Source organism: Micromonospora sp. HNM0581 (assembly GCF_012726175.1).
In the GTDB taxonomy this organism is placed as follows: Bacteria; Actinomycetota; Actinomycetes; order Mycobacteriales; family Micromonosporaceae; genus Micromonospora.
Map to the genome: position 1 here is coordinate 173015 of NZ_JAASAD010000002.1, position 57671 is coordinate 230685.

The window sequence follows — 57671 nt, forward strand, 5'->3', positions numbered from 1 at the left end:
GCACCGCCGACGATCACGTCTCCGACGCCCGCCGCGAGGCCGACCAGCTGCTCTCCGAGGCCCGCTCCAAGGCCGAGGAGGTCACCCGCGAGGCCCGCGCCAAGGCCGACGCACTGGAGCGCGACGCCCGGCAGCGGCACCAGGAAGCCATGGGTGGCCTGGACGCCAAGCGCACTGCGTTGCAGAAGCACATCGAGGAGCTCAAGCAGTTCGAGCGGGAGTACCGCACCCGGCTCAAGGCGTACCTGGAGAGTCAGCTGCGTGACCTCGACGGCCGTGGTCAGGGCCTCGAGGCCGAGATGACTCGCGGAGAGGGCAGTCGAGCCGCCGGCAACGGGCTCGCTGCGGCCGGTCTCGCCGGGTCTTACGGTGGAGGACGCTCCGGCGCGCTGGAGGCAGGTCGCTGAACCGGGTTGGTGGCTGCCGCCAGCGCGGCGATCACCACCCTGCCTCATCGGTACGACACGACGGGGGTGAGCAATGATCGTTGTCAGTCTCGCGCTCATCCTCGTCGCAGTGGTTCTGCTGATCTTCGGCCTGGCCGGTGGCTCCAGCCTACTGCTCGTGGTATCGATCGGGGCCAGTCTGCTGGCTGCCGTGGCACTGGTCGCGGGCGCCCGCCAGGCGGCCGGTCGGACCTCGTCTGCCAGCGGCACTCCGGACGGCCAGGGGCGACTCGTCGGCGACAGGCGTGAGCCAGGCATCCCGACCCAGCAGAACCCGGCGGACGTGGACAGAGGCGACGCCGGGTGGCGGCAACCACCCGGCTCCCAGGTGGCCGGCACCGGCGATCCGTCGGGCGTCGCCTATGGGTACGATGACGAGCCCGCAGCCGAGGACACCAGCGCTGAGCAGGTGATCCTGGTGGCCCGCCTGACGGATGAGGTGCGGGTCGTCGACGGTCGCCCGCGGTACCACCTCGACGAGTGCCCGCACCTGGTCGGCCGTGAGCACGAGCCGGTTCCGGTCGGGGAGGCGGTCGAACTCGGCTTCACACCCTGCGCGCACTGCACGCCGGCCACCGTACTGCTCGCGCAGGCCGAGCGCCGTTGAGTCAGGTCTGACGAACGAGGTGCTCTTCCTTGTTGCGCCGTACGGGCCGCAACTGGTCGGTCGGCTGAACGGGCTGCGTGACGGCGCCGAACCGCCGGGGTCAGTGGCGGTGGTCTGCTAGCGTTCCCCTTGCCCCAAATGGCAGTTATCGGGGCGGATCGGACGTTGCGGTGCGGCACATTGTCGGACGCCTTTACGTTCCGTATCCTTGCCAACCTCCGGAGTACGCGGCCTGTCGCCGCGTGCCCGTTTCGTACCTGGGGCGGCCGATGCTGGCGGCCCTGTCGAGGCGTCGCGGACTCACCGCGGCTCCGTGGCCGAGGGAGCGACGATGGCCAAGCCAGCCGACACCAGGACCGCAGGCCGCGAGCCGACGGCGAAGTCCACCCGCAGCGCCGCGGAGACGGAGAAGATTCGGGCCGCGTTGGCGGCTCGGCACGAGGAACTGAGAGCCGAGTACGATCAGACGCTGAGCGAGATCACCGAGCTGCAGCGCGACCGTCTCACCGATTCGGCCGGCGATGACCAGGCCGACACCGGGACCAAGACGTTCGAGCGGGAGCAGGAAATCTCCCTCGCCAACAGCATCCTGGAACGGATCACGCAGGTCGAGCGCGCTCTGGAGCGTCTCGACGAGGGTGGCTACGGCTGGTGCGAACGGTGCGGCAACCCCATCCCGGTGGAGCGGCTGGCCGCGTTCCCGTCCGCCACCCTCTGCGTGACCTGCAAGCAGCTGGAGGAGCGGCGCTGACGGTACGCTTCCCGGCGTTCGTGCGCGGCGGTGCGACCGCACCGTTGCGGTAGTCGATGGGGAGCAGATGAGCGCAGCACCGCCCGCTGGATCCGGCGCCACCGGGTCGGGCACCGCCACGAGAACGCGACGTCGGTCCGTCACGATCCTCCTCTCACTCGCGGCGTTCGCGCTGGCCGTCGACCTGCTGACCAAGCACCTGTCCCTCCAGGAACTCAGCGACCGGGAGCCGGTGCGACTGCTGGGTGGGGCTCTCTACCTGTCGCTCACCCGCAACAGCGGTGCCGCCTGGAGCATCGGCAGCGACTACACGTTCATCTTTCCGATCATTGCGCTCGGGGTGCTCGGCTGGATCGCCTGGATGGCGCGTACGTTACGTTCGGTTCCGTGGGCGATCGCGCTGGGCCTCGTGGTCGGCGGTGTCGTCGGCAATCTGATCGATCGGATCTTCCGGGCACCGGGCTGGTTCGTCGGGCACGTGGTCGACATGTTCAGCGTCTTCGACCCGTACGGTCGGGTCTTCCCGATCTTCAACGTCGCCGACAGTGCCCTGGTCTGCGGCGTGCTGCTCGCCGTCGGACTGGAGTTCACCGGACGCCAACGTGACGGCACCCGGGCGCTGGCCGACGACCGGCCGAGCGACACCGACCGGGCGGACACACCGACGCCGGACGGGGCTGCCGTCCGACAGCCGGCCGGGCAGGGCGACACCGACAGCGGACGGCAGGAGCAGGCGTGACGGCCACCTTCGCCACCGGGGGCGACCAGCGGAGCCTGCCGGTGCCCGACGGACTCGACGGGATGCGACTGGACCAGGCCGTCGCCCGGCTGTTCGGCCTGTCGCGGACCGCAGCCGCCGCGCTCGTCGACGCCGGGGAAGCGCTGGTTGACGGCGCGGTACGGCCCAACTCGCACAAGGTCCGGGCGGGTTCCTGGCTGGAGGTGACGCTGCCCGCGCCGGCCGCGGCACCGGTGGTGGTGCCCCGGGCGGTGCCCGGCCTGCGGGTGGTGTACGCCGACGACGACATCGTGGTGGTGGACAAGCCGGTCGGCGTGGCCGCCCACCCCAGTCCCGGATGGACCGGCCCGACCGTGATCGGCGGACTCGCCGCGATCGGGCACACGATCGCCACCAGTGGCGCGGCCGAGCGTCAAGGCGTCGTACACCGCCTCGACGTTGGCACCACCGGCGTCATGGTGGTGGCCAAGAGCGAGCAGGCGTACAGCGTGCTGAAACGAGCCTTCAAGTACCGGGAGGTGGAGAAGCGCTACCACGCGGTCGTGCAGGGGCACCTGGACCCGTTGCGCGGCACCGTCGACGCCCCGATCGACAGACATCCGCACCACGACTACCGCTGGGCGGTGGTATCCGGCGGCAAACCGAGTGTCACCCACTACGACACCATCGAGGCATTCCCGTCCGCGAGTCTTGTCGACGTACGGCTGGAAACGGGCCGGACCCATCAGATCCGGGTGCACTTCTCGACCCTGCGGCATCCGTGCGTGGGTGACCTCACGTACGGAGCGGATCCGACACTCGCCGCCCGGCTGCGACTGGACCGGCAGTGGTTGCACGCCAGAGAGTTGAGCTTCGAGCACCCCCGTACGGGGGACGAGGTTCGCTTCGTCAGCGACTACCCTGACGATCTGGGACGCGCGTTGGAACTCCTCCGCGACTGACGCGTCCACCCGTTTCGACCGACCGACGAGGGGACCGCCCGTGCGTGCCGGCGATCTGCTGCGGAAGTTGGACCAGCGGCTGCTGCCTCGCCTCGTGGCCACGGTGACACGCCTGGGCGATGGGCCGAACCGCACTCCGCTGCTCGGGTGGGTGACGATGCTGTCGTGTACGGCGGTGCTGGCCGCCGCCGTGCTCGCCACCGGTGGTCCACCTGTCCGGGATGGCACGGTCGGTGAGGTGACCCGGGTCGGGGTGGTGGACGGTGACTCCATCCCGAGGTACGCGGAGACGGCGGCGGCCGACCTGGCCGCGCTGGCCGGTTCACTCGGCGATGGCACGTACGCCCTGGTTTCGCTCACCGAGTACCTCACCCCGCAGCGGCTCGCCGCGGTGGTCGGTGACGTGGGGATCGCGGTGGTCTTCGGACGGGTGCCGCTTCCGCAGCGGCAGACCGAGGTCGTGCGCATCCCGACCCAGCGGGTGCCGGAGGACGTTACCGCCGGGATGGTCGAGCTTGCGGAGCTGAAGGAACGGGAGGCGGCCGACTACCGCGCCCGGGCCGCCGCGTTGGGTGGTGGTGGACCGCAGGAACGCGAACTGCGCGGCCTCTACCTCAGCGACGCCCGGGTCGCGGCGGCAGAGGCGGCGGCGTTCCGGGCCGAGTGCGCCTGCCTGTACGCCCTGGTGGTGCGTGCCGAACCGGCGAAGCTGCGGGGCGTCGCGGCCCGGTCCTCGGTGCGGGTGGTGGATCCCGCGCCCGAGGTACGGCGGCTGGAGCGGACGGTCTTCACCCCACCGTTGCCCGAGCAGCGCGATGTCGCGCGGCCACCGGTCGACCGGACGTCCACACCGGAACCGTCGAGGAGCGCCACCGTGCCCGCCACCGGTGACCCGTCCGCGCCGGAACCGACCGTGGCGAACCGGTCACCGGAACCGTCCACGGTGACGGATTCGTCACCGCCGTCACGTCCGTTGGCTCCCTCGGCGTCGACATGGACGCCGTTCACCTCGGTAGAAGTCCTCGCCGCGGTTTCCAGGGCCGACACGGTGACGGCCGGCGACACATCCGGGGGCCGCCCGGTGTGGCCTCAGTAGGCTTTCGTTCGTAGCCTGTCAGACGGAGACCGAAGCGCTGGGGAGGCAATCCGTGGAGGGCAGCGAGACCGGTTGGGGACGGCCCGCCGAACCGGCACCGCGGTGGCGGGCGCTGCTCGACCGAGCCCGCCTCGGTGGTCGCAGTGCGGAGCCGACCGCCAACGAGCGGCGGACCGAGGAGCCGGCACCGCCACCCGAGCCGTTACCGCGGCGTGGGCCGGGCGCCGGCTACGCGGGCCGGGTGCCGCCCGCAGGGCAGCCGGCAGACCGGTCGTACGGTGAGGAACCGGCCTACCGCACCGAGCCCGCCTATCGGGTCGACCCGGCGCGTCCCGCCCAGCCGTACCCGGGACAGCCGCCGTATCCGGCGGTGCCGGAGCCGCGTAGGCCGGAGCCGGTCGAGTCGCGGTACACCCTGCTGGACAACGGCTACCGGCATGCCGCGCCACCGGTCGAGTCCAGGTACGCCCTGCTGGACAACGGTGGTTACCAACCGCCCTCCGCGGCGGTGGTACCGCCGGCCGTGGCGCCACCGAACCCGCTACCGGTTGCTCCGCCACCGGTAGCCCCGTCCCCGGCTGCGGCGCCGCCGGGCATGGTGACCGGGCGCCCGGGACGCATCGAGTGGCGGGCGCAGAGCGCCGGCAGCGATCTCGAACGCGCTGCCGCCGCGCTCCGTCGCGATCTGGGTACGCCCCGGGTGATCGCCTTCGCCAACCCGAAGGGCGGGGTACACAAGACCACGGCCACCGTGTTGGCCGCGGCCACCATCGGCAGCGTACGTGGTCGTGGTGTGCTGGCCTGGGACGACAACGAGCTACGCGGCACCCTCGGTCTGCGCGCTGGCAGCGCCCGACATGCCCGCACCATCAGGCACCTGGTCGCCGACCTCGTCCAGATCGAGATCCGTGAGGGGGCTGAGCTGTTGGAAATTCTGGACGACTACCTGCGGCACGCCTCCGACGGGTCCTACGACGTGCTCGCCGGTGAGGAGAGCCCCCGGTTCGCCCAACGACTGGACCAGTTCACCGTCAAGCGGGTGCTGGAGTTGCTGCGCCGCACCCACGACGTCATCTGTGTGGACACCGGCAACAACGTGGAGAGTCCGAACTGGCGCACCGTCATGCAGGCCGCTGATCAGCTGGTGGTGACCACGGTGCCCCGTGAGGACGCCGCGTTCAGCGCGGACTGGATGCTCGACCTGCTCCACGAGGAGGGTATGGGTGAGCTGGCCGACAACGCCGTCACGCTCATCTCCTGCCCCACTCCGGGCCGGCTGCCGTTGCAGAACGACCTGGAGAAGCACTTCGCCACCCGGACCCGGGCGGTGACCGTGGTGCCGTACGACCCGGCGCTGGAAACCGGCTCTTCGATCGAGTACCACCAACTGCAGGGCGAGACCCGGCAGGCCTGGCTGCGGGCGGCCTCGGCGATGCTGGAGCCCTTCGGGCACTGAGTGGCCGCGGGCGGGCACATCTGTGCGCGCCACGTCACCGTGACATGAATGTGTCAGGGTGACATGACGGTGTCGGGTGAAGGTGCTCCCGCTTGGTTGCTCGGCGTGACCGGTCCGGGTCAGGTCGTGTGCGGTACGGGTCGCCGCGACACGGTGTACGAGCGGCGACGGTAGCTGCGAGGATCATCGGGTGAGCCCGACCACCCCTGCCGCCGAACCGCCCGCACGACCGTCGGCGGCCACCCCGCAGTCGTCGACCGAGCCGACCACAGAGCCGACCAGCCAGTCGACCACAGACTCGACTCAGTCGGCGACGGACGCCGCCGAGCCGACCGCCCAGCCGGCCGCTGGTCCACCCGGCGGGCTCAGCCGGGTGGTGGCGTCGGGGGTCGTCACCTTGTCGGTCCTGGGCCTGCTGGGAGCACCGTTGGGGTGGCTCTGGGCGGCGGTCGCGCCGGACACACCGGTCATCAAGAGCGGCGACGGCGCGGTGTACGGCCAGGCGCAACCGGAACAGCCCGTTGCCGCCGACGGGTGGTTCAGCCTGCTCGGGTTGGCATTCGGGGTGCTCGCCGCGCTCGCCGTGTGGTTCCTGCTGCGTCGCCACCGGGGACCGGTCGGGCTTGTCGTCGCCGCGGCCGGTGGCCTCACCGCCGCGCTCGTCGCCTGGCAGGTGGGGCGTCGGGTCGGCCTGGCCGGGTATCAGCGGCTGCTGGACACCGAACCGGACGGCACGTCCCTCAGTAAGCCGGCCGATCTGCGGGCCGGCGGGATCGAGCTGTTCCTCGGGGTGGTGCCGGTGCCCTACGGCAACGTGCTGCTGCCGGCGTTCGCCGCCGCGGTGACGTACACCCTGCTCGCCGGCTGGTCGCGGTGGCCGTCGCTGCGGCCCGAGCCGGAGCCAGACGGTGCCTGGCTCGCCGCGTGTCCGTCGCTGCCGAATGGGCCGACGGGCGGGTTCGGTTCCGCACCGGTGGGGTCGGCGGGCGAGGTCAGTTCGGGGCCGGCGGGGGCGAGGCCAGCTCCGTCAGCGGCACCGGAACCGCCCGCACCTGGCGCAGCAGAGCCGCCTCGCGGTTGAGTAGCTGCAGTTCGGCGCGGAGCCGGGTAGCGGTGTCGTCGATGGCCAGCAGTCGCTGGCGGTCGGTCACCGTCAACGCCGCGGTCGCGGCAACCAGGTGGGACAGTACCGTCGGGTCCTCGGGCAACTGCTCGGTCAAGTCGCCGGCCTCGGCCCGGATCACGCCCAGGTACTGCCGGAAGACGGCGGTCACCCGGGCCGCGAGTAGGTCGGCGGTCTCATCCGGGCCGTCCGGTTCTGGTAGCCACCGCACCTCGGCGGTCAGGTACGGCGCGGAGTCCCGGTCGACCTCGCCCAACCGGAAGCGTCGGCGTCCCACGGTGACGATGTCGAAGCCACCGTCCGCCAACTCGGTGACCTGCCGCAGCTCGGCCGTGCAGCCGACCTCGTGCAGGGTCACCTCGCCGGACGTGTCCTGACCGGCACCGGCGGCCACCTCCCAGCCGGTGCGGATGGCCACCACGCCGAACTCACGTGGCGCTCCCTCGGGCAGCTCGATCAGGTGTCGGACCAGCGTGCGGTACCGCTCCTCGAAGATGTGCAGCGGCAGCACCAGCCCAGGGAAGAGCACCGTGGCGAGCGGAAACACCGGCAGCCGTGCGGTCACGTGATCAAGCGTAGCCCTATCGGCGCGCTGCGGCGTGTCCCGGCTCACCGTCTCGGACAGCGGACGGCGCGGCCGGCACGGCGGCCGGCGGCCTAGACTCGCAGGCGTGCTGAACCGGATCGACCTGCGCGGTGGTGCGCGTGACCCGCGCCACCTGCTGCCTCGCGCCCAGCTCGACGTCTCGGTGGCGGTCGAACGCATCCGCCCGATCGTCGAGGCGGTACGCGAGCATGGTTATCCGGCGGTCCGTGCGGCCAGCGAGCGGTTCGACGGAGTCGCCCCGGAGGTGCTGCGGGTGCCGGCTTCGGCCATCGCGGCGGCGGAGGGCGCGCTCGACGTGCGGGTCCGGGCGGCGTTGCTGGAGTCGATCGCCCGGGCCCGGCGGGTGCACGCCGACCAACGGCGCGCCGACCACACCACCCAGGTCGTACCGGGCGGCACGGTGACCGAGCGGTGGATCCCCGTCGACCGGGTCGGCCTCTACGTCCCCGGTGGCCTGGCGATGTACCCGTCGACGGTGGTGATGAACGTGGTGCCGGCCCAGGCGGCCGGCGTCCGGTCGCTCGTGGTGGCCAGCCCGCCCCAGCAGGACAACGGCGGCCTGCCCGATCCGCGGGTGCTCGCCGCCTGCGCCTTGCTCGGCGTCGACGAGGTGTACGCCGTCGGCGGCGCCCAGGCCGTGGCGATGTTGGCGTACGGCTGCGCCGTCGACGCCACCGGCAACGCGCACTGCGCCCCGGTGGACATGATCACCGGCCCGGGAAACATCTGGGTCACCGCCGCGAAGCGGCTGCTACGCGGCGTGGTCGGCATCGACGCGGAGGCCGGCCCGACCGAGATCGCGATCCTGGCCGACGACACCGCCGATCCGGTGCACGTCGCCGCAGACCTGATCAGCCAGGCCGAACACGACCCCCTCGCGGCGAGTGTGCTGGTCACCCCGTCGGTCGCACTTGCCGACGCGGTGGACCGGGAACTGGCCCGACTGGTCCCGGCCACCAAGCACGCCGAGCGGATCGGTACCGCGTTGGGCGGCGAACAGAGCGGTGTGGTGCTCGTCGACGACCTGGCCGCAGGGCTGCGGGTGGTGGACGCGTACGCGGCGGAGCACCTGGAGATCCAGACCGCCGACGCCCGCCAGTGGGCGATGCGGGTACGCAACGCCGGGGCGGTCTTCGTGGGCGCGTACTCGCCGGTGTCGCTGGGCGACTACTGCGCCGGCTCCAATCACGTGCTGCCCACCGGAGGGTGCGCCCGGCACTCGTCCGGGCTGTCGGTGCAGTCGTTCCTGCGCGGGGTGCACCTGGTGGAGTACACCGAGCAGGCGCTGCGGGAGGTCGCCGGGCACGTGGTGACGCTGGCGAACGTGGAGGACCTGCCGGCGCACGGCCAAGCGGTCACCGCCCGCTTACCCGGTGCCGGTGGACAACCGTCGAGCGGGCCGGTCAGGTCGGCACAGACCGGGGTCACCGCATGATCGGATTGGACGATCTGCCGATCCGTGACGATCTGCGGGGGCTGTCGCCGTACGGTGCGCCCCAGCTGGACGTGCCGGTGCGGCTGAACACCAACGAGAACTCCCACCCGCTGCCGGCAGCGGTGGCCGAGGCGATCGGTAAGGCGCTCACGGCCGAGCTACGTGATCTGAACCGTTACCCCGACCGGGACGCGCTGGCGTTGCGGTCGGACCTGGCGACGTACCTCGGCCACGGGCTCACCGCCGATCACGTGTGGGCAGCCAACGGCTCCAACGAAATCCAGCAGCAGCTGCTCCAGGCGTTCGGTGGGCCGGGTCGCAGTGCGCTCGGGTTCTCCCCGGGGTATTCGATGCATCCGCTGCTGGCGCTCGGTACGGGCACCCGCTGGGTGCCTGCCCGGCGGGGTGCCGACTTCGGGCTGACCGCCGACGAGGCGGTCGCGCAGGTAGGCGAGCATCGGCCGGACGTCGTCTTCCTCTGCTCACCGAACAACCCCACCGGCACCGCCCTCGACCCGGCGGTGATCCGCGCGGTGCTCGACGCCGCCCCGGGGATGGTGGTGCTCGACGAGGCGTACGCGGAGTTCGCCAGGCCGGGCACGGTGAGCGCACTGTCGGTGCTGCCCGGGCACCCACGACTGGTGGTCACCCGGACGATGAGCAAGGCCTTCGGGTTCGCTGGCGGCCGGCTGGGCTACCTGGCCGCCGATCCGGCGGTGGTGGCGGCGGTGCAGCTGGTCCGGCTGCCGTACCACCTCTCCGCGCTCACCCAGGCTGCCGCGCGGGCCGCGTTGGCGCACCGCGACGCCCTGCTCGGGACCGTCAGCGAGATCATCGAGCAGCGTGACCGCATCGTCGGCGAACTGCGCCGCCGTGGCCTGCGGGTCGCCGACAGCGACGCGAATTTCGTGCTGTACGAGGTGGGCGGCGACCAGTCGGTCGCCTGGCGGGCACTGCTGGAGTACGGCGTGCTGGTGCGTGACGTGGGCGTGCCCGGCTGGTTGCGGGTCACCGCCGGCACCCGGTCCGAGACCGACGCCTTCCTCGCCGCCGTGGACAGTGTTCAGCGTGGGGGGCCCGTCGCCCCGCAGCCGCGACCGACGAAAGGCACATCATGAGCCGGACCGCCCGGGTGGAGCGGATCACCAAGGAGACCAAGGTTCTGGTCGAGGTGGACCTCGACGGCACCGGTGTTGCCGAGATCAGCACCGGGGTCGGCTTCTACGACCACATGCTCAACCAGATCGCCCGGCACGGTGGCTTCGACCTGACCGTACGTACCGTGGGTGACCTGGAGATCGACGCGCACCACACGATGGAGGACACCGCGCTGGCCCTCGGTGCCGCGTTCGACCAGGCGTTGGGTGACAAGGCCGGCATCCGCCGCTACGGGTCGGCGACCGTTCCCATGGACGAGGTGCTCGTACGGGCGGCCGTCGACCTCTCCGGCCGGCCGTACGTGGTGCACGACGAGCCGCTCCTGGCACCGTACATCGGCCCGGTGTACCCGACCAGCATGACCCGGCACATCTGGGAGTCCTTCGGTCAGGCAGCCCGGATCACCTTGCACGTCGACGTGTTGCGGGCGGCCCGGCCCGGCGGGCATCCGGACGCCCACCATGTGGTGGAGGCTCAGTTCAAGGCGGTGTCCCGGGCACTGCGGGAAGCCACTGCGGTGGATCCGACGGTGGGCGGGGCGATTCCCAGCACCAAGGGGGCGTTGTGACGAGCCCGGTTCCGGGGCGGCGGAGGTGCCGCCGGTGAGTGGCGTCCTGCCCACGTTGCTGCTGATCCTGGCCGGTGTGCTTGTCGGTGGTGCGTTGTCCCTGCACCGGCAGGGGGCGCCCCGTGGTGCGGTGATCGTCACCGCGCTGCTGGCCGTGCTGGCCACCGCCGCCGGTGTGCTCTGGCTGCTGCCGGGGGACGGGTCATGACCGGCGGGGCCGACGGCGGGGTGAACCCCGCTGGGCGGCGCCGGATCGTGGTGCTCGACTACGGGTCGGGCAACCTGCGTTCCGCCGAGCGTGCCCTGGCCGCGGCCGGAGCGGACGTGGCGGTCACCGGCGATCTCGTCGCCGCGGCCGACGCCGACGGTCTGGTGGTACCGGGGGTCGGTGCCTTCGCCGCCTGCATGGCCGGTATCGAGGAGGTCGGTGCCGGGCCGGTGATCGCCGAGCGGGTCGCTGCCGGCCGCCCGGTGCTGGGCATCTGCGTGGGCATGCAGATCCTCTTCGACTGCGGCGACGAGCACGGGGTGGTGACCGAGGGACTGGGCCTGCTGCCGGGTACGGTCACCCGGCTCGCCGCCACCCGGTTGCCGCACATGGGCTGGAACACCGTTCAGGCGCCGGTCGGCTCGGTGCTCTTCGCCGGCCTGCCCGCCGACAGCCGGTTCTACTTCGTCCACTCGTACGCCGTCGGTGACCCGGCTGCGCTCTCCGCGTCCGGGGCCCGGGTGACCACGGCTCACCACGACTGTGACTTCGTCGCGGCAGTGGAACGTGGCGCGTTGTCGGCAGCCCAGTTCCACCCTGAGAAGTCCGCCGACACCGGTGCCTCGTTGCTGCGCAACTGGCTGGCCACCGTGCCCGCCGGTGACTGAGCCGGTGGTCGGTGCCCGCCGGGGGTCACGGTGAGCAGGGAACGGGCGCAACGCCGGGCGGCCCGCGAGGCGGAGGCGGCCCGGCAGCGGGTGTTGCGGGAAAGAGCCACCGCCCGGCGGGCCCGCCGTCGGGCGCTCGTCCGCCGGGTGGTGCCGACGGTGCGTCGTGGCCGCACCGGCCGCCTATCGAGATACTCCCGGGGTGAGCGGGCCGCCATCGTGGCTCTCACCTTGGCCGCGATCGCCCTGATCTGGGTGTTCGTGCCCGACCTGGCACTGCGGATCGGGCTGATCCTGCTGCTGCTGCTCGTCCTGCCGGTGATCGTGGTGATCGCCCTGGACCGCCGTTGACCATGCGAGAGGGACAAGACACATGAGCCTCACCCTGTTGCCCGCCGTGGACGTCGCCGACGGCCAGGCCGTCCGCCTCGTGCAGGGCGCCGCCGGCAGCGAGACCACCTACGGCGACCCGCTGGAGGCCGCGCTGGCGTGGCAGCGCGACGGCGCCGAATGGATCCATCTGGTCGATCTCGATGCCGCGTTCGGTCGGGGCAGCAACGCTGGACTGCTCGCCGAGCTGGTGCGTCGCCTCGACGTACGGGTGGAACTGTCCGGGGGCATCCGTGACGACGCCTCACTACGCGCCGCGCTGGCCAGTGGTGCCGAGCGGGTGAACATCGGTACCGCCGCGCTCGAGGACCCGCAGTGGTGCGATCGGGTCTGCGCGGAGTACGGCGACCGGGTCGCCATCGGCCTGGATGTGCGTGGCCGGACCCTGGCGGCCCGGGGCTGGACCCGCGACGGCGGCGACCTGTACGAGGTGCTGGAGCGCCTCGACAAGGCCGGTGCTTCCCGCTACGTGGTCACCGACATCACCAAGGACGGCACCATGCGCGGGCCGAACCTGGACCTGCTGCGCGAGGTGTGTTCCCGCACCGACGCCCCGGTGGTCGCCTCCGGGGGTGTCTCCACCCTTGACGACCTGCGGGCGCTTGCCGCCCTCGAGCCGGTGGGCGTGGAAGGCGTCATCGCCGGCAAGGCGCTCTACGCGGGGGCGTTCACCGTGGCTGAAGCCCTGGTGGTCCTGACCAACCCGTGACCCTGGCTGCTTTCCACCTACCGGGCGGTGCCATCGCCCGACGGCAGAGGAAGGACTCTCCCATGCCCACCAACCGTGAGATCCGACTGGCTTCGCGCCCGCATGGCTGGCCCACCGAGGACAATTTCCGGTTGGTGACCGCTGAGATCCCGACGCCCGGTCCGGGGCAGCTGCTCGTGCGTAACCAGTACATGTCGGTGGATCCGTACATGCGTGGGCGGATGAACGACGTGCGTTCCTACGTACCGCCGTTCGCCCTGGACGCACCACTCGACGGCGGAGCGGTCGGCGAGGTGGTGGGCGGCGAGGCCGACGGTTTCGCCCCGGGTGACGTCGTGCTGCACGGCCTCGGCTGGCGGGACTACGCGCTTGTCGAGGCGAAGGCCGCGCGGAAGGTCGAGCCGGGTCTCGCGCCGGTTACCGCGTACCTCGGTGTGCTCGGGATGACCGGTCTGACCGCGTACGCCGGGCTGCGGGAGGTGGCCGTGCTGCGTCCGGGCGAGACGGTCTTCGTGTCCGGGGCGGCCGGTGCGGTCGGCAGCATGGTCGGTCAGATCGCCCGGCTCAGTGGAGCGGGTCGGGTGATCGGCAGCGCCGGGTCGCCAGCGAAGGTCGAGCGGTTGACGGCGCTCGGCTTCGACGTCGCGTTCGACTACCACGACGGCCCGGTACGCGACCTGCTGCGGGCTGCCGCGCCCGACGGCGTCGACGTCTACTTCGACAACGTGGGCGGCGAGCATCTGGAGGCCGCCATCTCGTCGATGAACCTGCACGGCCGGGCGGCGATCTGCGGCATGATCTCGCAGTACAACGAGACCGAGGCGCCGGCTGCCCCGAGTAACCTGGCTCAGATCATCGGTAAGCGGCTCACCCTGCGCGGTTTCCTGGTCAGCGATCACGGCCACCTGCGGGAGCAGTTCGTGCGGGAGGTCTCCGGGTGGCTGCGCGCGGGGACGCTGACGTACGACGAGACGGTCGTCGACGGTCTGGAGAACGCTCCCTCGGCCTTCCTGGGTCTGCTGCGGGGGGAGAACCTCGGCAAGATGCTGGTGCGGCTGTGACCGTCGGTGCGGCTGGCCGGGGCGCTGGGCGGCGTACGGACGGCGATAGGCTCGTCACATGACGGTGGCGGTGCGGGTGATTCCCTGTCTCGATGTGGACGCGGGCCGGGTGGTCAAGGGTGTCAACTTCCTCGATCTGCGGGACGCGGGCGACCCCGTCGAGTTGGCTGCCGCGTACGACCGCGCGGGCGCCGACGAGTTGACCTTTCTTGACGTCACCGCTTCCTCCAGCGACCGGGGCACGATGCTCGACGTGGTCCGGCGTACGGCGGAGTCGGTCTTCATCCCGTTGACCGTCGGCGGTGGGGTTCGCACGGTGGCTGACGTGGACACCCTGCTGCGCGCGGGAGCGGACAAGATCGGGGTGAACACGGCGGCGATCGCCCGGCCGGAGCTGCTCGCGGAGATCGCCGAACGGTTTGGTCGGCAGGTGCTGGTGCTCTCGCTCGACGTGCGGCGGGCCCCGGAGGGTGCCACTTCGAGCGGTTTCGAGGTGACCACGCACGGTGGTCGGCGCGGCACCGGGCTGGACGCCGTGTGGTGGGCGCGTCGCGGCGCCGAGCTGGGCGCCGGTGAGATCCTGCTCAACTCGATGGACGCCGACGGCACGAAAGTCGGTTTCGATCTTGAGCTCATCGGCGCGGTGCGTCGGGTCGTCGATGTCCCGGTGGTGGCCAGTGGTGGTGCGGGTGAGGTGGCCCACTTTCCCGCGGCGGTCGGCGCGGGCGCCGACGCGGTGCTGGCCGCCAGCGTGTTCCATTTCGGCGAGCTGACGGTGGCGCAGGTCAAGGACGTGCTGCGTGCTGCCGGGCACCCGGTGCGCTGACGCCGGGAGTCAGCCGAGGTCGGAGCGTCCCTCGGGGGAGCGTCGGGGCATCGGGATGGACCGCACGAGATATTCCTGCACGGCGGCAGCGTGTTCCTGCTCGTCGAGGTGCCAGTCTGCGGTACCCGGCGTGTGTCGACGGCTGAGTACGCCCTGCACGGTGTCGACCGTGGTGGCTAGCCCGGCGCTGGGTCGTGATCGCCACAGGTGCTCGCCGTCCGGGGTGATCCGGAACCAGCCGTCGGAGACGTCGACGAGCCCGGCGCCGAGTAGGCGGCGGATCGCCTCCTCGATGTCGTGCCGTCCGGGAATGCTGCGGTCGAGGTGGTCGGCCGTGGAGAGTACGTCGGTGAGGCGTACTCCCTCTGGACGGCGGGTGGTCGTGGAGCGTCGGTGGCGTCCGGCACCGCTGGCGATCACCAGCGAGACGAAGATCCATGCGTCGGTGCGACGCCAGGCGTTGTCCCCCATGCGGAGATTCTGCCGGGCGACACCGTGTCAGGAAAACACCGGCCACTGTGCTGAGACCGTGAGTGGCGTCATGATTGCCGAGGGTCGTTGCGGGTGGACGGGGGCAGCCCGATCCGGTATGGGTCGTCGGCGCGGGCCGGTTGTCAGGTGGCCGGGGCCGGTTCGATTCGTTCCACGGTCGGCGGGGCCGGTTCGGCCACATCGAACAGCGGTAGGAACAGCTGGGCCAGCGGTCCGATGGTGAGCGCGTACGCGATGGTGCCGATGCCGACCGTGCCGCCGAGCACCGCGCCCACGGCCAGCACGCCGACCTCGATGACGGTGCGGACCAGGCGTAGCGACCAGCTGGGTCGGCGGGCGGCCAGGCCGGTCATCAGACCGTCCCGAGGGCCGGGTCCGAGCCGGGCGCCGAGGTAGAGCGCGGTGGCCGTACCGTTGCCGACGATCCCGGCGACCAGGAGGACGATCCGCAGCGGTAGTGGGCCCCCGGGGGGCAGCAGGGCCAGGGTCGCGTCGACCGTCAGGCCGATCACCACCACGTTGGCCAGGGTGCCGAGACCAGGACGCTGGCGTAGTGGGATCCAGGCCAGCAGCACCAGCACGCCCACCGCGATGACCACGGTGCCCATGCTCAGGCCGGTGAGCCGGGACAGACCCTGGTGGAAGACGTCCCATGGGTTCAGGCCGAGCCCGGAGCGGATCATCAGCGCCATGCTGAAGCCGTAGAGGACGAGCCCGACGAACAGGTGGGTCAGCCGTCGGGTCGGTCGGTGTCGGAGGTTGCCAATTAGTACCACGCATGCCACTCTAGGTGCCAGTTGGCTGCTCGATAGAGCCAATATCGGGAGAGTGGCCATGGTAAGTCAGGTGCGTGGGGTCCAATTGGCGCGGCTGCTCGGGCAGTGGCACGCCCTGCCCGGCCGGCGACGCAGCCCCGACTATGCGGCGCTGGCCGGTGCGGTGCGCGGTCTGCTCGCCGACGGGCGGCTACCCCTCGGCGTCCGCCTGCCCGCCGAGCGGGACCTGGCCGAAGCGTTGCGGGTCAGCCGTACCACGGTGACGGCCGCCTACCGCGAACTGCGCGACAGCGGACACCTGGCCAGCCGGCGAGGCGCCGGCAGCTGGACGATGCTGCCGGGGACGCACCGGGTGGCGCCGAACGGGCTCTGGATTCCACTGGACGACCGGGACATGCTCGACCTCGGGGTCGCGGCCTTGGCCGCCCCACCCGAGCTACTGCCGGCAGCCCGCGCCGCGGCCGAGGACCTGCCCCGCTACCTCAACGGTGCCGGGTACCACCCGATCGGGATCGTCGAGCTGCGAGAGGCGGTCGCCCAGCGGTACGCCGAGCGGGGGTTACCCACCTCACCCGACCAGATCATGGTCACCAACGGCACACAGCACGCCCTGGACCTGGTGCTGCGGTTGACGCTCGTACCCGGCGGCGGGGTGCTCGTCGAGTCGCCGAGCTACCCGAACGCGCTGGCGGCACTGAACGCCCGACGGGCCCGGATCACCACGCACGGACTCGCCGCCGACACCGGCGGCTGGGACGCGGACCTGCTGCTGGGCACCCTGCGGCAGGTGCGACCGCGGGTCGGCTATCTGATTCCCGACTTCCAGAACCCGACCGGGCACCTCATGCCGGCCGAGTTGAGGGAACGGCTGGTCGCCACCGCCCACGCGGTCGGCACCGACCTGGTGATCGACGAGTCGTTCGTGGACCTGCCGCTGGACGGGACCGACCTGCCCCCGCCGACGGCGAGCTTCGACAGGCACTCCCGGGTGGTGAGCATCGGCGGCATGAGCAAGCCGTTCTGGGGCGGGCTGCGGATCGGGTGGATTCGCGCCTCGGCACCACTGGTGCAGCGGCTCGCCGCGGCACGGGTGGGTGTCGACATGTCCAGCCCGGTGCTCGACCAACTGGTGGCGGTGCACCTCCTCGACGCCGCGCCGGCCATCGTGGCCGCCCGGCGGGCACAGCTGGCAGTGCAACGGGACGCGTTGCTCGCCGCACTGGCCGACCGGCTGCCGGAGTGGCGGGTCACCGCACCGCGCGGCGGAGTGACGCTCTGGGCCGAGCTGGACGGGCCGGTCTCCAGCGCCTTGGCGCGGGCCGCCGAAGAGGTTGGTGTGCGATTGGCGCCCGGCCCTCGCTTCGGCCTCGACGGGACGCTGGAGCGCTTCCTGCGGCTGCCGTTCACCCTGCCGGTCACCGACCTGGTCGAGGCTGTCGGACGGATCGCGGCGGTTCGCTACGACCTGGACCGGGCGGGGTCGTCCCGCTGGCAGGAGCCGAGCGTCATCGCCTGAACGGGGCGACCCCGTCGAGGCGGGTGTGATCGTGCGACCTGGGGCGGCCCCGCACCCTGGACAGGGGCGGGCGCGGGGCCGACGCGGTGGGTGTCAGATCTCGGCGACCGAGCCGTTGTACATCTTGTCGATCTCGTCGGAGAAGTTGCTCTCCACCCCGCGACGCTTGATCTTCAGCGACGGGGTGATCTCACCATCCTCGATGGTCAGGTCACGCGGGAGGATCGTGACCTTCTTGATGGTTTCCCAGCGGTTCAGCTTCTGGTTGAGCTGGGCGACGTATTCCTGCACCATCGCCTCGGCCTCCGGGGAGGCGACGATCTCGGCGTAGGGGCGACCCGCGAGCGGGGTGCCGGCCGCCCAGCCGGTGATGGCGTCCGGGTCCAGCGTGACGAGCATCGTGCAGTAGTTGCGTGCCTGGCCGATGACCACGGCCTGCGAGGTGTACGGGCAGGTGGCCTTGAACATGCCCTCGATGTACGACGGTGCGACGTACTTGCCGCCGGAGGTCTTGACCAGGTCCTTCTTCCGGTCGGTGATGCGTAGGTAACCGTCGTCGTCGAGACTGCCGATGTCACCGGTACGGAAGAAGCCGTCCTCGGTGAAGGCGGCGGCGGTCTCCTCAGGCAGGTTGTGGTAGCCCCGCATCACCGGACGCCCCTTGACCAGGACCTCGCCGTCGGTGTCGAGGCGGCACTCAAGGTCGCCCATGGCCTTGCCGACGGTGCCGATACGCAGCCCGTCGGGCGGGTTGACGAAGTTGCCGGCGCTGGTCTCGGTCAGTCCGTAGCCCTCGGAGATCGGCAGGTTCGCGGCGGCGAAGAAGGTGGCGATCTCCGGGCTGAGCGGGGCGGCACCGGAGACCAGTACCCGGATCCGGCCGCCGAGACGGGCCTGGAGCTTGCTGAAGACCAACTTCTCGGCAAGAGCGTACTTGAACTTCAACCCACCCGGCACCGGCTTACCGGCCTGCTCCAGGGCGACCTTCTCTTTGCCGACCTCCACCGCCCAGGCAAAGATCTTGGCCTTCGCTCCACCGGCGTCCTGAGCGGTGGTGACCGATTTGTTGTAGACCTTCTCGTAGACCCGGGGTGCGCCACACATCAATGTCGGGCGGACCACCGAGAGCAACTCGACGAGCTTGTCGACCCGGCCGTCCACGTACGTGGGCAGGCCGACGTGCGTGGCGCCGCAGAGCAGCGTCTTGCCGAACGAGTGGGACAGCGGCAGCCAGAGATACTGCAGGTCGTCTACGCGGAGCAGCCCGACCGCCTCCTGGGCCACACCTTCCCAGCACCAGCCGCCGTGCAGCAACTCGACGCCCTTGGGGCGGCCGGTGGTGCCGGAGGTGTAGATCAGGGTGGCCAGATGATCCGGGCCGATGTCGGCGACCAGACGTTCGATCAGCTCCGGCTCCTCGGCCAGCCGCCGGTTGCCCTGCTCCTCCAACTGGGCGAGGGTCAGTTGGGGAACGGTCGCGGTCGGGTCTGGGGCGCCGTCGAAGAGGATCACGTGGGTGAGCGCGGGTAGTGCAGCGCCGGCGATCTTCGCCGCCTGGTCCGGGTCCTCCGCGAACAGCACGCTGGAGCCGGAGTCGGAGATGATGTAGGTGGCGTCCTCAGGTTCTGTGGTCGGGTAGACCGTGGTCGTGGCCCCGCTGGCGCACATGATGCCGAAGTCGGCGATCACCCACTCGAGCCGGGTGTTTGCCAGGATGGCGACCCGGTCCTCCTGGCCGACGCCGAGGTCGTGCAGGCCGGCGGCGACCGCCTTGGCCCGCTGCGCGACCTGTGCCCAGGTCAGCCAGACCGGCCCGGTCGGCCCGGGGTGAGCGAAAGCGTGACGGTCGGGGGACGCTGCCACGCGCTTGAGGAACATGTCAGGGATGGAGCTGTACGGTACATCGAGAGCCATCGCTGTAGCCGCCTTCGGGGGTGGAGGCGTGACGGACGTCACGGTCGGTGTTCGTTACCGAAGGGTATTGCCTGCCCCCGGGCATCGGCTAGCCCTAACGATCATCGACCGGCCTGCTCCCGACGAACGGCACCACCGGCTCAGGCGTAGCGCGCTGCCGCTCGTGACCAGTCGTAGGTGGCCCGGATCCAGTTCCGCCGGGTGTCGAGCGCCGGGCGTACCGCGTCGCCGTGGGCGGCCAACAGATCGGTCTCGGCCGCCAGGTACGCCCCGAGTCGTTCGTTGAACCGGTCGGTAGCTACCCGCAGCGCCGTCGACTCGTCGCCGGTCTCCCTGGCCAGTACCGTGATCAGGTTGTGCGCGTCAGGCCCTCCGTGATGCTCCTTGCGGTAGGAGAAGACGTCGTTGCACCAGCAAATCAGGTCGGCGGCCAGGGTCTCCAGGGCAGCCCAGTCCGGGTCGGCGCGACGTACGGCTGACGGAAAGCCGTCAATCACCAGGTCGGTGAGGGTGAGGCTAGGGTACACGGCACCCGTGTACCGGCGCATCTGGACGTACTCGTCGACCGGTGGGACACGCTCGTGCTCCCGGTTCGCCGCCTCCCACAGCAGCGCGAGCAGGTAGTCCCGCATCCCGGCGACGAACCGCAGCAGCGCGGCGGGACGCCGGTGCCCGCGGATGCGTTGACACAGGTCGGCCAGGCCGAGCGCCAGCGTCCCGGCGGCTCCGGGCGGCACCGGACCGGGTGCGCCCTGACGGTCCAGCACGTCCAGCAGCGCGGCCACGGTCGGCGCGAGACGGGCGGGCTGGTCGCCGAGTCCGTCCTCGTCGCAGGCGTCGTCCATCACGAACAGCCAGGAAATCAGGTCGGCCAGCAGGCGCAGGCGTTCCCGGGGAACGTACGGGCAGGCCCGCCCGGCCAGCCCGGCAGCATCCGCGCGACGCAGCCGTTGCCCGTTACTGATCAAGCCAAGATCCTGTGCCCAACCCGTACTTTCCCGGGCCACGCTCTCGGTGTCGCCGTGCCGGACGCCGATGAACGGAGGCTCTCGCAGGGCCGAGACCACAAAGCTTCGCATCGCGCTCCCTGTCGCCGCCCCCCCACGAGGCGGCGCGGACAGCGTACGGGAGGCCCGAAGGCGGTCGGTCGATGCGTCGAATAACGTTTCGGATTTGGCGGCGACCCGTTCTGCGCAGAGCGTTACAGTCCCAGGCCGGCGGTACGAAGCCGGTCGACCAGGGCCGGGCCACCGTCGAGCTGAACCCGCGCCGCGCGTTGCCGCCCGGACAGGAACAGGGCCAGCTCACCGGGCGTGCCGACCAGCCGGAGCGGTTCGCCGCCACGGCCGGTGGTCACCTCGCCGTGGCCGGGGGCCTGCACCAGCAACTGGGCGGGGAAGCGGCGCAGGGCCAGCCGGCCAAGCATCGACACCCTGCGCCACAACGCCTGCTCCAACCCCACCGGCAGTTCACGGGGCTGCCAGTCGGTTCGGGCCCGACGTACGTCCTCGTGGTGGATGAAGAACTCCAACGTGTTCGTCAGCTCGTCGGCCAGCGGGTTGCTCATCGGGCTCCACAGCGGTGGGCGCCGCACCTGACCGAGCAACTCGGTCCAGTCGAGGGCGGCAGCCTGACGCCGCACCCGTTCGCCGTACCCGTGCAGAGGCGGGACGACGATGCCGGCCGCGGCGTCCGGGCGGCGCTCCCGGACCACCAGGTGTGCGGCGAGATCACGGATCGTCCAGCCCTCGTTGAGAGTGGGGGCGTCGGGGCCCAGGGTGGACATCAGCTCGGTGAGCGCCTCGCGCTCCGATCGGGCGTACCGCGGCATGACAGTGATCGTAGGCCGATGCGGGCGAGGTCGCGTGTCGAGCGTGCCGCGCGGTGGAAACGGCCCACGGGGTGACGTCGGACATATTGCCCCGGGTCGGCGTACCGGGCCCGCAGCGGTAAGGATGAGAGAGGATTGTGGTGGCTTACGGCGGGGGAGAATGTGGCGAGCGGGACTAGTCGGGACGTGCTCGGTCGCGGGCTGACCGTCCTCGGGCTGGCCATCCGGGAACAACCGAGGATCTTCGCGGTCGCGGTGTCCGGGAGCGTGCTGTTCGGCGTGATGGTGGTGGCCAGTGCGTTCGTGGTCGGCGCGGTGGTCGGTGATGTGGTGGTACCGGCCGTGGAGAGCGGTTCGGTGGCGAAGGGCACGCTGGCGCTGGCTGCCGCGGCACTGCTCGGGCTGAGCGTGCTGCGGGTGGTCGGCATCTTCGGCCGGCGGCTCGGCGCCGGTTACATGCAGTTCCGCCTACAGGCCGCCTACCGTCGTCGGGTCACCCGCCGCTACCTCGAACTGCCGCTCGCGTGGCACCAGCGCAACGCGACCGGCACACTGCTGTCGAATGCCAACTCGGATGTCGAGGCCGCCTGGCAGCCGATCGCGCCGCTGCCCTTCGCGGTGGGCACGCTCGTGATGCTGGTCGGGGCGGTTGCCTCACTGTTCGCCGTGGACTGGGCGCTGGCGTTGGTCGGGCTGGCTGTCTTTCCGGCCCTGTTCGCGCTCAACGTGGCGTACTCCCGTCGGATGGCGCCGCGTCAGGCGCAGGCGCAGCGGCTACGCGCCGAGGTCAGCGGCATCGCGCACGAGAGCTTCGACGGTGCCCTGGTGGTCAAGACGATGGGGCGGGAGTCTCAGGAGACCGCCCGCTTCGCGGCCCGGGCCGGCCAGCTGCGCGACGCGCTGATCTCGGTCGGTCGGCTGCGTGGCGTCTTCGACCCGATGCTGGAGACGCTGCCGAGTCTCGGCACCCTCGCGGTGCTCGTGGTCGGCGCGTACCGGCTGCGTCAGGGCGCCATCGAGGTGTCGGAGCTGGTGAGCGTGGCGTTCCTGTTCACCGTGCTGGCTTTCCCCGTGCGGGCCATCGGCTGGGTGCTCGCCGAGTTGCCGCGCAGCGTCGCCGGTTGGGACCGGATCCGCCGGGTGCTCGACGCCACCGGCGAAATGCCGTACGGCGACGTCCGGCCCGACCCGTCCGGTGCGGCACCGGCCACGCTCACCTTCGCCGACGTAGGATATCGCTACGAAGCCGCCGAGGCGCACCTACCCGGCACCGAGGTGCTGGGTGAGGTCTCGTTCACCGTGCCGGCGGGGAAGACAGTCGCCCTGGTCGGGCCGACCGGCGCCGGCAAGTCGACAGTCACCGCGCTGGCGGTCCGGCTCGTCGATCCCCGGTCGGGCACCGTGAGCATCGACGGAGTGGATGTCCGCGACCTGGCGGCGGACGTGCTCGCCGGTACCGCCGCGCTTGTGGCCCAGGTGCCGTTCGTCTTCGACGACACCGTGCGGGCCAACGTCGCGCTCGACCGCCCCGGCGTGGACGACGAGGCCGTCTGGGCCGCGCTGCGGCTGGCCGAGGCCGACGGATTCGTCGCCGCGCTGCCCGACGGGCTGGACACCATGGTCGGCGAGCGGGGCACCTCCCTCTCCGGCGGCCAGCGGCAACGACTCACCCTCGCCCGGGCGTTGGCGGGCCGTCCCCGCCTACTGGTGCTCGACGACGCGACAAGCGCCGTCGACCCCCGGGTGGAGGCTGCCATCCTGGCCGGGCTGCGCTCGTCGGCTGGCGGCGGCCCGGGCGCGTCGATCCTGGTGGTGGCCTACCGGCGGGCGACCATCGCCCTCGCCGACGAGGTCATCTACCTGGAGCAGGGCCGGGTGGTGGCGCGGGGCACCCACCGCACGCTACTGGCCACCGTCGCGGGTTACGCCGATCTCGTCACCGCCTACGAGCAGGCCGAGGTCGACCATGACCGGCAGCGCACGCACGACGAGGTCACCCCGATGACCTCCGGACTGGAGGTGGACCGGTGAGTGCGAAGGGCGACCCGGTGAGTGTGCGAGCAGTGCGGGTCGACGAAGCACCGGAGCCTGCCGAGTCGACATGGCGGACGCTGCGGCGGGGGCTGGCGCTCTCCCCGGAACTGCGGGTCGGGCTGGCCGGCACTCTCGGTCTGGCGCTCGTGTACATGGTCGGCCGGGTGGCGGTGCCGGTGGCGGTGCAGCAGGGCATCGACCGGGGCATCGTCGACGGGCTGAACCTGGACGCGTTGTTCGTGGTGGTGTCGGTCACCGCGGCGGTGCTCGTGGTGACCACGACCTGTGGCTATCTGATGATGCGTCGACTGTTCACGGTGAGCGAGACGGCGCTGGCCGGGGTACGGGTACGGGCCTTCCGGCACGTACACGACCTGTCGATGTTGCACCAGCAGTCGGAGCGACGCGGCTCGCTGGTCTCCCGGGTCACCAGCGACGTCGACCAGATCACCCAGTTCCTCCAGTGGGGCGGGGTGATCCTGCTCGTCAATCTGGGTCAGCTGGCGGTCACCACGGCGGTGATGCTGGCGTACTCGTGGCAGCTGACGCTTGTGGTCTTCGCCGCCTTCGGGCCGGCGGTGCTGGTCATCCGGCTGCTCCAACGCCGGCTCGCTGCGGCGTACGGGGTGGTCCGGCAGCGCACCGGCGCCCTGTTGGCCGCAGTCGGGGAGAGCGTCGTCGGCGCCCCGGTGATCCGGGCGTACGGCATCGCGGGACGCACCGCCCGGCGGCTGGACGAGGCGATCGACGGTCAGCGGCGGGCCCAGCAGAAGGCGATCCGGATCAGTATTCTCGGCAGCTCGGTCGGTGAGTTGGCCGCCGGCCTGGCGTTGGCCGGGGTGGTGGTGCTCGGGGTGTTTCTCGGTGCCGACCGGACGCTGAGCATCGGTGAGATCACCGCGTTCCTGTTCCTGGTGACCCTCTTTATCCAGCCGGTGCAGATCGCCACCGAGGTGCTCAACGAGGCACAGAACGCGATCGCCGGTTGGCGGCGGGTGCTCGACGTGCTGGACGTCGCCCCGGATGTGGCGGATCCCGGGCCGCAGGGTCGGGAACTGCCCACCGGGCCGCTGGACATCCGCTTCGCTGGGGTGCGGTTCGCCTATCCGGGCGGTTCGACGGTGCTGCATGACATTAGCTTGGAGATCCCGGCGAAGAGTCGGGTGGCGGTGGTGGGTGAGACCGGCAGCGGCAAGACCACCTTCGCCAAGTTGGTGACTCGGTTGATGGATCCGACGGCAGGGGCTGTGCTGCTGTCGGGGTTGCCGCTGACCGAGGTGCGTTTCGACTCGCTGCGCTCCCGGGTGGTGATGGTTCCGCAGGACGGCTTCCTGTTCGACGCCTCGGTGGCCGACAACGTCCGGTTCGCCCGTCCGGAGCTGACCGACGAGCAGCTCGCCGCCGCCTTCGCCGAGCTGGGTCTGGTCGACTGGCTGGAGGGGCTGCCCGCCGGGCTGGCCACCGGGGTGGGTGAGCGTGGCGAGGCGTTGAGTGTGGGGGAGCGCCAGTTGGTGGCGTTGGCCCGTGCGTACGTGGCCGATCCGGATCTGCTGGTGCTCGACGAGGCGACGAGCGCGGTGGACCCGGCTACCGAGGTGCGGTTGCAGCGGACACTGGACGCGGTGACCCGGGGCCGCACCACCTTGGCGATCGCCCACCGACTGTCGACGGCGCAGAACGCCGACGAGGTGATCGTGGTGGACCGGGGGCGGGTCGTGCAGCGTGGTCCGCACGACGAGCTGATCCGCGACCCGGATTCGGTGTACGGCCTGCTCTACGCCTCATGGCTTGAGCAGACCCGGTAGATGCCGACGGGCCGATGCCACATCCTCCAGGTCAGATGAGCCTGGTCTCCGGTCGGGTGCGCCCGCTGGGCGGCGACGAGGCGCGAACGGCGGCGGTGGACTTCGCAGCCGCGGAACCACCGGCGATCTGCTCGATGACGGCACCCGCTTCCGGCTGTTCCGCTTCGAGGTGGCCGAGACGCGTTGGCACCGGGCCGGCGACCTGCGCCGCATCGATTCAGTGCCGGCTGATCCGGCGTTCAACCGGGGAGTTCGCCGGTGAGATATCGGTGCACGGTCGGGCCGACCGTGGCGACCAGGGTCTCCGGCGGGGTGGAGGCGACCGGCTCCAGCCGGATCACGTAGCGCATCAGCGCCAACCCGACGAGTTGGCTGGCTACCAGCGAGCCGCGTAGCGGCACCTCGGCCGGTTCGATGTCCAGGTGATCGAGGACGCGGCGCAGCACCTGGGTGGTGAGGAACTCGCGCAGCAGCCGGGCGGTCCACTCACTGCTGACGGCGGAACGCAGCAGGGCCACCCCGGCGGCACCGGCCGGCGAGTCCCACACCGTGAGGAACATCCGGACCAGCCGTTCGCCGAGGGCGGCACGGTCACCGGCGAGCACCGTCGGCAGCAGTTCCCCCGGGTTCACCGGAAAGCGCATGGCGGCCAGGAAGAGTTGTTCCTTGGTGCCGAAGTAGTGGTGCACCAGTGCCGGGTCGACCCCGGCGGCGGCGGCGATGGTCCGGATGGTGCTGGCGTCGAAACCACGTTCGGCGAAAACGGACCGGGCCGCGTCGAGGATGGTGTCCCGGGTGCCGGGGTTGCCGGGTCGCCGTCCGCTGCGCCGCACCATCGCTCTCCCTTACTTCGTCGGCGATCTCAGCCGCTCCGTCGGCGTAGGGTGGCCGCCGCCAGCATCAGCGCCAGCACCGCTGCTCCAGCTACCACAGCCACGTCCCGCCACATCGTGCCGGTCGGTTCCGGGTGGGCGCCCACCTCCTGCAGGGCCTCGACGGCGTACGACAGGGGCAACACGTCACTTGCCGCCTGCAACCAGCCGGCCATCTCGTCGCGGGGCACGAACAGCCCGCAGAGCAGCAGCTGTGGAGCGACCACGACCGGCATGAACTGTACGGCCTGGAACTCGGTGCGGGCGAAGGCGCTGCAGAGCAGTCCGAGCGCGACGGCGAGCACCGCGTTCAGCGCGGCGATCATGATGACCAGTGCGCTGCTGCCGGCCGTCTGGAGGCCGAAGAACCAGTAGGCGACGGCTGAGGTGACGGTGGCCTGCACCGTACCGGCCAACCCGAAGGCGATCCCGTACCCGAAGAGCAGGTCCGTCTTGGCCAGCGGTGTGGTGAGCAGCCGTTCCAACGTGCCGGTGGTGCGCTCGCGCAGCATCGCGATGCTGGTCACCAGGAACATGACGATGAACGGGAAGAAGCCGAGCATCACCAGCGCGATCCGGTCGAAGCTCGACGGCTGCCCGGGTGCCGTGGGCTGGTCGGCGTACATGTAGTAGACCAGGCTGAGCAGGACGGCGGGTACCGCCACCAGCAGCGCGATGGTCCGCCGGTCGTGGCGTAGCTGCTGCAGGATTCGCGTGACCGTGGCGGTCAGGATGCGCGGATTCATCGAGTCTCCCCGGGCTGGTCGGGCTGGGTCGCTCTGATCAGTCGCAGGAACGCCTCGTCGAGGTCGTCCACTCCGGCGGTGGCCCGGATCGCCGCTGGCGTGTCGTCGGCGATGAGCCGTCCCTCGCGGATGAGTAGCAACCGGTCGCACCGGGCCGCCTCGTCCATGACGTGGCTCGACACCAGCAGGGTCGTCCCGGTCGCGGCCAGCGTGTGGAATCGGTCCCAGAGGTCGGCTCGCAGCACCGGGTCCTGGCCGACGGTGGGCTCGTCGAGCACGATCAGTTCGGGTTCGCCGACGAGTGCGCAGGCCAGCGATGCCCGGCTGCGCTGCCCGCCGGAGAGGGTGCCCACCAGTTGGCCCGCCGCCGAGGCCAGTCCGACGTCGGCCACTGCGGCATCGGCCGCCGCCCGGTCGCGGCCGTGCAGTGCGGCGAAGTAGTGGGCGTTCTCCCGCAACGTCAGGTCGGCGTAGACGCTCGGCGCCTGGGTCAGATAGCCGACCCGGCGGCGTAGGGGCGGCGAGCCGGCCGGGGCTCCGAGCACCGTCACGGTGCCGGCGGAGATCTCCTGCACGCCCACGACCGCGCGCAGGAGCGTGGTCTTGCCGCTGCCGCTCGGTCCGAGCAGGCCGGTGACCGAGCCGCGCGGCACCGTGGCGTCGATGCCGTGCAGCACCCGCCGTCCGCCCCGGTCCACGACCAGCCCTCGTACGGCGATCGCGTCTTCCATCGCCCACCTCCCCAATTCACCTTCTGTTGAAATCAACGGTAGGTGAAATGTGGTCGCTCCGGCAAGGCCCCACATCGGCCGGTGCGTCGAGGCAGGCAGGACGGCTGGAGTGCCGCCCGGCTGCCGGCGCGAAACGCCCCCTTCGGTCGTAACGCCATTAGCACGGTCACGCGGCATCAGATCGGACGGCAGGTCCGTCACCGGGCATTGCACACTGATCGGACGTACGGCACGATGGCGCAGTGGATCACGCTCCGTCACCGGACAGTGGGTTCTTCGACGACTGGGCCGCGCGACTGCGGGCGAGCGCCGACCGGCCCGTGGTGGGTATCCTGCTGCGCGGCAGCCACGCTCGCCGAGCCGCCACGGCACACAGCGACGTCGACCTCGACGTGTTGCTCGGTGGTGCTCCGTACGCGGCCCGCCGGGCGTACCTCGCGGAGCACTCCGGTCGGCTGACCCACGTGTCGGTCGCGGCCCGGGACATCCGCTCCTGGGTGATCCGGCTGGGTGAGCCGGCCGAATGGGCTTTCGGCCTGCCGGTGACGGCCCCCACCCGGCTGCTCTGGGCCGACCCGTACTGGCGGCACCGGATCGACCTGCCGGTGCTCTGCCAGCCGGCCGACGAGCCACGACTGGAGGAACTGATCGCCACGCTCGGAAAGCTGGCCGCGGCCCGGGACACCGGCGACGCACTCGGTGCCCGGCTGGCCGCCGCCGACCTGGCCCGGCTCTGCCCGTCGGTGCTGCGGCTGGCGAACCCGTGGGTTCGGGTGGTCTCCCGCCGGTCGGCCTTCTCCGCTGCGCTCGACCTGCCGGTGGCGCCCGCCGGCTACCGGGAGGACATGCTGCGCTGCCTCGGCCTGCGGCCCGGCTCGACCCTTCAGCTGTGGGAGGCGGCGGCTCGTCTGGTGACCGGCACCCTGCCACTGATCCGCCCCTACGGCGCCGAGATCGCCCGGGCAGCCGGTCCGGATCTCGTCGACGCACTGGTCGACGGGCGTCTGGACCGATACGTGGACCAGTTGGGCCGGCCCGGCGGCGGGGCGCCGTCCGGCAGTCGGGAGCCCGCTGGGGTACCGACGCCGCGTGCGGGACAATCGGTCACTGTGCCCGTACCTGACGCGCCGGTGACCGGCGCCCACCCTGACCAGCCGGAGTCCGCGGTCGATTCACCGCGATCGTCACGGCTCGATCCGGCTATCGCCGCCCGGCTCCGGCGTACGCCCGAGGGCCTGGTCGCCGCCGTGGTCCGCCAACACGACAGCGGTGAGGTGCTGATGATGGCCTGGATGGACGACGAGGCGCTGCACCGCACGTTGACCACCGGGCGGGCGACCTACTGGTCGCGCAGCCGGCGCGAGTACTGGGTGAAGGGCGCGACCTCCGGTCACCACCAGTACGTACGCTCCGTCGCACTCGACTGCGACGGTGACGCGGTGCTGGTGAGTGTCGACCAAGTCGGCGCCGCCTGTCACACCGGGCAGCGCACCTGCTTCTTCACCGAGCTGCCGGTAACCGGCGAGGTGGTGTCATGAGTGGCGGGCGGAGTGACGGTCGGGTGAGCCCGGACGCAGCCACCTTCGCCGAGCTGGCCACCAGGTGGCGGGTGGTGCCGGTCACCCGCCGGTTGCTCGCCGACGCGGAGACCCCGGTGGGCGTGTACCGCAAGCTCGCCGGTGGCCCGGGGACGTTCCTGCTGGAATCAGCCGAGCAGGGTGTCGGTCCGTCCGGCCTGGCCTGGTCCCGGTACTCCTTCGTCGGGGTGCGCAGCAGTGCCACGCTCGTCGAGCGGGACGGCGTCGCAGCCTGGCTCGGGGTGCCGCCGGCCGGACTGCCGACGACCGGTGACCCGGTCGAGGTGCTGCGGGCGACGGTGGCGGCGCTTGCCGGCCCGCCCGGTGCGCCGGGCGACGGGACGCCCCCACTGACCGGAGGCATGGTCGGCTATCTCGGCTACGACCTGATCCGCCGCTTCGAGCGGCTGCCCGCGATCACCGAGGACGACCTGCGACTGCCCGAGTTCGGCATGATGCTCGCCACCGACCTGGTGGTGCTCGACCATTTCGACGGGTCGGCGATCCTGGTCGCCAACGCTGTCCTGCCACCCCTGGACGAGCCGGGCCGCGACGAGCTGGTCGTCGCCGCCTATCACCACGCGGTGGGCCGCTTGGACGCGATGACCACGGCTCTGTCGCGGCCGATCCCGCCGATGGTCGCCACGGTTGCCGACCCGCCGGCTGGCGAGGTGCGCAGCCGTACCGTCGACGGCGGATACCCGAAGGCGGTGGAGGCGGCCAAGGAAGCGATTCGGGCCGGCGAGTGTTTCCAGGTCGTGCTCGCCCAGCGGTTCGAGCGGGAGACCGACGCCGATCCGCTGGACGTCTACCGGGTCCTGCGCACCACCAACCCCAGCCCCTACATGTACCTGCTGCGCTTCGACGATTTCGACATCGTCGGGTCGTCACCCGAGGCGCACCTGAAGGTGACCGGCGAGGTGGACGGGGAGCGGCGGGCGTTGCTGCATCCGATCGCCGGCACCCGTCCGCGTGGCGCGACCCCGCAGGCCGATGCCCGGCTCGCCGCCGAGCTGCTCGCCGATCCGAAGGAGCGTGCCGAGCACGTGATGCTCGTCGACCTGGGACGCAACGATCTGGGCCGGGTCTGCCGTCCGGGGACGGTCGAGGTGCCGCAGTTCGCCGCCGTCGAGCGGTACAGCCACGTGATGCACATCGTCTCCACGGTGGTCGGCACGCTGCGGCCGGACCGGACCGCCTTCGACGCGCTCGCCGCGACCTTCCCGGCGGGCACGCTCTCCGGCGCGCCGAAGGTACGCGCCATGGAGATCATCGAGGAGTTGGAGCCGGTCCGCCGGGGCCTCTACGGCGGGACGGTGGGTTACTTCGGTTTCGCTGGCGATCTCGACATGGCCATCGCGATCCGTACCGCGCTGCTGCGCGCCGGTCGTGCGTACGTGCAGGCCGGTGCGGGTGTGGTGGCCGACTCCGATCCGACTGCGGAGGATCAGGAGACCCGTGACAAGGCCGCTGCGGTGCTGGCGGCGATCGCCGCCGCGGGAACCCTCCGGTTGGCCCGGTGAGCGGCAGGCTGGCCCGGTGAGCGCGAGGGTGGGCCCGGGGGGCGCGGGTGCGCGGTCGGCGCCGGGCCGGCGCGAGTTGGCGTACGCCGTGCTGCTCTGCCTGGCTGGCGCGGGGTTGGCGTTGTGGGCGGTGACCCGCACGTGGGTGGTCGACGTCGCCGACCGGGCCGAGCTCTTGCCGTTGGTGGAGGAGGGACGCACCGGAGGGCAACTGCTTGCGTGGCTGCCGGCTCTGTCCCTCGTCGGGCTGGCCGGCGGCGGCGCGGTTCTGGCCACCCGGGGGCGGGTGCGTCGGGTGCTCGGCGGCCTGTTGGTCATTCTCGGCCTGACCCTCGCCGCCGGTGGTGGGTACGGACTCCTCGGCAACCTCGGTGACCTGGTGACCTGGGCGTGGCCGGCGCTCGTGCTGCTCGGCGGGATCCTGACCGCGGCCGGTGGTGCGTTGACTCTGCTGCGCGGCCACCGTTGGCCGGCGATGGGTACCCGCTACGAGCGTCGACCGGCCCAGTCGGCCGGTGGCGGCGGTCCGATCGTCGGTGCCGGCACCGTCGAGGCGTGGGAGGCGTTGGACCGGGGCGAGGACCCGACGGCCCACTGAGGAGTGCGGCTCGCGGATGATCCGACGTTGCCGAGCGGGCCGGGCCGATGAGCCCACGCACGGGCGACGGGCACTTGTCGCCCAGCAGGTGCCCGCACGAGTCGCCCAGCAGGTGGCGGGCGGACGGCGTGGTCAGCCGACCGGTTGCCGGGCACGCGCCCGGGCGGCGGTGAGCTCCGCGATGAGACGGTCCAGTTCGGCGCGCTGGTCGGCTCGGGCCCGGTCGGCGCAGATGGCCGCCCATGCGTTACCGGAGGCGGTCCGCACCCGGTCCGGCCCGACCACGGCCCGTTCCACCGTGTGGACGACGCCGACGGCGAGCGCCGCGACGGTGCGCGAGATGGTGGTGAGTCCGATGGTCCGGTGCGGCGCGGAGGTACTCATGATCACCCCGGGGAGAGATCGTCGTGGTGGTGAGGCAGGCGTGTCATCGAGTGTGCCCGAGCCTGATGCTGCTCGGCTCGGGTTTCGTGCTGATGACCGCTCCGTCAACTCTGCGGTAGCGGGTCTGACCGGCGCAGGGAACGGGCTCTTGAGCTTGGTCACAGCATCGCGGTGATCGGATCGCTGATCCCCCGACAGGCCGCCGGGCGACCATTAGATGGGCGGACGTCGATAATCTCGTGACCCAGAGTCACGATCTGTGCGCACAAGTCGGCCATTATGCCGCAGCCCAATTCGTGAGGAGCGCCATACCCCCGGCGGTCGGGTCCAGGTGGGGCCCCCTAGCATCGGCCCATGACACCCGGAGAGGGGAGTCCGTTGGTGACTGCTGAACATGCGCACGCGGAAGGGGACGAGCCCGGCCCGGCGACGACCGGCAGCGTGCTCGACGAGATCCTGACCGGCGTCCGGGAGGACGTGGCCCGCCGGCAGGAGCAGGTTCCGCTGGAGCGGATCCGGGAACTGGCCGCCGCGGCGCCGCCGCCACTTGACGCGTACGCGGCCCTGCGCCGGCCCGGCGTGGCCGTCATCGCCGAGGTGAAACGTGCCTCACCGTCCAAGGGGAAACTGGCCGAGATCGCCGACCCGGCCGACCTGGCCGGTGAGTACGCGGCCGGCGGCGCCCGTGCGATCAGCGTGCTCACCGAGGGGCGTTGGTTCGGCGGGTCACTCGACGACCTGGCCGCCGTCCGGGCCGCAGTGAACATCCCGGTGCTGCGCAAGGACTTCGTGATCTCCAGCTACCAGGTGCACGAGGCCCGCGCGCACGGCGCGGACCTGGTACTGCTGATCGTGGCCGCGCTCGAGCAGAACGTACTGGTCGGCCTGCTGGAGCGGATCGAGTCGCTGGGCATGACCGCGCTTGTCGAGGTGCACGACGAGGAGGAGACCGACCGGGCCATGGAAGCCGGTGCCCAGGTCATCGGGGTCAACGCCCGTGATCTGCGTACCCTTCAGGTCGACCGGTCGGTGTTCGAGCGAATCGCGCCCGGCCTGCCGAGCAACGTCGTCAAGATCGCGGAATCGGGCGTGCGCGGCCCACACGACCTGATCCGGTACGCCTCGGCCGGCGCCGACGCCGTCCTGGTCGGTGAGGGGCTGGTCACCCAGAAGAGCCCCCGGGAGGCGGTGGCCGAGCTGGTGAACGCCGGCAACCACCCGGCGACGCCCCGCCCGGTGCGCTGATCCGCGCCGCCCACGGGCCGGTTGTGAGCGAGAGGATGAGCGATGAGTGCTGACGCCACGAACGCCGACGTGCCGGCGCAGTTGCCCGACGCCGCCGGCCACTACGGTCCGTTCGGCGGTCGGTTCGTACCAGAGGCGCTTGTCGCCGCGCTCGACGAGCTGGCGTCGGCGCACCGCGCGGCGATGGCCGACGAGTCGTTCCTGGCAGAGTTCGCCGGACTGTCGCGCGACTACGCGGGCACCCCGTCGCTGTTGTACGAGGCCCGTCGGTTCTCCGAGCGGGCCGGCGCCCGGGTGCTGCTCAAGCGCGAGGATCTCAACCACACCGGCGCGCACAAGGTGCGTAACGTGCTGGGTCAGGCGTTGCTGACCCGCCGGATGGGCAAGCGGCGGGTGATCGCCGAGACCGGTGCCGGCCAGCACGGAGTGGCCGCCGCCACCGCCGCCGCCCTGTTCGATCTTGAGTGCGTGGTCTACATGGGCCAGGTCGACACCGAGCGGCAGGCTCTCAACGTGGCCCGGATGCGGATGCTCGGCGCGACCGTCGTACCGGTGACCACCGGTTCGCGCACCCTCAAGGACGCGATGAACGAGGCGATGCGGGACTGGGTCGCGAACGTCGACGAGACCCACTACCTGATCGGCACCGCCGCCGGCCCGCACCCCTTCCCCGCGTTGGTTCGTGATTTCGTCCGGGGCATCGGCGACGAGGCGCGGACGCAGTGCCTCGACCAGATCGGTGCGCTACCCGACGCGGTGACCGCCTGCGTCGGCGGCGGCTCGAACGCACTCGGCATCTTCCACGCCTTCACCGGCGATCCGCAGGTGCGGCTGTACGGCTTCGAGGCCGGCGGTGACGGGGTGGGCACCGGCCGGCACGCGGCCAGCATCACCGGCGGCTCCACCGGCGTCCTGCACGGCACCCGCACCTTCGTGCTTCAGGACGCCGACGGTCAGACACAGGAGTCGCACTCGATCTCCGCCGGTCTGGACTACCCGGGTGTCGGCCCGGAGCACGCCTGGCTGCACGACACCGGCCGGGCCACCTACCAGCCGGTTACCGACGACGAGGCGATGTCCGCGTTCGAGCTGCTCTGCCGTACCGAGGGGATCATCCCCGCGATCGAGAGCGCGCACGCCCTGGCCGGCACCCTGGCCGTCGCGCCGAAGCTCGCCGCCGAGCTGGGCCGGCAGCCCACGATCCTGGTCAATCTCTCCGGCCGGGGCGACAAGGACGTGCACACCGCCGGCGAGTACTTCGGCATCCTCGACAAGGAGAGGCCATGAGCGAGCGGACCAGCCGGATCGGGGGGGCCTTCGACAAGGCCCGGGTGGACGGCAGGGCCTTGCTGGTCGGCTGCATGCCTGCCGGGTTTCCCACCGTCGAGGGCAGCATCGCCGCGATGAAGGCGATGGTCGACGCGGGCGTCGACGTGATCGAGGTGGAGATCCCGTACTCCGACCCGGTGATGGACGGCCCGGTGATCCAGCGTGCCAGCGACATCGCCCTGGCCGGCGGGGTACGCACCCGGGACACGCTGCGCATCGTCGAGGCGGTGGCCGCGACCGGGGCCCCCGTGGTGACGATGACCTACTGGAACCCGATCGAGCGGTACGGGGTCGACGCGTTCGCCCGTGACCTCGCCGCGGCCGGCGGCACCGGGTTGATCACACCCGACCTGATCCCCGAGGAGGCCGGTGACTGGTTGGCCGCCTCGGACGCGCACGGGCTGGACCGCACCTTCCTGGTCGCGCCCTCGTCCACCGACGAGCGGCTGGCGATGACGGCTGGGCACTGTCGGGGCTTCGTCTACGCCACCGCGATCATGGGTGTCACCGGTGCCCGATCGCAGACCTCGCAGGCGGCGCCGGTGCTCGTGTCACGGGTACGCGAGATCACCGACCTGCCGGTCGGTGTCGGGTTGGGCGTGGGTACCGGCGAGCAGGCCGCCACGGTCGCCGGGTACGCCGACGCGGTGATCGTCGGCAGTGCGTTGATTCGCTGCCTGCTCGACACCCCCGACGACGCGGAAGCCCTGACCGCCCTGCGCGACCTCAGCACCGAACTCGCCGAGGGTGTCCGTCACGGGTTGCCCAGGGGCGCCGGCGGCCGACCGGGGTGACGCCGGAGGGGTCCACAGCGGTAGCGTGTGCACCCGTGAGTCTCGCCTCGCCGACCACCCTGGCCGCCATCCCCAGCCCGAGCGACGCCGTGTGGCAGCTCGGACCGATTCCCATCCGGGCGTACGCGTTGTGCATCCTCGCCGGCATCGTGGTGGCCTGCTGGGTCACCGAGCGGCGGCTACGTCAACGTGGCGTCGCCCCTGGAGCGGTGCTCGACATCGCCGTCTGGGCGGTGCCGGCGGGCATCATCGGCGCCCGGATCTACCACGTGATCACCTCACCGGAGAAGTACTTCGGCACCGGCGGGGACTGGTTCAAGATCTTCTGGGTCCATGAGGGCGGTTTGGGCATCTGGGGAGCGGTCGCCGGTGGTGCGGTCGGGGCCTGGATCGCGGCCCGCCAGTTGGGTATCCCGTTCGCGGTGGTCGCCGACGCACTCGCGCCGGGTCTGCCGCTGGCCCAGGCGGTCGGCCGGCTCGGCAACTGGTTCAACAACGAGCTCTACGGCGGGCGGACCGATCTGCCCTGGGGGCTGGAGATCCACCGGATGGACGGTGGGCAGGCGCTGCGCGACGAGGCCGGCCGACCGATCCTGGAGGAGGGTCTGTACCACCCGACCTTCGCCTACGAGTTGCTCTGGAACGTCGGCGTCGCCGCGATGGTCTTCTTCCTCGACCGTAAGCTGCGACTCGGCCGTGGCCGTGCCTTCGCCCTCTACGTGATGGGCTACACCGCCGGCCGGTTCTGGATCGAGATGATGCGTACCGACGATGCGAACACGATTCTCGGCGTACGGCTGAACGTCTGGACGGCCGCGTTGGTGTTCCTCGGCGCTCTCATCTACTTCCTGCGGGTACGCGGGCCGCGGGAGTACCTGATCCCGGTCGGTGCTCCGACCGTCGCCGCCACGTCGCCGGCCACCTCCGACGTCTCGCAGCTGGACCTGTCTGCCGAGGGTGCCTCCACCGAGCCGGCGGCCCCCGAGGGCTACCGGGTGGTCAGCGAGGAGCAGTTCGCACACTGGCGCCGCAGCGGCGAGGTGCCACCGGCGGCGGGGGAGCCGTCCGGCGACGGTGCACCGCCCGCCGCGGAGACCGGATCGGGGTCGGGTTCATCCGCCGACGGCACGGCGGCGGGGTCCACTGCTGCGCGTTCCGCCGATCCGGACAACTGAGGCCGGGAACGGTCATGCGGACCGCGGTGGTGGTCGGCGGCGGGCTGGGCGGCCTGGCGGTTTCCGGTGCGTTGGCCCGATCGGGCTGGCAGGTCACCGTCCTGGAACGGGCCGACCGGATCCGTCCAGAGCGGGCCGCCGTGGTGCTCTGGCCCAACGGGGTCCGGGCGCTGCGAGCCCTGGGGCTCGGCGCCGGTCTGGACGCCATCGCCACCACCCTGCCCGACGGCGGCGTACGTCGTCCGGACGGTCACTGGCTGGTGCAGCCGCGGCCGACGCCGCGCGAGCGCGTCCCGATGGTGGTGCACCGCGAGGACCTGCACGACGCGCTGATCGCGGGTCTGGGCGAGCGGGTCGAGTTGCGGACCGGGGTGACGGTGCGGACGGTACGCGTCGCCGCCGGTGTTCGACCGGCTGTCGGTGACGGTCGGCACACGTACGAGGCGGATCTGGTGGTCGCCGCCGACGGCGTGGACAGCGTGATCCGTCGCCAGCTCGCCCCCTCCTCGGAGGTGGTCAGTTCCGGCTGCGCCGCCTGGCGTGCGGTGATTCCCTGGTACCGCGCGCCGAGCCTGACCGATCCGGTGGGTGGTGAGATTCTCGGTGCCGGTTACCGGTTCGTCTCTGCCTCGCTGGGCGAGCGGGGTTCCTCCGGGGCGTCGAGCCGGGGCGGTGTCTACTGGATGGCCACCGCGGCGGGTGCCGCCCGACCCGAGCCGCCGCAGACGCAACTGGCGCTGTTGCGTCGCTGGTTCGCCGGCTGGCCCGCGCCGGTCGACGAACTGCTGGCCGCGACCGAGCCAGCCGACCTGGTGCAGCGGGAGATCCGGGAGTTGCGTCCGCTACCCCGGGCCTTCGGCTTCCCGGTCGGGCCGGGCGGGGTGGTGCTGCTCGGCGATGCCGCTCACGCCATGCCGCCGCATCTCGGGCAGGGTGCCTGCCTGGCGTTCGAGGACGCCGCGACTCTCGCTGCGTTGTTGCGCGAGTCGACCCTGCCCGACGCGGTGGTGGCCTACGACCGGGCGCGGCGCCCGCGTGCGGCGGCCGTGGTCCGGCAGACCCGGCGGATGTCCGCTGTGCTGCGTACCCGGGGTCGCCTGGCCCTGCGTGCCCGCGACGCCGCCCTCGGTACCATCACTCCTCGCCTGCTCGGCACCGCCGCCACCATCGCTGCCCAGTGGCACCCGCCAACCCCACCCGACCCGTCGCGCCGGTCATGATCTGGCGGCCGTTCCTGATCTTCGGAATGTCGCCAGAACATGTTCAACCGAGTATCGGGCGGGGGTACGCCAGGCACGCGGTGCCGATGCGACGGAAGCCGACACGCAGGTAGACCCGGGCGGTCTCCTCGCTGCCGGCGGAGAGGAAGACCAGGTCGGTGCCGGTGTCCAGCAGGGCGCGGGCCAGGGCGGCGGTGACCGCCGCGCCGAGACCCTGGCGGCGGGCGGCGGGAAGCGTGGCCACCCCGGCGATCTCGGCGACGTCGTCGACCCGCATGGCCATGCCGCTGGCCAGTGGGCCCTGCGTCGCGGTACCTGCCAACGCGGACAGGCGGCTGCCGTCGGCGATGCGGGACCGTTCCTCGTCGACGGCCGAGGCGTCCAACCCGAACGTAACGGCGTCGCGTTCGGCGGGCCCGGCCTCGCCCCGCTCGGTGCCGGGTGCGGCGAATCCGACCGCCGCAACGGCCCGACGGGCGGCCACGGCCGTGTCGAAGTCCTCGTCGGTGGGATCGAGTAACCGTACCGGCACGCCCAGGGTGGCCGGATTCGGCAGGGCGGCCGGGTCGAGCACCATCAGCGGTGCCTCGGTCACCGACAGGCCGGCTGACCGTGCCACTGCGAGCAGCGCGGGCGTGATCTCGTGCAACCACTCGAATGCCTCCGGTAGGCCCAGTTCCCGCTGGCGGGTCCGCACCGTCGTCAGGTCGGCGAGGGTCGGCGTCGTGGCGCAGTGCCGTTGTGGCCGGGCATAGAACGGCCAACCAGCACCATCGCGGACAAATAGCACCAGAGCGCCATGATTTTCCACTCGGGCCGCGTCCCGGGGCACCGCGTCGTAGAACCCTTCCAAGCGGTCGAGGAGGTCGCTACGGGTGGAATCCACGGCGCGAGACTACCTGTCCCAGACTCTGGACGGTGTGATCAATCTGCACTGGCCTTGCGTGCCGGGCCCTAACGTAGACTCAATAGTCCGATACAGGGCCGACGTCGTCCCGACCATGATCCAACCCTGAGTGACGACAGGAGGCCCGGTGGCCCTTGCGTACCCACACCGCCCCCAGCCGGCGCCGCGAGAGGGCCAGGTAGCGTCCCCTGCCGGCCTCCACGACCCCGCGTACGAGCATGACGCGTGCGGCGTGGCCTTCGTGGCGGACCTGCACGGCCGACGCTCGCACACGGTGGTCGCCAACGGCCTCGGCGCGCTCTGCCGGCTGGACCACCGAGGTGCCCGGGGTGCCGAACCGAACACTGGTGACGGCGCCGGCATCATCATCCAGGTACCGGACGCGTTCCTGCGTGCGGTGGTCGACTTCGGGCTGCCCCCGGCCGGCGAGTACGCCACCGGTCTGGTCTTCTTGCCCGACGACGACACCGCCGAGGCCCGTGCCCGGCAGGTGGTCGAGAAGTACGCCCTGGTAGAGGGCGCCGAGGTGCTCGGCTGGCGGGACGTGCCGGTCGACCCGAGCGGCCTCGGTGAGACGGCCCTGGCGGCGATGCCCCGCGTCCGTCAGGTCTTCCTCGCCGCGAAGCGGCTCACCGACACCCCCGCCGGCCCCGCCGGTGCCCCGTTGGGGGGCGTCGAGCTGGAACGGGTCGCCTTCTGCCTCCGCAAACAGGCAGAACGCGAGTCCGCCGAGCGTGGGGTGCCGGCCTACTTCCCGTCGCTGTCCAGCCGGACCATGGTCTACAAGGGGATGCTCACCCCGGACCAGCTGCCCGCGTTCTACCCGGACCTGACCGACGAGCGAGTCGCCAGCGCCATTGCCCTGGTGCACTCCCGGTTCTCCACGAACACCTTCCCGTCGTGGCCGCTGGCCCACCCGTACCGCTTCATCGCGCACAACGGCGAGATCAACACCATCCGGGGCAACCGGAACTGGATGCAGGCCCGTGAGGCGCTACTGCGTACCCCCGACCTGCCCGGCAACATCCGGCGAGTCTTCCCGATCTGCACCCCGGCCGCCTCGGACTCGGCCAACTTCGACGAGGTCCTCGAACTACTGCACCTGGCCGGGCGGAGCCTGCCGCACGCGGTACTGATGATGATCCCGGAGGCGTGGGAGAACGACCCCGACATGCGCGCCGACAAGCGGGCATTCTACCGGTTCCACGCCAGCCTGATGGAGCCGTGGGACGGTCCCGCCTCGGTCGCCTTCACCGATGGCGAGATCGTCGGCGCGGTGCTCGACCGCAACGGACTGCGTCCGGGGCGTTGGTGGCAGACCGCCGACGGGCTGGTGGTGCTGGGCAGCGAGGCGGGCGTACTCGACCTCGACCCGGCCGCCGTGGTGGCCAAGGGTCGGCTCCAGCCGGGAAGGATGTTCCTGGTCGACACCGCCGCCGGCCGTATCGTGCACGACGACGAGATCAAGACCGAGCTGGCCGCGGCCCAGCCGTACGGTGACTGGCTGCGTACCGGGCTGATCGAGCTGGACGACCTGCCGGCCCGTGAGCACGTCGTGTACACCCATGACTCGGTACGCCGCCGTCAGCAGAACTTCGGCTACACCGAGGAGGAGCTGAAGATCCTGCTCGCCCCGATGGCGCGTACCGGCGCGGAGCCGATCGGCTCGATGGGCACCGACACCCCGATCGCCCCGCTGTCCACCCGGCCACGCCTGCTCTACGACTACTTCCACCAGCTGTTCGCCCAGGTGACCAATCCGCCGCTGGACGCCATCCGGGAGGAGTTGGTGACCAGCCTGGCCACCACCATCGGTCCGGAGGGCAACCTGCTCGACCCCGGCCCGGCGAGCTGTCGCCAGATCGTGCTGCCGTACCCGGTGATCGACAACGACGAGCTGGCGAAGATCCTCTGCATCGACGAGGACGGTGACCTGCCCGGGTTCAAGGCGGTCCGGGTTTCCGGGCTCTACCGCATCCGTGACGGTGGCGCCGGTATCCGGGCCCGGCTGACCGAGATCTGTCGGCACGTCTCCGAGGCGATCGAGGACGGCGTGCGGATCCTGGTGCTCTCCGACCGTGACTCCAACGCCGATCTTGCCCCGATCCCGTCGTTGCTGCTCACTGCGGCGGTACACCAGCATCTGGTCCGGGAGCAGACCCGTACCCAGGTCGCGCTCATCGTCGAGTCGGGTGACTGCCGGGAAGTGCACCACGCGGCGTTGCTGATCGGCTACGGAGCGGCGGCGGTCAACCCGTACCTGGCCTTCGAGTCGGTGGAGGACATGATCTCCACGGGCGTGTTGGCCGGGATCGAGCCGCAGACCGCGATCCGCAACTACGTCAAGGCGCTCGGCAAGGGTGTCCTGAAAATCATGTCCAAGATGGGCATCTCGACGGTGTCGTCGTACTGCGGCGCTCAGGTCTTCGAGGCTGTCGGGTTGGACACCCGCCTGGTCGAGCGGTATTTCCGGGGCACACCGAGCACCATCAGCGGTGTCGGGCTCGACGGCATCCACGTCGAGGTGGCCGCCCGGCACGCGCTGGCCTGGCCGGCGCCCGGTGCCGAGTCGGTCGACCTGCTGCCGGTGGGCGGCGAGTACCAGTGGCGCCGCGAAGGCGAACTGCACCTGTTCAACCCGGAGACGGTCTTCCTGCTCCAGCACGCCACCCGCAGCCGGCAGTACGACGTGTTCCGCGAGTACACCGCCAAGGTCGACGATCTGTCGGCGCGGGCGGGCGCGCTGCGCGGGCTGTTCCGGCTACGCAGCGGCGTCCTGCCGCCGGTGCCGATCGAGCAGGTGGAACCGGCGAGCGAGATCGTCAAGCGGTTCGCCACCGGAGCCATGTCGTACGGGTCGATCTCGGCCGAGTCGCACGAGACCCTCGCCGTCGCGATGAACCGGCTCGGCGGCAAGTCCAACACCGGCGAGGGCGGCGAGGACGTCGAGCGGCTGCACGATCCCGCCCGGCGTTCCTCGGTCAAGCAGATCGCCAGCGGCCGGTTCGGTGTCACCAGCGAGTATCTGGTCAACGCCGACGATCTTCAGATCAAGATGGCGCAGGGGGCCAAGCCCGGTGAGGGTGGACAGCTACCCGGCAACAAGGTCTGGCCGTGGATCGCGCGTACCCGGCACGCCACCCCCGGTGTCGGCCTGATCTCGCCGCCGCCGCACCACGACATCTACTCCATCGAGGACCTCGCCCAGCTGGTGCACGACCTCAAGTGTGTCAACCCGTCCGCCCGCGTACACGTCAAGCTGGTCAGCGAGGTGGGTGTCGGCACCGTCGCCGCCGGGGTGGCCAAACTCAAGGCCGACGTCATCCTCATCTCCGGTCACGACGGCGGCACCGGCGCGTCTCCGCTGAACTCGCTCAAGCACGCCGGCACGCCCTGGGAACTGGGGCTGGCAGAGGCACAGCAGACGCTGCTGCTCAACAGGCTGCGTGACCGGGTCACGGTGCAGGTCGACGGTCAGCTCAAGACGGGGCGAGACGTGATCGTCGCAGCACTCCTCGGCGCCGAGGAGTTCGGTTTCGCCACCGCGCCGCTCATCGTCTCCGGCTGCATCATGATGCGCGTCTGTCATCTGGACACCTGCCCGGTCGGCATCGCCACCCAGAATCCGGTGCTGCGCGAGCGCTACACCGGCAAGCCCGAGTTCGTGGAGAACTTCTTCCTCTTCCTCGCCGAGGAGATCCGCGGCTACCTGGCAGAGTTGGGTCTGCGCAGCATCGACGAGGCGATCGGGCGCACCGAGCTGCTCGACGTCGTACCTGCGGTGGAGCACTGGAAGGCAGGGGGGCTCGACCTCGGTCGGGTGCTGCACCTGCCGGAACTGCCCGAGGGCGCCGCCCGGCGCGGGGTACGCGCCCAGGACCACGGCCTGCAGTTGGCACTGGACAACGAGCTGATCGCGTTGGCCGGCCCGGCGCTGCACGCCACCGGGCCGGACGAGCCGGTCCCGGTGGTGCGGGCTGACGTGGCGATCCGCAACGAGCACCGTAGCGTCGGCGCGATGCTCGGCGGCGAGGTCACCCGGCGCCATGGTGGTGCCGGTCTGCCCGCCGACACCATCGAGTTCACCCTGCGCGGCACCGCCGGGCAGTCCTTCGGTGCGTTCCTGCCACGGGGCGTGACCCTGCGCCTGTACGGCGACGCCAACGACTATGTCGGTAAGGGCCTTTCCGGTGGCCGGCTGGTCGTCCGGCCGGACGCGGCGGCACCGTTCGTGTCCGCCGACGCCGAAGCGGGCCGCCGCGCCGAGGATCAGATCATCGCCGGCAACACGATCCTCTACGGTGCGACCGCCGGTGAGGTGTTTCTGCGGGGCCGGGTGGGCGAACGCTTCGCGGTCCGCAACTCGGGCGCGGTGACGGTAGTCGAAGGTGTCGGCGACCATGGTTGCGAGTACATGACCGGTGGCACGGTGGTGGTGCTCGGTCCGACCGGCCGTAACTTCGCCGCCGGGATGTCCGGCGGGACTGCGTTCGTCTGGAATCTCGACCGGCGTCGGGTCAACACCGAGCTGGTGGACCTGTCCGCTCCGAGCGAGGCGGAACGGAACCGCCTGCACGAGTTGGTGCAGCGGCACTTCGCCGAGACCGACTCGGCGGTCGCGGAGCAGTTGCTCAAGCGTTGGCCGGAGGCGGTGGAGGAGTTCACAGCCGTGGTTCCCCGGGATTACCGCCGGGTTATGGAGATCATGCGGGCCGCCGAAGCCGCCGGCCAGGACGTCGACGACGCGGTGATGAGCGCCCTGACGGCACCGGCGCAGCCGGGCGTCGGCTCGTCCGCGTCGGTAGCGCTCGCCCCGCGGGCGGTCGCTCAGGAGGTGGCTCGTGCCTGACCCGAACGGATTCCTGCGCTACGGCCGGCGGATGCCGGCCCGCCGGCCCGTGCCGGTGCGGATCAGCGACTGGCGGGAGGTCTACCCGCCGGCCGGCGAGACGATGATTCGTGAGCAGGCCACTCGCTGCATGGACTGTGGCATCCCGTTCTGCCACAGCGACACCGCCGGGTGCCCCCTGGCGAACCGGATCCCGGACTGGAACGACCTGGTCCGTACCGGCAACTGGGACGCGGCCGTCGAGTCGTTGCACGCCACCAACAACTTCCCCGAGTTCACCGGCCGGCTCTGCCCGGCGCCCTGCGAGGCCGCGTGTGTGCTCGGCATCGGCGGTGGCGAACCGGTCACCATCAAACAGGTGGAGGTGGAGATCGCCGACGCGGCCGCGGCGCGGGGGCTGACCCCGCGTCCGGCGTCCGCGCCCTCTGGCCGCTCGGTGGCCGTGGTCGGCTCCGGGCCGGCCGGGCTCGCCGCCGCGCAGCAACTGGCCCGCGCGGGGCACGCCGTGACCGTGTACGAGCGTGACGACGCGATCGGCGGCCTGCTGCGCTACGGCATCCCTGACTTCAAGTTGGAGAAGCGGCACATCGATGCCCGGATGGCACAGCTGAGCGCCGAGGGGGTCGTCTTCCGTACCGGGGTCAACGTCGGGGTGGACGTCACCGCCGAGCAGTTGCGCGTCCAACACGACGCGGTGCTGCTGGCCTGCGGCGCGTTGCAGGGGCGGGACACCGACACGCCGGGTCGGCAGCTGCGTGGCGTACACCAGGCGATGGCTCATCTGGTGGCAGCCAATCGGGTGGTCGCGGCGGCCGGCGAGGGACAGCCCGCCTTGGCCACCCTGCCCGACGGTACGCCGATCGATGCGGCCGGCAAGCACGTGGTGATCATCGGCGGTGGTGACACCGCGGCGGACTGCCTGGGCGTGGCACATCGGCAGGGCGCGGCCGGGGTGCACCAGCTCGACCTGTACCCGCAACCGCCGCGGGGCCGCGACGAGGGCCGTGACCCGTGGCCGACGTGGCCGTGGGTGCTGCGGGAGTACCCGGCCCACGAGGAGGGTGGCGAGCGCGTCTTCGCGGTGGCGGTGCAGGAGTTCGTCGACGACGGCACCGGCGCGGTGCGGGCGGTACGGATCGCCGAGGTGAGCGTGGACAAGCGCGACGGTCGGCGGGTTGTCACCGCGGTGCCGGGTACCGAGCGGGAACTGCCCGCCGACCTGGTGCTGCTGGCGATCGGCTTCGAAGGCACCGAGGAGCAGCCGTTGCTGGCGCAGCTCGGGGTGGCCCGTAACGCGCGGGGTGCGGTCGACTCCCGGGCGGACTGGCAGACCGCGGCCGACGGGATCTTCGTCGCCGGTGACATGCACCGGGGAGCGTCACTCATCGTCTGGGCTATCGCCGAGGGGCGGGCCGCTGCCGCGGCGATCCACGGGTACCTGGACGGCGTCGGTGTCCTGCCGGCGCCGGTCCATCCGGCCAGCCGTCCGTTGGCGGTGCACTGACACCTGGTCGGGCCAGGCCCGGACGAGGCCGTGTCCACGCGGGACGACCGCGCGGACACGGCCTCGCCGTATCCGGTGCCGTGTCGGCTATTCACTTTATCCAGCTGTTTCGATAGCATTACCGATCAGTAACAACCCTTGGCCACGCGCGCGGCTCTCGGGCTCCACCACCACCCCTGTGGAGGTCCGTCATGCCACACCGTCCACTGGCCCGCGCCCTGACCGCGCTGGTCGCCCTCCTCACCGCTGCCGTGGGTGCGCTCGCCGTCCCCGGCGTCGCCCAGGCCACCGCCCCGATCCACTATGTCGCGATGGGCGACTCGTACTCCTCCGGAGTCGGTGCCGGACCGTACGATCTGTCCACCTGCCTGCGCAGCCAGAAGTCGTACGCCCCGCTGTGGGCCGCCGCGAACAACGTGACCAGCTTCCGCTTCCCCGCCTGCGGTGGCGCGGTCACCGCCGACGTGCTCAACAACCAGCTCAGCTCGCTCGACGCCACCACCACCATGGTCACCATCACCATCGGTGGCAACGACGCCGGCTTCGCCGACGTGATGACGAGCTGTCGTTTCGGTAGCACCTCGACCTGCACCAACGCCGTCAACACCGCCAAGGCGTTCGCCACCGGCATGTTGCCGGCCCGGCTGGACCGAACCTACGCCGCGATCCGGGAACGGGCCCCCAACGCCCGGTTGATCGTGGTCGGCTACCCGCGGCTGTTCGAGACCGGGTACTGCGGACTGCTGGCGATGAGCAGCCACAAGCGCACCCTGCTCAACGAAGCCGCCGACGTCCTCGCCAGCGTGACAGCCGCCCGCGCCGCCGCGGCCGGGGCCACCTTCGCCGACACCCGACCCACCTTCGCCGGCCACGGCGTCTGCGGTGCCAGGCCATGGATCCGTGACGTCACCGGGGTCATCGAGGCGTACCACCCGAACGCCGACGGCTACCGCCACGGCTACCTACCAGCGCTCAACGCGGTCACCGGCTGACCGCACACTGCGGCCGACGGTCCGGTCCGGGCCGTCGGCCGCGGTGCGTCCGCATCCGTCCGGGGCGGCGGCTCGACACGTCCGCTTCGGACACGTGCCGGTGTCGCCGCCGTCCGTTAGGGTTTCTGCGACCAGGCGGCGCTCGGCGGTGAGGGGCAGGGTGTGAGCAGGCTCGCGTCGGCGTACGAGCAGGCGGTCGCCGCTCACCGGGCGGCCCGCGCCCACCTCGAATCCGCCCGTACCGCGCTACGGGCCACCACACCATCCGCCCCGGTGGTCGACACCGACCTGCTGACCCGGCTGGCCCGGGTCGGCGCGGAGCTGGCCACCCCCACACCGGGCACCCCACTGGCCCGCCGACCCGTCGCGGTACGCGTAGGTGACGCCGTCACCCCCGACGGTGGCTTTCCCGTCCTGGTGCCGCTGGGTGCCGGGCACCACATGGCTATCGACGGGGACGCCCGTCACCCGGTGATCGCCGGGCTGCTACGGGCCCTGGTGCTGCGGCTGCTGGCCGCCGCCGCACCCGGCGGCGTCCGGGTCGTCGCGCTGGACCCGGCTGCCCTCGGCGCCACCTTCGGTCCCCTGCGAACGCTGTTCGACTCCGGCGCCGTCGCTCCGCCGGCCACCACCGAGGCCGAGGTCACCATCCTGCTCGACACCGTCGAACAGCACGCCCGGGCCGCGCGGCAGGCCGACCGGCCAGACCAGGACCTGCTGGTGCTCGTCGCCGCGTCCGTCCCCGCACCCCGCGAGGCAGCCCGGCTGGCCGCGCTCACCCACGCCGGTCCGGCCGCCGCCGTCTGTGTGCTACTCGCCGGCTGGCCGCCGGCCGGGTCCGGGGAGTCGGCATCCCCGCTGGGTGCCACCACCATGCTGCGGCTGAGCGACGGCTACGCCTGGGTCGGCGATCCGCCCGGCATGCCGTTCAGCGCCGACGGCAGCGGACTGGCCGTGCCGGTGACCCTCGACGGCGACCCCCCGCCGACCTCCGTCGCCGCACTCGCCGCCCGTCTCGGCGAGGCGGCCCGGCGCGGCGAGGTGGTCGGCTTCGCCGACCTGCTGCCCCAGCGGCGCTGGAGCGTCTCCGCCCGGGCGGGCCTACGCACGGTGGTGGGCCGTGCCGGACGGGACCCGTTCGTCATGGGCTTCGACGACGCCACCCCGCACTGGCTGGTCGGTGGGCGTACGGGTGCCGGCAAGACGGTCTTCCTGCTCGACGTCCTGTACGCACTGGCCACCCGCTACTCGCCGGCCGAGTTGCAGCTTTACCTCCTCGACTTCAAGGAAGGGGTCAGCTTCACCGAGTTCGTGCAGACCGAACGCGACCCGTCGTGGTTGCCGCACGCCCGCGCCGTCGGCATCGAGAGCGACCGGGAGTACGGCGTGGCCGTGCTGCGCGAACTGCGCCGAGAACTGCACCGCCGGGCCACCGTCATGAAGCGGCACGGCGTCACCAAACTCGCCGACCTGCCTGCCGACACACCGGTGCCCCGGATCGTCGCCGTGATCGACGAGTTCCACGTGCTGCTCGCCGGCAACGACGCGCTCGCCCGCGAGGCGGTGGACCTGCTGGAGGAGTTGGCCCGCAAGGGCCGTTCGTACGGCGTACACCTGGTGCTGGCCAGCCAGAGCATGACGGGGATCGAGGCGCTCTACGGCCGCGCCGAGGCGGTCTTCGGGCAGTTCGCGCTGCGGGTGGCGTTGCCGGGTGGCGGGGGAGTGCTCGACCAGCTCAACGACGCCGCGACGACGCTGCCGGTGGGCGCGGCGGTGGTGAACACCGCCGCCGGTGCGCCCGGCGTCAACACCGTGATCCGCTTCCCCGACGCGCACGCCGCGACCGACGAGTTGACCCGGTTACGCCACGAGCTGTGGCAGGCCCGGCCGGCGGCGGCCCGCCCGCCGGCGGTTTTCCGTGGCTACGAGGGCGCCCGCGTCGACGACGACCCCACCTTCACCGGGTTGCGTCCCGGCGGCCGGCGTCCCCTGGCACTGGTCGGCCGGACGGTGGACGTGGACGGCACCACCGCCTTGTTCATCATGGACACCGCTCCCGGTCGGCACCTGGCCGTGGTCGGCACCTCACCTGCCGGAGCCGAGGTGCTGCGGGCGGCCACCCTCAGCCTGGCCCGACAGCATGCCGCTGGTGAGGCGGTGTTCGTGCTCGCCCCGCTGGTTGCCGCCGCCGACCCGGCCGCCGACGACACGGCGGCCACGTTGGCGACCGCCGGGCATCGGGTCGAGCGGCTCGACGCCGCTGACCTCCGTGACCGGATCGGCGCCCTCGCCACCGGTGTGGCGCAGCCGGGCGTGGTACCGCCAGTGCGCAGCTACCTGGTCGTGTTCGGGATGGACGCCGCCGCCGGCCCGCTCGGCGAGAGCGACCCGACGACGTTCCGCTCCGGCCACGACGACCTGCGGGTTCTGTTGCGCCAGGGGCCCGGGCACGGGGTGCACCTGCTCGGCTGGTGGCGCGGCCTGCGCCGGCTCGCCGACGACCTCGGCGGCACGCAGAACCGCGACGACGTCGCCTGCCTGGTCGCGCTGAACGTGCCCGGCGCCGACCTTGGTCTGCATCTCGGGGTGCACGACCTCGCGTACACCCCACGGGCGGATCGGGCGTTGCTGGTGGACCGGCACGACCAGCGGGTCCGGCTGATCGTGCCGTTCGCCCGTGACGGTCACCCCTCCGACGGGCAGGAGTGAGGCATGTCCACCTTCGACGAGTACGCGGCGCTGGCCCGCCACCTCGCCGTGCAGCTGCGCGCCGGGGAGCAGGGCGCCGCCGCCGAGGTCACCCGGCAGCGGGATCTGGGTGCGGCCGTGGAGTACCTCGACCGGCGGCTGACCGCCCAGAGGCAACGCCTCGACCATCTCGGCCGCACCATCGGCATCGCGCCGGCCGGTGCCGCGCCGAACGGCACCGCGCCGGCCGGTGCCATGCCGAACGGCACCGCGCCGGCCGGTGCCATGCCGAACGGCACCGCGCCGGCCGGTGCCATGCCGAACGGCACCGCGCCCGGTGGCTCGCCTTACGGTTCGCCCCCGACCGTGCCGCCGGTGTCGGGCCTGCCCGGTCGGCCGCCGAGTTCGCCCGGATACCCGGGCGGTGGGTGGGGACCGGGGACGGGGTCGGACGGCGGCGTAGCCGCCGCCCCGGGGCGGCCGGATGGCGGGGCGTACTCCCCGGTTGGTGTGGGACAGCCGGGCCCGGAGCTGCCGGCGGCGGTCAGCGCGACGGCGGCAGGGGTGCCGGCCCCTCGTGCGGTTGCGGCCGACCCGGCGACGGAGCTGGAGCTGGCCCGGCGGTGGGCCGACGAGGCGGACCGGCACGGACAGCAGGCCGAACTGCTCGCCCAGCGGCCGGCGCTGCTGCCGACGTGGTCGTCGCGGGGCCGAGCGGTCGCCGTCTACGCCGGTGCCGCCGGCATCGCCGTACTGTTGTTGCTGGTCCTGACGGTCGGTTGGAGCCTCGGCGTGGTCGGGTGGGGCACCCTGCTCGCCTTGATGCTCGCCGGCCTGCCCGCCACGGCGCTGATCGGCGGTTGGTTGGTGCTCGGCCGCTGGGGGCGGCCGGCGGTCGGCACCGTCAGCCCGCCGCGCCACCCGGTCCTGGGTTTCCTGATCTGCTTCCTCGCGGTTCCCCTCGCCTACTGCGGCTACCTGCTGCTCTTCCGCGGCCTCCGCTGACCCGGAGCGGTCGGGATTCGCGAACCGCCGCCGTGACGTCGACGGTGTGCGACACGGTGGTGGGCGTCGTGGCCCTGGCCCGGTGCCGTCATCGGCGAACTCGGGATGCGGTCGATGTCGCGGGACGGCAACAGGATCACGGTGGCCGGCGGGTCGACTGGTCGCGGCAGGTGGCCGGATCTCGTACCCTCCTGTGTGGTTGCCGCTCGTACATACCTGTGCGGTGTGATCGTGGGGAGGGCGTGTGAGCGCAGCGGAGATGATCGCCAGGCTGGCGGCGGCGGCGCAGAAGTTGGACGAGGCGAAGGCGAAGACGGCGGCAGCGGCGCAGGACGCGGCCGAGGCCCGTCAACTCGTGGCGGGCGCCCTGCAGGGTGTCGCCGCCGGGCCACTGATCAGCATGATCGACTCGTACCGTCAGGCGCTCGCGCAGGCCGCCCAGGGGCACGATCCCGCCCGGCAGCACGTCCAGGAGACGATCGCCAAGGTGCGCGCGCTCGGCAACTGACCGGATGAGGGCGGTGGGATGAACAGCGGTGAGGTGTGCGACGGCGCGGTGCTCGACGGTTTCCATGTCGGTCGGGTGCCGGCCGGTGTCGGCGACGAGACGTCGGACTTCGCTACCGAGTGGGACGACGTAAGCTTCGCCAGCCGGGTCTGGGAGCGGCAGACACCCGAGGGACACCGCGCGGATCTGCGGGTCCACGTGCTGCGCGGCGACCGGCTGGTCGACCTCACCGCGCTACGGGACTTCCTCTGCGAATATCACGAGCGTGACCCCGTGGGGTGGCACCTTCGCGAGTTCCAGCACGGATCCCGCGTCGGCCTGCACGACGAGGTGCAGGCGTTCTGGCTCGTCGAGCCAGGCGTCGCGGTCACCGTGCTGACCCTCCCGGAGTTCGGTGACGGGCTGCTGCCGTTCGCCCGGTCCATCCACACCGGCGACAGCGGCGCAGCGACGTGACGAGGACGGCCGGTCACCGCGGTCTGGGCCGATCAGGATGCTGTCGCGGATTGCGGTGTGTCGGGGCTTCCCGGCTTCCGCAAGGGCCGTGATGCTGTAACTCGGGCGGCTGGGGTTGTAGAGCGGATGGCAGCCGGGTAGGTCATCATGTGCAGATCAGCCGATGGTCCGGGTGCCGACCCGGCGGCCGTTCGTGGAAGTCGAGGATGGCATGGAGTTCCTGACCAGTCCCGAGCTGTGGATCGCGTTCGCGACCCTGCTCCTGCTGGAGATCGTGCTGGGCATCGACAACGTCGTGTTCATCTCGATCCTGTCCGGCCGGTTGCCTGAGCATCAGCAGGCCCGCGCCCGGACGATCGGCATCTCGCTCGCCCTGATCACCCGCCTGCTCCTGCTGGCGTCGTTGTCCTGGATCATCGGCCTGACCGCGCCGCTGTTCACCGTGCTGGGGCAGGAGATCTCCGGGCGTGACCTGATTCTTCTGCTCGGCGGGATTTTCCTGGTCGGCAAGGCGACGTACGAGATCCACGAGCATCTGGAGGGTTCCGATCACGGCCGCGAGAACGGCAAGGTGGTGTCCTTCGGCGCCGTGATCGCGCAGATCCTGGTGCTGGACGTGGTCTTCTCGCTCGATTCGGTGATCACCGCGGTCGGCATGGTCGACGAGCTCGCCATCATGATCGCCGCCGTGGTCATCGCGATGATCATCATGTTGGTGTCGGCCGGGGCGGTCAGCAGGTTCGTCAACCAGCACCCGACGGTCAAGATGTTGGCCCTGTCGTTCCTGCTGCTCATCGGAGCGAGTCTGATCGCGGAAAGCTTCGACCAGCACGTCCCGAAGGGCTACGTGTACGGCCCGATCGCCTTCTCGATCTTCGTGGAGTTCCTCAACCTACGGGTTCGGGCGCGGCAGCGTCGTCAGCAGGAGAGGCAGCCGGTGCAGTTGCACCCGACGTACGTGAAGCAACGTTCGAACCGTCCGGAGTCGGAGTCTGAGACGACGCCGGCCGGCTGACCCGCGCCGAACCTGACGCCGCACGCATCCGTCCGGTGCGTGCGGCGTCCGTCGTACGACGGGAGGGCTGGCAGTGTCACGGCGGGTCCGATCCGGTGCGGCGCCGGGTCAGCCGGTCGGACGGCTTCGGGCGCGGTCCGACCGGCTGGTCGGGCATCGGAGAACAGGAGGCGCGGGGAGGATCGGTGGAGTGCCCGTACGACCGGATCGTTCGTGGGAGGCTGGACGGTACCGCCGCGTGCACCGTCCAACGTCGGCGGGCGGTGTGGAGGGGTAGGCATGTCAGGGGAGCCGCAGGTCGACTTCGCGCTCGACACGTACGAGTGCATCGTGCTGTACCCGGGCGCCGCCGGCAGGGCGTTGCCGGCCGAGACCATCCAGCGGTTACAGGCCGAACATGCCCGGCACATGCAGGCGATGCAGCGGCGGGGCGTCATCCTCGTCGCCGGAGCGGTGGACGGCCAGGCCCGTGAACCGGACCCGCCGCTCGGGTTCGGTCTGGCCCGCACCGGGTCGGTCGACGATGTGCGTAGCGTGATGGAAGCCGACCCGGCGGTGCAGGCCGGCCTCTACCGGGTGGACGTGATGACCTTTCTTTGCCCGGCCGGCTCGCTGGAGTTTCCGCTGGTCAAGACGGAAAGCTGAACCAGTAGGTCCTGATCGGCACCGATTCGTCGACGGCTGTTGACCGGAGCGCCTCGCCGCGTCACGGCGCCGGGGCGTACGATTCCGGCGCGCGGTCGCTGTTGCCCGCCATCGACGTCCGGAGCGTCCCACGCTCACCGGCTGCGCGCCTGAGTCGCGCGCCGTTGGACACCAGTTCCCCGCTGCGCAAGGGGTCGGCCGGTGGTCCGATCCGGAGGAGAGACTAGCCTGATGGGCGTGACACGCCGCGCGAAGATCGTCTGTACTCTTGGCCCTGCCACCTCGTCGCCCGAGCGCATCCGTGGGCTCGTCGAAGCCGGCATGAACGTGGCGAGGCTCAACTTCAGTCACGGTAGCCACGCCGACCACGAGTCGGTCTACCGGCTCGTCCGGGAGGCGGCCGAGGCGGCGGGTCAGCCGGTGGCGATCCTGGCCGACCTCCAGGGGCCCAAGATCCGGCTGGGTCGGTTCGCCGACGGGCCGCACGAGTGGCGTACCGGCGACTCCGTGGTGATCACCGGTGACGACATCGTGGGTAGCAAGGAGCGGGTGTCCTGCACATACCGCAAGCTGCCCCAGGAGGTCAAGCCCGGTGACCGGCTGCTGATCGACGACGGTCGGGTCGCCGTCGAGGTCACCGACGTCACCGGCAACGACATTCGGGTGCTGGTCACCGAGGGTGGGCCGGTCAGCAACAACAAGGGTGTCTCGCTGCCCAACGTGGCGGTGAGCGTACCCGCCCTGTCGGAGAAGGACGCCGCTGACCTGCGCTTCGCGCTCGGCCTCGGTGTCGACCTGGTGGCCTTGTCCTTCGTCCGCTCCGCCGACGACATCAAGCTGTGCCACTCGATCATGAGTGAGGTCGGCGTGCACCGTCCGGTGCTCGCGAAGGTCGAGAAGCCGGAGGCGGTCGACCACCTGGAAGCGATCGTGCTGGCCTTCGACGGGGTCATGGTGGCCCGCGGCGACCTCGGCGTGGAACTGCCCCTCGACGAGGTGCCGTTGGTGCAGAAGCGCGCGGTGCAGTTGTGTCGGGAGAACGCCAAGCCGGTCATCGTGGCCACCCAGATGCTCGACTCCATGATCGAGAATTCGCGGCCGACCCGTGCCGAGGCATCCGACGTGGCTAACGCGGTCCTCGACGGTGCCGATGCCGTGATGCTCTCCGGCGAGACGAGCGTCGGCAAGTATCCGGTGCTCACGGTCAGCACCATGTCCAAGATCGTCAGCACCACCGAGGCCGGATCCATCCTGGTGCCCCGCCTTCAGCACGATCCACGCACGCACGGCGGTGCGCTCACCGTGGCGGCCTCGTCGATCGCCCGGGCCATCGGCGCCAAGGCGCTCGTCGCGTTCTCCCAGACCGGTGACACCGTGCGCCGACTCAGCCGACTGCACTGCGACCTGCCGCTGCTTGCCTTCACCCCGGTGCCCGAGGTGCGGGCGCAGCTCGCCCTCTCCTGGGGGGTGGAGACCTTCCTGATGCCGTTCGTGCAGCACACCGACGACATGTTCCGCCAGGTCGACCAGGCGCTGCTCGGGCTGAACCGGGGCAACCCCGGCGACTACGTGGTGATCGTGGCGGGCAGCCCACCCGGCAGCCCGGGCTCGACGAACACGCTGCGGGTGCACCAGCTCGGCTCGCTCGTCGACGCCGCCACCGCGCGGGCCCTGCAGTGACCGACGGCGTCCTTGTCGGTCAGGCCGCCGTCGACCATCTGCTGGAAGTGCTGGACCTGGCTCCGACCGGCGCCATGTCGTTTCGGGGAATGAGTCCGCCGGTCGGCCCGCAACGGGTGTACGGCGGCCAGGTCGCCGGTCAGGCCCTGGTGGCCGCCGGCCGCACCGTCGATCCGGAGCGGGTGGTCCACTCTCTGCACGGCTACTTCGTGCGTGCCGGTGATCCGGTCGAGTCGATCGAGTACGAGGTGGAGAACGTCCGCGACGGCCGCTCGTTCTCGGTGCGCCGATCGGTCGCGCTTCAGCACGGCGAGCCCATCTTCTTCATGTCCGCCTCGTTCCAGCGGCCGGAGGAAGGGCTCGATCATCACGCCCCCGTCCCGCCGGACGTGCCCGGGCCCGAGTCGGTGCCGACGATGAGCGACCGGCTGTCCCGGTACCCGGAGCGGCTGGGTATCTGGGGGCAGATTCCCCGGCCGATCGACGTACGCTACGTCGGTGAACCCGGGTGGGTGCGCCCCGGGGACCGTCCGGCGGACCCGCACCAGCGGGTGTGGATGCGTATCGACGGCAAGTTGCCCGATGATCCGTTGCTGCATGCCTGCGCCCTGACCTACGCGTCAGACCTGACCCTGCTCGACTCGGTGCTCTCGGTGCACGGCGAGGTGTGGGGACCGGGTGGCGTGGTCGGCGCGAGCCTGGACCATGCCCTGTGGTTCCATCGGCCGTTCCGGGCCGACGAGTGGTTCCTCTACGACTGCTGGAGTCCGTCGGCCTCCGGAGCGCGGGGGCTGGCGACCGGCCGCATGTTCACCCTGTCCGGCAGTCAGATCGCCAGCGCCGTGCAGGAGGGCCTGCTGCGCCGCGTCGGCGACTAAGGCGGTTGCCGGGATTGCGTTCAGTGGGCCGCCTGGTTAACGCCCGGGTACGGGACGGTTAACCTGTCCGGCATGCGTCTCTCAGCCCGGGTGGATTATGCCCTTCGCGCGGTTGCCGAACTGGCCTCGGTGACCGGGGTGGGGCGAGGTCGCCCGGTCACCGCCGACCAGATCGCACGGGCGCAACAGATTCCGCCGAAGTTCCTGGAGAGCATCCTGCTGCAACTGCGTCGTGCCGGGGTGGTGCAGGCTCAGCGCGGGCCGGAGGGCGGCTACTGGTTGGCCCGGCCGGCTGAGGAGATCTGCCTGGCCGAGGTGATCCGGGCGATCGACGGGCCGCTGGCCCACATCCGCGGCCAGCGGCCAGAACATCTCGGTTACCAGGGTGCAGCCCGTGCGTTGCAGGAGGTCTGGATCGCCCTGCGGGCCAGCGAACGGCAGATCCTCGAACTGGTCACCGTCGCCGACGTGGCCCGGGGTGATCTGCCGGAGCCGGTCAGCGAACTGGTTGCCGACCCGGGAGCCTGGAGCTGACGGCACCTGGTGCCGGTTCCGTCGTTGCGCCCGGCCGTGGCGCGGCTGTCGTCTCACTGACTGATCGTGGGCTTGACCGGAGGGCGACCGATGCCGCATTCTCGACCAAGTCGATAGGAGATGCCGCTTAATCGGGAGGCGTCGTGCGCAAGCTGCTCGTGATCGCGCTGGTGGGGCTCGCCGCGCAACTGGTCGATGGTTCCCTCGGCATGGCGTACGGGTTGACCTCCTCCACGCTGCTGCTCCTGGCCGGCGTCGCACCGGCAGCCGCCTCCGCCTCGGTGCACCTGGCCGAGATCGGCACCACCCTCGCCGCAGGCACGGCGCACTGGCGGTTCGGCAACGTCGACTGGCGGGTGGTGCGCCGTATCGCGTTGCCCGGCGCGCTCGGCGCGTTCGCCGGTGCCACCTTCCTCAGTGCGCTGTCCACCGAGTCGGCCGCACCATGGATGGCCGCGATCCTGTTCACGCTCGGCGCGTACCTGCTCATCCGGTTTTCCCGGCCGCTGCGCCGGAACCCGGCCGCAGGCCGACTGCGCGGGCGTTTCCTCGGCCCGCTCGGCCTCGTCGCCGGCTTCGTCGACGCCACCGGCGGTGGCGGATGGGGGCCGGTGGCCACCCCGGCGCTGCTGGTCAGCGGCCGGATGGAGCCGCGCAAGGTGATCGGCTCGGTGGACACCTCGGAGTTCGTCGTGGCGTCCGCTGCCAGCCTCGGCTTCCTGATCGGTCTGGGCACCGAGGGCTTCCTGCTGCCGATCGTGCTCGCGCTGCTCGCCGGTGGCCTGATCGCCGCTCCGGTAGCGGCCTGGCTGGTGCGTATCGTGCCGGCCCAACTGCTCGGCGCGGCGGTCGGCGGCGTGATCGTCCTGACGAACGCCCGGGTCCTGATCCGCACGGTGGACCTCGGTGGCTCCCTGCCGGTGATCGTCTACCTGATGCTGGGCGCCGGATGGATCGCTGCCCTGACGCTTGCGGTTCGGGTGTTGCTGCGTACCCGCCGCGAGCGGGCCCTCGCCGCCGCCCTTGCGACGGACGACCTGCCGCCGACCTCCGCACCGGCCGACGTCCCGGTCGAGTCGGTGGGGGCGGGCGTGGCCGCCGGCACTGATCCCCGCTGACCACGAGGTGGTTGTCCCTGACGCGCCGGGTGGACGGCCACGATCCCGCGATCGACGCAGTTGCCGTGGGGGATCACGTCTCTCGGCGTACGGCTGCCGCGCCCGCTGAGATCAGCGTCCACGCCTCGTCGACATGTGCCCGAGTGGTCTGCGGGGCGCCGACGGACAGCCGCAGGGTGTGTCGTCCGTCGACCCGGGTGTGGGTCAGGTAGACCCGGCCGGAGGCGTTCACCGCCGCCAACAGCCGCTCGTTCGGTTCGTCCGGGCCGCGCAGCCGGAAACAGACGAGCGCGTACGGGTGCTCGGCGACCAGCTCGAACCGCTCGTCGGCGCGGACCCGCGCGGCGAACCCGGCGGCCAGCGACACCCCTGCACGGATGTGCTCGCGCAGTCCCTCGACGCCGTACCAACGCAGCACGAACCACAGTTTCAGGGCGCGGAACCGCCGGCCCAGCGGCACCTGCCAGTCCCGGTAGTCGATCACCGCACCGGATTCGCTCGCCGCGTTGCGCAGGTACTCCGGCAGCACCGTCAACGCCTCGACCAGTTCACCGGCGTCAGCCACCCAGAACGCGTCGCAGTCGAAGCCGGTGAGCAGCCACTTGTGCGGATCGAAACAGTACGAGTCGGCGTACTCCAGGCCCGCGTGGCCGAACCGCAGCTCCGGGCAGACCGCCGCCGCGCCCGCGTACGCGGCGTCGACGTGCAGGAAGACACCGTGCTCGGCGCAGACCGGGCCGATCTCCGGCAGCGGGTCCACCGCCGTGGTGGACGTGGTGCCGACGGTGGCCACCACCAGGGCGGGGACCACCCCGGCAGCCCGGTCCGCCTCGATCGCGGCACGCAGTGCCACCGGCGACATCGCCCGGGTCACCGGATCCGCCTCGATCAGGCGTACTCCGTCGGCACCCAGTCCCGCGATCCGGGCGGCCTTCTCCACCGACGAGTGTGCCTCCGTCGAGGCGTACACCCGGTAGCGGCGGTCCACGCCGACCTGGCGCCACCGCCCGTCGGCGGCGCGGTGCAGCGCGACCAGGGTGGCCACCAGGGTGGCTGAGGAGGCCGAGTCCTGGATGACGCCGCCGCCGCTGCCGGCGGAGCGGAACCGGGCCGGCAGGTCCAGTAGGTCGGCGAGCCAGTCGAGCAGTGCCGTCTCCAACTCGGTGCAGGCTGGCCCGGTGGCCCAGAGCATGCCCTGTACGCCCAGCCCGGCACTCACCAGGTCGCCGAGCACGCTCGGGCCCGAGGTGTTGGCCGGGAAGAAGCCGAAGAAGCCTGGATGCTGCCAGTGGGTGAGCCCGGGCGTGACCAGTTTGTTCAGGTCGGCGAGGACTGCCTCGATCGGCTCACCTCGGGCGGGTGGCCCGGCCGGCAGCCGTGCGGCCACCGCACCGGGCGGCCCTGCTCGCCGCGGCCACTGCCACTGCGGTAGTTGCCGCCGGCGTGTTGACCACCCTCACCGCCTCGGTCGCCGCCGCCGGCTGTCGCGTCGGCTACCGCGTCACCAACCGCCGCACCCGAGCTTTTTCCTTGGCGACGGC

At 71.4% G+C, this 57671-nt stretch carries 53 protein-coding genes and 2 pseudogenes (1 of these 55 cut by a window edge); 43 read left to right on the forward strand and 12 right to left on the reverse strand.

All coding sequences use genetic code 11. The features are described from left to right. The 8 genes from HCA58_RS03690 to HCA58_RS03725 form a co-directional block, all read left to right on the forward strand. Positions 1-407: the 3' portion of a DivIVA domain-containing protein gene (locus HCA58_RS03690; protein WP_169596318.1), read on the forward strand. The gene continues 397 nt to the left of window position 1, outside the view; the window shows 407 of its 804 coding nt (coding positions 398-804); the start codon falls outside the window, past its left edge; the stop codon is at positions 405-407. 73 nt (positions 408-480) lie between these two features. Next, complete coding sequence (locus HCA58_RS03695) at positions 481-1053, forward strand: hypothetical protein (RefSeq protein ID WP_169596319.1); 573 nt, start codon at positions 481-483, stop codon at positions 1051-1053. A 331-nt stretch (positions 1054-1384) separates the two neighbouring features. Then, the gene (locus HCA58_RS03700) at positions 1385-1804 is read left to right on the forward strand and encodes a TraR/DksA C4-type zinc finger protein (protein ID WP_169596320.1); all 420 of its coding nucleotides are present in this window, start codon (positions 1385-1387) and stop codon (positions 1802-1804) included. A 67-nt stretch (positions 1805-1871) separates the two neighbouring features. Beyond that, positions 1872-2543, forward strand: coding sequence for a signal peptidase II (lspA, locus tag HCA58_RS03705; protein ID WP_169596321.1), 672 nt, complete (start codon positions 1872-1874; stop codon positions 2541-2543). After that, positions 2540-3484 carry an RluA family pseudouridine synthase gene (locus tag HCA58_RS03710; protein ID WP_169596322.1) on the forward strand — a complete coding sequence of 315 codons (945 nt, stop codon included), beginning with the start codon at positions 2540-2542 and terminating at the stop codon, positions 3482-3484. The genes lspA and HCA58_RS03710 overlap by 4 nt, the downstream gene beginning before the upstream one ends. 40 nt (positions 3485-3524) lie before the next feature. After that, a complete protein-coding gene (locus tag HCA58_RS03715; protein WP_205807497.1) occupies positions 3525-4580 on the forward strand; it encodes a hypothetical protein in 1056 nt (351 codons plus the stop codon). A 52-nt stretch (positions 4581-4632) separates the two neighbouring features. Further along, the gene (locus tag HCA58_RS03720; RefSeq protein ID WP_169596323.1) at positions 4633-6036 is read left to right on the forward strand and encodes an AAA family ATPase; all 1404 of its coding nucleotides are present in this window, start codon (positions 4633-4635) and stop codon (positions 6034-6036) included. 190 nt (positions 6037-6226) lie between these two features. Then, positions 6227-7117, forward strand: coding sequence for a DUF2567 domain-containing protein (locus tag HCA58_RS03725; protein WP_169596324.1), 891 nt, complete (start codon positions 6227-6229; stop codon positions 7115-7117). On the opposite strand, the gene HCA58_RS03730 is transcribed toward HCA58_RS03725, so the two are convergent. Further along, positions 7029-7724, reverse strand: a complete 696-nt coding sequence (locus HCA58_RS03730; protein ID WP_169596325.1) for an LON peptidase substrate-binding domain-containing protein — start codon at positions 7722-7724, stop codon at positions 7029-7031. The two genes, HCA58_RS03725 and HCA58_RS03730, sit on opposite strands and share 89 nt — an antisense overlap. A 106-nt stretch (positions 7725-7830) precedes the next feature. Between HCA58_RS03730 and hisD the strand changes: the two genes are divergently transcribed. The 9 genes from hisD to hisF all read left to right on the forward strand — a co-directional run bounded on the left by hisD (position 7831) and on the right by hisF (position 14789). Beyond that, positions 7831-9201, forward strand: a complete 1371-nt coding sequence (gene hisD / locus HCA58_RS03735; RefSeq protein WP_169596326.1) for a histidinol dehydrogenase — start codon at positions 7831-7833, stop codon at positions 9199-9201. Beyond that, a complete protein-coding gene (locus HCA58_RS03740; RefSeq protein ID WP_169596327.1) occupies positions 9198-10319 on the forward strand; it encodes a histidinol-phosphate transaminase in 1122 nt (373 codons plus the stop codon). Before hisD ends, HCA58_RS03740 begins: the two co-directional genes overlap by 4 nt. Further along, positions 10316-10927 (forward strand): imidazoleglycerol-phosphate dehydratase HisB, encoded by a 612-nt coding sequence (gene hisB, locus HCA58_RS03745; RefSeq protein ID WP_169596328.1) that lies wholly within the window; start codon positions 10316-10318, stop codon positions 10925-10927. The genes HCA58_RS03740 and hisB overlap by 4 nt, the downstream gene beginning before the upstream one ends. A gap of 25 nt (positions 10928-10952) precedes the next feature. After that, positions 10953-11135, forward strand: a complete 183-nt coding sequence (locus HCA58_RS03750; RefSeq protein WP_346775859.1) for a hypothetical protein — start codon at positions 10953-10955, stop codon at positions 11133-11135. After that, on the forward strand, positions 11132-11803 hold the full coding sequence (gene hisH / locus HCA58_RS03755; protein WP_169596330.1) for an imidazole glycerol phosphate synthase subunit HisH: 672 nt from the start codon (positions 11132-11134) through the stop codon (positions 11801-11803). Before HCA58_RS03750 ends, hisH begins: the two co-directional genes overlap by 4 nt. A 30-nt stretch (positions 11804-11833) precedes the next feature. After that, a complete protein-coding gene (locus HCA58_RS03760; protein WP_169596331.1) occupies positions 11834-12154 on the forward strand; it encodes a hypothetical protein in 321 nt (106 codons plus the stop codon). Positions 12155-12176: 22 nt separating this feature from the next. After that, positions 12177-12902, forward strand: a complete 726-nt coding sequence (priA, locus tag HCA58_RS03765; protein ID WP_169596332.1) for a bifunctional 1-(5-phosphoribosyl)-5-((5-phosphoribosylamino)methylideneamino)imidazole-4-carboxamide isomerase/phosphoribosylanthranilate isomerase PriA — start codon at positions 12177-12179, stop codon at positions 12900-12902. A gap of 62 nt (positions 12903-12964) precedes the next feature. After that, positions 12965-13963, forward strand: coding sequence for an NADP-dependent oxidoreductase (locus HCA58_RS03770; RefSeq protein ID WP_169596333.1), 999 nt, complete (start codon positions 12965-12967; stop codon positions 13961-13963). A gap of 58 nt (positions 13964-14021) precedes the next feature. After that, the gene (hisF, locus tag HCA58_RS03775; protein WP_169596334.1) at positions 14022-14789 is read left to right on the forward strand and encodes an imidazole glycerol phosphate synthase subunit HisF; all 768 of its coding nucleotides are present in this window, start codon (positions 14022-14024) and stop codon (positions 14787-14789) included. A 9-nt stretch (positions 14790-14798) separates the two neighbouring features. Here hisF and HCA58_RS03780 read toward each other — a convergent pair whose 3' ends face one another. Both HCA58_RS03780 and HCA58_RS03785 read right to left on the reverse strand, forming a co-directional pair. Next, a complete protein-coding gene (locus tag HCA58_RS03780; protein ID WP_169596335.1) occupies positions 14799-15260 on the reverse strand; it encodes a hypothetical protein in 462 nt (153 codons plus the stop codon). A 143-nt stretch (positions 15261-15403) separates the two neighbouring features. Further along, entirely contained in the window at positions 15404-16057 is a 654-nt protein-coding gene (locus tag HCA58_RS03785; protein WP_169596336.1) for a hypothetical protein, read from the reverse strand. A 58-nt stretch (positions 16058-16115) separates the two neighbouring features. On the opposite strand from HCA58_RS03785, the gene HCA58_RS03790 reads away from it, so the two are divergent. Further along, entirely contained in the window at positions 16116-17573 is a 1458-nt protein-coding gene (locus HCA58_RS03790) for a PLP-dependent aminotransferase family protein (protein WP_169596623.1), read from the forward strand. 93 nt (positions 17574-17666) lie between these two features. Here HCA58_RS03790 and HCA58_RS03795 read toward each other — a convergent pair whose 3' ends face one another. From HCA58_RS03795 to HCA58_RS03805, 3 genes are all read right to left on the reverse strand, one after another. Further along, positions 17667-19487, reverse strand: a complete 1821-nt coding sequence (locus HCA58_RS03795; protein WP_169596337.1) for a long-chain fatty acid--CoA ligase — start codon at positions 19485-19487, stop codon at positions 17667-17669. Between the two features lie 140 nt (positions 19488-19627). Beyond that, positions 19628-20566 (reverse strand): terpene synthase, encoded by a 939-nt coding sequence (locus HCA58_RS03800; protein ID WP_169596338.1) that lies wholly within the window; start codon positions 20564-20566, stop codon positions 19628-19630. 122 nt (positions 20567-20688) lie between these two features. Next, positions 20689-21318, reverse strand: coding sequence for a TIGR03085 family metal-binding protein (locus HCA58_RS03805; protein WP_169596339.1), 630 nt, complete (start codon positions 21316-21318; stop codon positions 20689-20691). Between the two features lie 162 nt (positions 21319-21480). Between HCA58_RS03805 and HCA58_RS03810 the strand changes: the two genes are divergently transcribed. The 3 genes and pseudogenes from HCA58_RS03810 to HCA58_RS23955 form a co-directional block, all read left to right on the forward strand. Continuing rightward, complete coding sequence (locus HCA58_RS03810; protein ID WP_169596340.1) at positions 21481-23349, forward strand: ABC transporter ATP-binding protein; 1869 nt, start codon at positions 21481-21483, stop codon at positions 23347-23349. Positions 23350-23381: 32 nt separating this feature from the next. Next, positions 23382-25157 (forward strand): ABC transporter ATP-binding protein, encoded by a 1776-nt coding sequence (locus HCA58_RS03815; protein WP_169596624.1) that lies wholly within the window; start codon positions 23382-23384, stop codon positions 25155-25157. A gap of 38 nt (positions 25158-25195) precedes the next feature. Continuing rightward, positions 25196-25374, forward strand: a pseudogene (locus HCA58_RS23955) (DUF2470 domain-containing protein); the annotation flags it as partial. A 22-nt stretch (positions 25375-25396) separates the two neighbouring features. Here HCA58_RS23955 and HCA58_RS03825 read toward each other — a convergent pair. The 3 genes from HCA58_RS03825 to HCA58_RS03835 are packed head-to-tail and all read right to left on the reverse strand — an operon-like array spanning position 25397 to position 27506. Continuing rightward, complete coding sequence (locus HCA58_RS03825) at positions 25397-25993, reverse strand: TetR family transcriptional regulator (protein ID WP_169596341.1); 597 nt, start codon at positions 25991-25993, stop codon at positions 25397-25399. Between the two features lie 26 nt (positions 25994-26019). Then, positions 26020-26775 carry an ABC transporter permease gene (locus HCA58_RS03830; RefSeq protein WP_169596342.1) on the reverse strand — a complete coding sequence of 252 codons (756 nt, stop codon included), beginning with the start codon at positions 26773-26775 and terminating at the stop codon, positions 26020-26022. Beyond that, the gene (locus HCA58_RS03835; RefSeq protein WP_169596343.1) at positions 26772-27506 is read right to left on the reverse strand and encodes an ABC transporter ATP-binding protein; all 735 of its coding nucleotides are present in this window, start codon (positions 27504-27506) and stop codon (positions 26772-26774) included. Before HCA58_RS03835 ends, HCA58_RS03830 begins: the two co-directional genes overlap by 4 nt. A 605-nt stretch (positions 27507-28111) precedes the next feature. On the opposite strand from HCA58_RS03835, the pseudogene HCA58_RS23960 reads away from it, so the two are divergent. The 4 genes and pseudogenes from HCA58_RS23960 to HCA58_RS03850 form a co-directional block, all read left to right on the forward strand. After that, positions 28112-28435: pseudogene (locus tag HCA58_RS23960) on the forward strand (phosphoribosyl-AMP cyclohydrolase); the annotation flags it as partial. A gap of 180 nt (positions 28436-28615) precedes the next feature. Continuing rightward, complete coding sequence (gene hisI, locus HCA58_RS23320) at positions 28616-29044, forward strand: phosphoribosyl-AMP cyclohydrolase (RefSeq protein WP_346775874.1); 429 nt, start codon at positions 28616-28618, stop codon at positions 29042-29044. Then, a complete protein-coding gene (locus tag HCA58_RS03845) occupies positions 29041-30606 on the forward strand; it encodes an anthranilate synthase component I (RefSeq protein WP_169596345.1) in 1566 nt (521 codons plus the stop codon). Before hisI ends, HCA58_RS03845 begins: the two co-directional genes overlap by 4 nt. A gap of 16 nt (positions 30607-30622) precedes the next feature. Further along, positions 30623-31204: a Trp biosynthesis-associated membrane protein gene (locus tag HCA58_RS03850; protein WP_169596346.1), complete on the forward strand. Its 582-nt coding sequence runs from the start codon at positions 30623-30625 to the stop codon at positions 31202-31204. A gap of 132 nt (positions 31205-31336) precedes the next feature. Here HCA58_RS03850 and HCA58_RS03855 read toward each other — a convergent pair whose 3' ends face one another. Further along, on the reverse strand, positions 31337-31588 hold the full coding sequence (locus HCA58_RS03855) for a hypothetical protein (protein ID WP_169596347.1): 252 nt from the start codon (positions 31586-31588) through the stop codon (positions 31337-31339). 441 nt (positions 31589-32029) lie between these two features. Here HCA58_RS03855 and trpC point away from each other — a divergent pair, with 441 nt between their 5' ends. From trpC to HCA58_RS03880, 5 genes are read left to right on the forward strand one after another with little or no spacing between them, the layout of a single operon-like run. Further along, positions 32030-32833, forward strand: coding sequence for an indole-3-glycerol phosphate synthase TrpC (gene trpC, locus HCA58_RS03860; protein ID WP_346775875.1), 804 nt, complete (start codon positions 32030-32032; stop codon positions 32831-32833). 42 nt (positions 32834-32875) lie between these two features. After that, positions 32876-34120: a tryptophan synthase subunit beta gene (gene trpB / locus HCA58_RS03865; protein ID WP_169596349.1), complete on the forward strand. Its 1245-nt coding sequence runs from the start codon at positions 32876-32878 to the stop codon at positions 34118-34120. After that, positions 34117-34956 carry a tryptophan synthase subunit alpha gene (gene trpA, locus HCA58_RS03870; RefSeq protein ID WP_169596350.1) on the forward strand — a complete coding sequence of 280 codons (840 nt, stop codon included), beginning with the start codon at positions 34117-34119 and terminating at the stop codon, positions 34954-34956. Before trpB ends, trpA begins: the two co-directional genes overlap by 4 nt. 35 nt (positions 34957-34991) lie before the next feature. Next, the gene (gene lgt, locus HCA58_RS03875) at positions 34992-36131 is read left to right on the forward strand and encodes a prolipoprotein diacylglyceryl transferase (RefSeq protein WP_169596351.1); all 1140 of its coding nucleotides are present in this window, start codon (positions 34992-34994) and stop codon (positions 36129-36131) included. 14 nt (positions 36132-36145) lie between these two features. Continuing rightward, positions 36146-37351 (forward strand): NAD(P)/FAD-dependent oxidoreductase, encoded by a 1206-nt coding sequence (locus HCA58_RS03880; RefSeq protein WP_169596352.1) that lies wholly within the window; start codon positions 36146-36148, stop codon positions 37349-37351. 43 nt (positions 37352-37394) lie between these two features. Here the strand turns inward: HCA58_RS03880 and HCA58_RS03885 are convergent, their stop codons facing one another. Further along, on the reverse strand, positions 37395-38237 hold the full coding sequence (locus HCA58_RS03885; protein WP_169596353.1) for a GNAT family N-acetyltransferase: 843 nt from the start codon (positions 38235-38237) through the stop codon (positions 37395-37397). 148 nt (positions 38238-38385) lie between these two features. On the opposite strand from HCA58_RS03885, the gene gltB reads away from it, so the two are divergent. From gltB to HCA58_RS03950, 13 genes are all read left to right on the forward strand, one after another. Further along, positions 38386-43107, forward strand: coding sequence for a glutamate synthase large subunit (gltB, locus tag HCA58_RS03890; protein WP_169596354.1), 4722 nt, complete (start codon positions 38386-38388; stop codon positions 43105-43107). Next, positions 43100-44611, forward strand: coding sequence for a glutamate synthase subunit beta (locus HCA58_RS03895; RefSeq protein WP_169596355.1), 1512 nt, complete (start codon positions 43100-43102; stop codon positions 44609-44611). Before gltB ends, HCA58_RS03895 begins: the two co-directional genes overlap by 8 nt. A gap of 191 nt (positions 44612-44802) precedes the next feature. Beyond that, positions 44803-45603 (forward strand): SGNH/GDSL hydrolase family protein, encoded by an 801-nt coding sequence (locus HCA58_RS03900; protein WP_169596356.1) that lies wholly within the window; start codon positions 44803-44805, stop codon positions 45601-45603. Between the two features lie 162 nt (positions 45604-45765). Then, the gene (locus HCA58_RS03905) at positions 45766-48312 is read left to right on the forward strand and encodes an FtsK/SpoIIIE domain-containing protein (RefSeq protein WP_169596357.1); all 2547 of its coding nucleotides are present in this window, start codon (positions 45766-45768) and stop codon (positions 48310-48312) included. Positions 48313-48315: 3 nt separating this feature from the next. After that, complete coding sequence (locus tag HCA58_RS23100; RefSeq protein WP_205807504.1) at positions 48316-49296, forward strand: hypothetical protein; 981 nt, start codon at positions 48316-48318, stop codon at positions 49294-49296. 244 nt (positions 49297-49540) lie between these two features. Then, on the forward strand, positions 49541-49804 hold the full coding sequence (locus HCA58_RS03915; RefSeq protein ID WP_169596358.1) for a DUF6244 family protein: 264 nt from the start codon (positions 49541-49543) through the stop codon (positions 49802-49804). An 18-nt stretch (positions 49805-49822) separates the two neighbouring features. Beyond that, positions 49823-50260 carry a hypothetical protein gene (locus HCA58_RS03920; protein ID WP_169596359.1) on the forward strand — a complete coding sequence of 146 codons (438 nt, stop codon included), beginning with the start codon at positions 49823-49825 and terminating at the stop codon, positions 50258-50260. A gap of 211 nt (positions 50261-50471) precedes the next feature. After that, on the forward strand, positions 50472-51275 hold the full coding sequence (locus tag HCA58_RS03925) for a TerC family protein (RefSeq protein ID WP_169596360.1): 804 nt from the start codon (positions 50472-50474) through the stop codon (positions 51273-51275). A 279-nt stretch (positions 51276-51554) separates the two neighbouring features. After that, complete coding sequence (locus HCA58_RS03930; RefSeq protein WP_169596361.1) at positions 51555-51920, forward strand: YciI family protein; 366 nt, start codon at positions 51555-51557, stop codon at positions 51918-51920. A gap of 231 nt (positions 51921-52151) precedes the next feature. After that, entirely contained in the window at positions 52152-53600 is a 1449-nt protein-coding gene (pyk, locus tag HCA58_RS03935; RefSeq protein ID WP_169596362.1) for a pyruvate kinase, read from the forward strand. After that, complete coding sequence (locus HCA58_RS03940; protein ID WP_169596363.1) at positions 53597-54478, forward strand: acyl-CoA thioesterase II; 882 nt, start codon at positions 53597-53599, stop codon at positions 54476-54478. Before pyk ends, HCA58_RS03940 begins: the two co-directional genes overlap by 4 nt. A 72-nt stretch (positions 54479-54550) precedes the next feature. After that, positions 54551-55012: an Rrf2 family transcriptional regulator gene (locus HCA58_RS03945; protein ID WP_169596364.1), complete on the forward strand. Its 462-nt coding sequence runs from the start codon at positions 54551-54553 to the stop codon at positions 55010-55012. Between the two features lie 143 nt (positions 55013-55155). Next, positions 55156-56130: a sulfite exporter TauE/SafE family protein gene (locus HCA58_RS03950; protein WP_169596365.1), complete on the forward strand. Its 975-nt coding sequence runs from the start codon at positions 55156-55158 to the stop codon at positions 56128-56130. A gap of 73 nt (positions 56131-56203) precedes the next feature. Here the strand turns inward: HCA58_RS03950 and HCA58_RS03955 are convergent, their stop codons facing one another. Beyond that, positions 56204-57517 carry a pyridoxal-dependent decarboxylase gene (locus HCA58_RS03955; RefSeq protein ID WP_169596366.1) on the reverse strand — a complete coding sequence of 438 codons (1314 nt, stop codon included), beginning with the start codon at positions 57515-57517 and terminating at the stop codon, positions 56204-56206. Positions 57518-57671: the final 154 nt, after the last annotated feature.

What these genes read in the sequence shown, in the direction of transcription:
- HCA58_RS03695 (WP_169596319.1), top strand. Translation starts at nt 481, where the DNA reads ATGATCGTTGTCAGTCTCGCGCTCATCCTCGTCGCAGTGGTTCTGCTG.
- hisF (WP_169596334.1), top strand. Translation starts at nt 14,022, where the DNA reads ATGACGGTGGCGGTGCGGGTGATTCCCTGTCTCGATGTGGACGCGGGC.
- HCA58_RS03835 (WP_169596343.1), bottom strand. Translation starts at nt 27,506, where the DNA reads ATGGAAGACGCGATCGCCGTACGAGGGCTGGTCGTGGACCGGGGCGGA.
- HCA58_RS03770 (WP_169596333.1), top strand. Translation starts at nt 12,965, where the DNA reads ATGCCCACCAACCGTGAGATCCGACTGGCTTCGCGCCCGCATGGCTGG.
- HCA58_RS03945 (WP_169596364.1), top strand. Translation starts at nt 54,551, where the DNA reads ATGCGTCTCTCAGCCCGGGTGGATTATGCCCTTCGCGCGGTTGCCGAA.
- HCA58_RS03900 (WP_169596356.1), top strand. Translation starts at nt 44,803, where the DNA reads ATGCCACACCGTCCACTGGCCCGCGCCCTGACCGCGCTGGTCGCCCTC.
- HCA58_RS03780 (WP_169596335.1), bottom strand. Translation starts at nt 15,260, where the DNA reads ATGGGGGACAACGCCTGGCGTCGCACCGACGCATGGATCTTCGTCTCG.
- HCA58_RS03805 (WP_169596339.1), bottom strand. Translation starts at nt 21,318, where the DNA reads ATGCCGCGGTACGCCCGATCGGAGCGCGAGGCGCTCACCGAGCTGATG.
- lspA (WP_169596321.1), top strand. Translation starts at nt 1,872, where the DNA reads ATGAGCGCAGCACCGCCCGCTGGATCCGGCGCCACCGGGTCGGGCACC.
- HCA58_RS03825 (WP_169596341.1), bottom strand. Translation starts at nt 25,993, where the DNA reads ATGGTGCGGCGCAGCGGACGGCGACCCGGCAACCCCGGCACCCGGGAC.
- HCA58_RS03700 (WP_169596320.1), top strand. Translation starts at nt 1,385, where the DNA reads ATGGCCAAGCCAGCCGACACCAGGACCGCAGGCCGCGAGCCGACGGCG.
- trpA (WP_169596350.1), top strand. Translation starts at nt 34,117, where the DNA reads ATGAGCGAGCGGACCAGCCGGATCGGGGGGGCCTTCGACAAGGCCCGG.
- HCA58_RS03880 (WP_169596352.1), top strand. Translation starts at nt 36,146, where the DNA reads ATGCGGACCGCGGTGGTGGTCGGCGGCGGGCTGGGCGGCCTGGCGGTT.
- HCA58_RS23100 (WP_205807504.1), top strand. Translation starts at nt 48,316, where the DNA reads ATGTCCACCTTCGACGAGTACGCGGCGCTGGCCCGCCACCTCGCCGTG.
- HCA58_RS03925 (WP_169596360.1), top strand. Translation starts at nt 50,472, where the DNA reads ATGGAGTTCCTGACCAGTCCCGAGCTGTGGATCGCGTTCGCGACCCTG.
- hisB (WP_169596328.1), top strand. Translation starts at nt 10,316, where the DNA reads ATGAGCCGGACCGCCCGGGTGGAGCGGATCACCAAGGAGACCAAGGTT.
- HCA58_RS03920 (WP_169596359.1), top strand. Translation starts at nt 49,823, where the DNA reads ATGAACAGCGGTGAGGTGTGCGACGGCGCGGTGCTCGACGGTTTCCAT.
- HCA58_RS03800 (WP_169596338.1), bottom strand. Translation starts at nt 20,566, where the DNA reads ATGCGAAGCTTTGTGGTCTCGGCCCTGCGAGAGCCTCCGTTCATCGGC.
- HCA58_RS03855 (WP_169596347.1), bottom strand. Translation starts at nt 31,588, where the DNA reads ATGAGTACCTCCGCGCCGCACCGGACCATCGGACTCACCACCATCTCG.
- HCA58_RS03845 (WP_169596345.1), top strand. Translation starts at nt 29,041, where the DNA reads ATGAGTGGCGGGCGGAGTGACGGTCGGGTGAGCCCGGACGCAGCCACC.
- hisH (WP_169596330.1), top strand. Translation starts at nt 11,132, where the DNA reads ATGACCGGCGGGGCCGACGGCGGGGTGAACCCCGCTGGGCGGCGCCGG.
- priA (WP_169596332.1), top strand. Translation starts at nt 12,177, where the DNA reads ATGAGCCTCACCCTGTTGCCCGCCGTGGACGTCGCCGACGGCCAGGCC.
- HCA58_RS03790 (WP_169596623.1), top strand. Translation starts at nt 16,116, where the DNA reads ATGGTAAGTCAGGTGCGTGGGGTCCAATTGGCGCGGCTGCTCGGGCAG.
- trpB (WP_169596349.1), top strand. Translation starts at nt 32,876, where the DNA reads ATGAGTGCTGACGCCACGAACGCCGACGTGCCGGCGCAGTTGCCCGAC.
- HCA58_RS03795 (WP_169596337.1), bottom strand. Translation starts at nt 19,487, where the DNA reads ATGGCTCTCGATGTACCGTACAGCTCCATCCCTGACATGTTCCTCAAG.
- HCA58_RS03830 (WP_169596342.1), bottom strand. Translation starts at nt 26,775, where the DNA reads ATGAATCCGCGCATCCTGACCGCCACGGTCACGCGAATCCTGCAGCAG.
- HCA58_RS03930 (WP_169596361.1), top strand. Translation starts at nt 51,555, where the DNA reads ATGTCAGGGGAGCCGCAGGTCGACTTCGCGCTCGACACGTACGAGTGC.
- pyk (WP_169596362.1), top strand. Translation starts at nt 52,152, where the DNA reads ATGGGCGTGACACGCCGCGCGAAGATCGTCTGTACTCTTGGCCCTGCC.
- HCA58_RS03740 (WP_169596327.1), top strand. Translation starts at nt 9,198, where the DNA reads ATGATCGGATTGGACGATCTGCCGATCCGTGACGATCTGCGGGGGCTG.